At 28.2% G+C, this 57671-nt stretch carries 50 protein-coding genes (1 of these 50 only partly in view); 4 read left to right on the top strand and 46 right to left on the bottom strand.

Features of this window, described 5'->3' with window-relative positions:
• Nucleotides 1–255 precede the first annotated feature (255 nt).
• The 26 genes from GPX08_RS03220 to GPX08_RS03095 all read right to left on the bottom strand — a co-directional run bounded on the left by GPX08_RS03220 (nt 256) and on the right by GPX08_RS03095 (nt 27710).
• A complete protein-coding gene (locus tag GPX08_RS03220) occupies nt 256–486 on the bottom strand; it encodes a hypothetical protein (RefSeq protein ID WP_156625353.1) in 231 nt (76 codons plus the stop codon).
• Between the two features lies 1 nt (nt 487).
• Nucleotides 488–631, bottom strand: a complete 144-nt coding sequence (locus GPX08_RS03215; RefSeq protein WP_156625350.1) for a glycohydrolase toxin TNT-related protein — start codon at nt 629–631, stop codon at nt 488–490.
• A gap of 137 nt (nt 632–768) precedes the next feature.
• Nucleotides 769–1185, bottom strand: a complete 417-nt coding sequence (locus GPX08_RS03210) for a hypothetical protein (protein WP_156625349.1) — start codon at nt 1183–1185, stop codon at nt 769–771.
• An 11-nt stretch (nt 1186–1196) separates the two neighbouring features.
• Nucleotides 1197–2786, bottom strand: a complete 1590-nt coding sequence (locus tag GPX08_RS03205; protein WP_156625347.1) for a hypothetical protein — start codon at nt 2784–2786, stop codon at nt 1197–1199.
• A 17-nt stretch (nt 2787–2803) separates the two neighbouring features.
• The gene (locus GPX08_RS03200; protein ID WP_156625345.1) at nt 2804–3094 is read right to left on the bottom strand and encodes a hypothetical protein; all 291 of its coding nucleotides are present in this window, start codon (nt 3092–3094) and stop codon (nt 2804–2806) included.
• Nucleotides 3095–3112: 18 nt separating this feature from the next.
• Entirely contained in the window at nt 3113–4360 is a 1248-nt protein-coding gene (locus GPX08_RS03195) for a hypothetical protein (protein WP_156625343.1), read from the bottom strand.
• The gene (locus GPX08_RS03190; RefSeq protein WP_156625342.1) at nt 4360–4671 is read right to left on the bottom strand and encodes a hypothetical protein; all 312 of its coding nucleotides are present in this window, start codon (nt 4669–4671) and stop codon (nt 4360–4362) included. The genes GPX08_RS03195 and GPX08_RS03190 overlap by 1 nt, the downstream gene beginning before the upstream one ends.
• 1 nt (nt 4672) lies before the next feature.
• Nucleotides 4673–4975, bottom strand: a complete 303-nt coding sequence (locus tag GPX08_RS03185; RefSeq protein WP_156625340.1) for a WXG100 family type VII secretion target — start codon at nt 4973–4975, stop codon at nt 4673–4675.
• Nucleotides 4976–5173: 198 nt separating this feature from the next.
• Nucleotides 5174–10132: a hypothetical protein gene (locus tag GPX08_RS03180; protein WP_156625338.1), complete on the bottom strand. Its 4959-nt coding sequence runs from the start codon at nt 10130–10132 to the stop codon at nt 5174–5176.
• Between the two features lie 16 nt (nt 10133–10148).
• Nucleotides 10149–10652, bottom strand: coding sequence for a hypothetical protein (locus GPX08_RS03175; protein WP_156625336.1), 504 nt, complete (start codon nt 10650–10652; stop codon nt 10149–10151).
• 16 nt (nt 10653–10668) lie between these two features.
• Complete coding sequence (locus GPX08_RS03170; RefSeq protein ID WP_156625334.1) at nt 10669–12597, bottom strand: protein kinase; 1929 nt, start codon at nt 12595–12597, stop codon at nt 10669–10671.
• Nucleotides 12598–12615: 18 nt separating this feature from the next.
• A complete protein-coding gene (locus GPX08_RS03165; protein ID WP_156625332.1) occupies nt 12616–13374 on the bottom strand; it encodes a serine/threonine-protein phosphatase in 759 nt (252 codons plus the stop codon).
• Nucleotides 13375–13512: 138 nt separating this feature from the next.
• Complete coding sequence (locus tag GPX08_RS03160; RefSeq protein ID WP_156625331.1) at nt 13513–14094, bottom strand: hypothetical protein; 582 nt, start codon at nt 14092–14094, stop codon at nt 13513–13515.
• Between the two features lie 229 nt (nt 14095–14323).
• A complete protein-coding gene (locus GPX08_RS03155) occupies nt 14324–14632 on the bottom strand; it encodes a WXG100 family type VII secretion target (protein ID WP_156625329.1) in 309 nt (102 codons plus the stop codon).
• Between the two features lie 40 nt (nt 14633–14672).
• Nucleotides 14673–14966 (bottom strand): hypothetical protein, encoded by a 294-nt coding sequence (locus GPX08_RS03150; RefSeq protein WP_156625327.1) that lies wholly within the window; start codon nt 14964–14966, stop codon nt 14673–14675.
• Between the two features lie 61 nt (nt 14967–15027).
• Entirely contained in the window at nt 15028–16341 is a 1314-nt protein-coding gene (locus tag GPX08_RS03145) for a tetratricopeptide repeat protein (protein WP_156625324.1), read from the bottom strand.
• 21 nt (nt 16342–16362) lie between these two features.
• Nucleotides 16363–16998 carry a hypothetical protein gene (locus tag GPX08_RS03140; RefSeq protein ID WP_156625322.1) on the bottom strand — a complete coding sequence of 212 codons (636 nt, stop codon included), beginning with the start codon at nt 16996–16998 and terminating at the stop codon, nt 16363–16365.
• Between the two features lie 14 nt (nt 16999–17012).
• Nucleotides 17013–17636 (bottom strand): hypothetical protein, encoded by a 624-nt coding sequence (locus GPX08_RS03135; RefSeq protein WP_156625320.1) that lies wholly within the window; start codon nt 17634–17636, stop codon nt 17013–17015.
• 51 nt (nt 17637–17687) lie between these two features.
• Nucleotides 17688–19214 carry a hypothetical protein gene (locus tag GPX08_RS03130; protein WP_156625319.1) on the bottom strand — a complete coding sequence of 509 codons (1527 nt, stop codon included), beginning with the start codon at nt 19212–19214 and terminating at the stop codon, nt 17688–17690.
• On the bottom strand, nt 19207–19656 hold the full coding sequence (locus tag GPX08_RS03125; protein WP_156625318.1) for a hypothetical protein: 450 nt from the start codon (nt 19654–19656) through the stop codon (nt 19207–19209). The genes GPX08_RS03130 and GPX08_RS03125 overlap by 8 nt, the downstream gene beginning before the upstream one ends.
• 22 nt (nt 19657–19678) lie before the next feature.
• Nucleotides 19679–19987 carry a hypothetical protein gene (locus GPX08_RS03120; protein WP_156625317.1) on the bottom strand — a complete coding sequence of 103 codons (309 nt, stop codon included), beginning with the start codon at nt 19985–19987 and terminating at the stop codon, nt 19679–19681.
• 70 nt (nt 19988–20057) lie between these two features.
• Nucleotides 20058–24599 (bottom strand): type VII secretion protein EssC, encoded by a 4542-nt coding sequence (gene essC, locus GPX08_RS03115; protein ID WP_156625316.1) that lies wholly within the window; start codon nt 24597–24599, stop codon nt 20058–20060.
• 12 nt (nt 24600–24611) lie between these two features.
• Nucleotides 24612–24857 carry a hypothetical protein gene (locus GPX08_RS03110; RefSeq protein ID WP_156625315.1) on the bottom strand — a complete coding sequence of 82 codons (246 nt, stop codon included), beginning with the start codon at nt 24855–24857 and terminating at the stop codon, nt 24612–24614.
• Between the two features lie 9 nt (nt 24858–24866).
• Nucleotides 24867–25913: an AAA family ATPase gene (locus tag GPX08_RS03105; protein ID WP_156625314.1), complete on the bottom strand. Its 1047-nt coding sequence runs from the start codon at nt 25911–25913 to the stop codon at nt 24867–24869.
• Nucleotides 25914–25926: 13 nt separating this feature from the next.
• Nucleotides 25927–27006, bottom strand: coding sequence for an FHA domain-containing protein (locus GPX08_RS03100; protein WP_156625312.1), 1080 nt, complete (start codon nt 27004–27006; stop codon nt 25927–25929).
• A gap of 161 nt (nt 27007–27167) precedes the next feature.
• Nucleotides 27168–27710, bottom strand: coding sequence for an isochorismatase family protein (locus tag GPX08_RS03095; RefSeq protein WP_156625310.1), 543 nt, complete (start codon nt 27708–27710; stop codon nt 27168–27170).
• A 316-nt stretch (nt 27711–28026) separates the two neighbouring features.
• On the opposite strand from GPX08_RS03095, the gene GPX08_RS03090 reads away from it, so the two are divergent.
• Nucleotides 28027–28491, top strand: coding sequence for a transcription elongation factor GreA (locus tag GPX08_RS03090; RefSeq protein WP_156625308.1), 465 nt, complete (start codon nt 28027–28029; stop codon nt 28489–28491).
• Between the two features lie 26 nt (nt 28492–28517).
• Nucleotides 28518–28958, top strand: coding sequence for a YbgC/FadM family acyl-CoA thioesterase (locus GPX08_RS03085; protein ID WP_156625307.1), 441 nt, complete (start codon nt 28518–28520; stop codon nt 28956–28958).
• Nucleotides 28959–29142: 184 nt separating this feature from the next.
• Here GPX08_RS03085 and GPX08_RS03080 read toward each other — a convergent pair whose 3' ends face one another.
• From GPX08_RS03080 to GPX08_RS03050, 7 genes are all read right to left on the bottom strand, one after another.
• Nucleotides 29143–29907 (bottom strand): 4Fe-4S ferredoxin, encoded by a 765-nt coding sequence (locus GPX08_RS03080; protein WP_156625305.1) that lies wholly within the window; start codon nt 29905–29907, stop codon nt 29143–29145.
• A 64-nt stretch (nt 29908–29971) separates the two neighbouring features.
• Entirely contained in the window at nt 29972–30988 is a 1017-nt protein-coding gene (locus GPX08_RS03075) for an oxidoreductase (protein ID WP_156625303.1), read from the bottom strand.
• Nucleotides 30989–31209: 221 nt separating this feature from the next.
• On the bottom strand, nt 31210–32409 hold the full coding sequence (locus tag GPX08_RS03070; RefSeq protein ID WP_156625301.1) for an MBL fold metallo-hydrolase: 1200 nt from the start codon (nt 32407–32409) through the stop codon (nt 31210–31212).
• A 340-nt stretch (nt 32410–32749) separates the two neighbouring features.
• Entirely contained in the window at nt 32750–33457 is a 708-nt protein-coding gene (locus GPX08_RS03065; RefSeq protein WP_156625299.1) for a DUF5131 family protein, read from the bottom strand.
• Nucleotides 33458–33471: 14 nt separating this feature from the next.
• A complete protein-coding gene (locus GPX08_RS03060) occupies nt 33472–33936 on the bottom strand; it encodes a hypothetical protein (protein ID WP_156625297.1) in 465 nt (154 codons plus the stop codon).
• A gap of 651 nt (nt 33937–34587) precedes the next feature.
• Nucleotides 34588–35790: an MBL fold metallo-hydrolase gene (locus tag GPX08_RS03055; protein WP_156625295.1), complete on the bottom strand. Its 1203-nt coding sequence runs from the start codon at nt 35788–35790 to the stop codon at nt 34588–34590.
• Nucleotides 35791–35838: 48 nt separating this feature from the next.
• Nucleotides 35839–37743 carry an acyl-CoA dehydrogenase gene (locus tag GPX08_RS03050; protein WP_156625292.1) on the bottom strand — a complete coding sequence of 635 codons (1905 nt, stop codon included), beginning with the start codon at nt 37741–37743 and terminating at the stop codon, nt 35839–35841.
• A gap of 623 nt (nt 37744–38366) precedes the next feature.
• Between GPX08_RS03050 and GPX08_RS03045 the strand changes: the two genes are divergently transcribed.
• Complete coding sequence (locus tag GPX08_RS03045; RefSeq protein ID WP_156625290.1) at nt 38367–38903, top strand: sigma-70 family RNA polymerase sigma factor; 537 nt, start codon at nt 38367–38369, stop codon at nt 38901–38903.
• Nucleotides 38904–38916: 13 nt separating this feature from the next.
• Nucleotides 38917–39933: a DUF4179 domain-containing protein gene (locus tag GPX08_RS03040; protein WP_156625288.1), complete on the top strand. Its 1017-nt coding sequence runs from the start codon at nt 38917–38919 to the stop codon at nt 39931–39933.
• 125 nt (nt 39934–40058) lie between these two features.
• Here GPX08_RS03040 and GPX08_RS03035 read toward each other — a convergent pair whose 3' ends face one another.
• The 13 genes from GPX08_RS03035 to GPX08_RS02975 form a co-directional block, all read right to left on the bottom strand.
• Nucleotides 40059–41204 (bottom strand): toxic anion resistance protein, encoded by a 1146-nt coding sequence (locus GPX08_RS03035; protein ID WP_156625286.1) that lies wholly within the window; start codon nt 41202–41204, stop codon nt 40059–40061.
• Between the two features lie 27 nt (nt 41205–41231).
• Nucleotides 41232–42377 carry a 5-bromo-4-chloroindolyl phosphate hydrolysis protein gene (locus tag GPX08_RS03030; protein ID WP_156625285.1) on the bottom strand — a complete coding sequence of 382 codons (1146 nt, stop codon included), beginning with the start codon at nt 42375–42377 and terminating at the stop codon, nt 41232–41234.
• Nucleotides 42378–42725: 348 nt separating this feature from the next.
• Nucleotides 42726–44525: an adenine deaminase gene (gene ade / locus GPX08_RS03025; RefSeq protein ID WP_156625283.1), complete on the bottom strand. Its 1800-nt coding sequence runs from the start codon at nt 44523–44525 to the stop codon at nt 42726–42728.
• A 33-nt stretch (nt 44526–44558) separates the two neighbouring features.
• Nucleotides 44559–45806 carry a phosphoribosylamine--glycine ligase gene (gene purD, locus GPX08_RS03020; protein ID WP_156625282.1) on the bottom strand — a complete coding sequence of 416 codons (1248 nt, stop codon included), beginning with the start codon at nt 45804–45806 and terminating at the stop codon, nt 44559–44561.
• 169 nt (nt 45807–45975) lie between these two features.
• A complete protein-coding gene (gene purH / locus GPX08_RS03015) occupies nt 45976–47478 on the bottom strand; it encodes a bifunctional phosphoribosylaminoimidazolecarboxamide formyltransferase/IMP cyclohydrolase (RefSeq protein WP_156625280.1) in 1503 nt (500 codons plus the stop codon).
• A 239-nt stretch (nt 47479–47717) separates the two neighbouring features.
• Nucleotides 47718–48338, bottom strand: coding sequence for a phosphoribosylglycinamide formyltransferase (locus GPX08_RS03010; protein WP_156625278.1), 621 nt, complete (start codon nt 48336–48338; stop codon nt 47718–47720).
• Nucleotides 48326–49327 (bottom strand): phosphoribosylformylglycinamidine cyclo-ligase, encoded by a 1002-nt coding sequence (locus GPX08_RS03005; protein ID WP_156625276.1) that lies wholly within the window; start codon nt 49325–49327, stop codon nt 48326–48328. The genes GPX08_RS03010 and GPX08_RS03005 overlap by 13 nt, the downstream gene beginning before the upstream one ends.
• A 21-nt stretch (nt 49328–49348) precedes the next feature.
• A complete protein-coding gene (locus GPX08_RS03000) occupies nt 49349–50755 on the bottom strand; it encodes an amidophosphoribosyltransferase (RefSeq protein WP_156625274.1) in 1407 nt (468 codons plus the stop codon).
• Between the two features lie 172 nt (nt 50756–50927).
• Nucleotides 50928–51632 (bottom strand): phosphoribosylaminoimidazolesuccinocarboxamide synthase, encoded by a 705-nt coding sequence (locus GPX08_RS02995; protein ID WP_156625271.1) that lies wholly within the window; start codon nt 51630–51632, stop codon nt 50928–50930.
• Nucleotides 51632–52111, bottom strand: coding sequence for a 5-(carboxyamino)imidazole ribonucleotide mutase (gene purE / locus GPX08_RS02990; RefSeq protein WP_156625270.1), 480 nt, complete (start codon nt 52109–52111; stop codon nt 51632–51634). Before purE ends, GPX08_RS02995 begins: the two co-directional genes overlap by 1 nt.
• Before the next feature lie 211 nt (nt 52112–52322).
• A complete protein-coding gene (locus tag GPX08_RS02985) occupies nt 52323–56069 on the bottom strand; it encodes a phosphoribosylformylglycinamidine synthase (protein WP_156625267.1) in 3747 nt (1248 codons plus the stop codon).
• 416 nt (nt 56070–56485) lie between these two features.
• Nucleotides 56486–56641 (bottom strand): cytochrome C551, encoded by a 156-nt coding sequence (locus tag GPX08_RS02980; protein WP_156625266.1) that lies wholly within the window; start codon nt 56639–56641, stop codon nt 56486–56488.
• A 308-nt stretch (nt 56642–56949) separates the two neighbouring features.
• Nucleotides 56950–57671: the 3' portion of a hypothetical protein gene (locus tag GPX08_RS02975; RefSeq protein ID WP_156625264.1), read on the bottom strand. It continues 214 nt past the right edge of the window; the window shows 722 of its 936 coding nt (coding positions 215–936); the start codon falls outside the window, past its right edge; it ends in the stop codon at nt 56950–56952.

The following is a 57671-nucleotide window of genomic DNA, read 5'->3' as shown; positions in this document are numbered from 1 at the left end:
GAAATTACTTTTCAATTTTATCTGCCACTCTTCCCCCTTTGCCCCCTATTCACTGCATTATTAAAATTATGAATCTAATTATTTTGTTATTATTAGGTTTACTATACTTTTTAGTTTAATCCATTTATGCAGTTACTTTACTTTGAGTTTTGCAGTTACTTCTAAATAATACTTGTTATTTTTTTCTATACATTCAAACAATTCCAAGCAACCACTTCTATCCTATTAATTTACATTTTTTATAATGATAAAACATTATATGGTTGAGTAACATTTCATTTTTCTTAAAAAAAACTCACAAGCATCTTCTTCTGTATTAAATACCTTTAATCCAGATTTATGACCTCTCTCACTATAATAAACTTGCCATGATTCTTCCTTAACAATACATAATTTTTCATTAGGAAAGCCTCCTATCATTAAAGAGTATAACTCTTTTGGAACTCCTATTTTATTTAATTCTTTTTCCAACTCAACTATTGTCATTTTATTTTACTCTCCTTATTATCCCAACATCTAATAACTCATCTATTATATCTGGTAACACATATTGTATACCGCCACCAGGCTCATTAAACCACGGTGCAATCTCACCAGCCTTTACTTTCATTGGCTTAATAACTTCAAATATACTATATGGTTTTAAACCTGTTCCTGGTGCTAATGCTCAATTTACTGAAACAGTAACCTTTTTAACTTCTTTCACTGAATTATTACAATTATGCAGCAAATCAGCTATATTTTTTGCATCAATAATATATTGAAATTCTATTCATAGTACCCTTTCTCGAATACAATTACTCCTTCTGCTTTTTCTAATGGTTCTTCTAATGCATACGGTGCATATATACCAACTCCATATTTGAATGATGTCAAGCCAGTTTCTTCAATTTCTACATCTTTATCAATCTTAAAAAAATATTCTTCAATATCTTTAAAAGGTAATTCTAATAAATTTATACCATTTAATATAACCTTAGCTGGGCTAAAAAATTCTATTGCCTCGCAAATACCAGAATTTTTGTAATAAACATAGAAATATTCATAAGCCTCTGTTTCGTATTCATCATCTTGAAATTTCTTAAATCGTCTAGGTTCTTCATTTAATACTTCTTGTATATCTTTCTGCTTCATTCCCAACTTAATTGTTCCTACTCCAACATAAGGTTCAATTAAAAATTCCATATTATCTCCTCCTACTTATCTTTATTTAATAATTCGTCTGTGTATTTTTTCATTTGTTCTATTGCCTCATCATATTTATCCTTAAATTTTGAACGTACATCATCTATATCCATTTGTTGAGCTTCTTTAAATTTACCTTGTTCTATTAATTCTTTTTGTTTTTGTCTATACTGTTTTGCTTTCTTAGAACTTCCCCAACTCGCTGTATCCATATGCTCTCTAGTCTCCATCCTAATTCCAGGACCTTTTCCCTTAGAGTATGGACTTATCGAATCTGCTGGCATATGATGGACTTGCCCCCCATTTGCTGGTACATCTTTATATGCCCCACCTAATTTAGGTTCAACCACCCCCTCAATAGATTGGGAGCAACTCTTCATATTAGCCATATTATGCACTAATACTTGCTCTTCACCTACAAAGTAGTTATGATTTTCACCTATACTTAAATTATAGACATAACTTGGATAGCTATTCTTTTCTACCTTCACATCTTCAACTTGTAAGTATTCATTATTCTCACTATATAAATAGTCGCCTTTTTCAATATTTATAGCTGCTGTCCACCATTTATCTTTTACTTTAAACAAATGGCCTGTCGTTGTCTTTATTATATCATTTCCAACTTTTATAATACAAATTTCATTGCTACTTCTTATAAATACTTCTTTTACTTCTCTATATTCTTCTTGTCCATTTTTCTCATTTACAGTTAATACTTTATCCCCTGACTTTATGTCTTTTATACGTATAAGTCCACTTTCTATTTTTACTTTTGTCTCTCCTAAAAAGCATCCTGCCATAATAAACTCTCTGCTCTCTGGATGTATATCAGTTTTATTTATATCAAATTCAAAATCATAGCCTTTTTTATTCTTTATATAATGCTTTCCATTTCCCATATCCATGGTGGTATCTAGCATTTTCTTTGCTGCATCTGGATCTTTTATAGCTTTTTCAGTAAATTCCTTACCTGCCTTTTTACTTGCTTTTTGAGCTCCTTCTTTAGCAATTGCTCCACCTATATCTACAACTTCATCACCATACTTTAATAAGGCTGCCGCTTCGTCTGTATATTTTAAGAACTTAAAGGAATCCCCTACTAATGGTATTATTGCAATTAGGGAAATTCCTACTGCAAGCCAGTCTCCCCTAAAAGCTGATATTACTGCATTTACTAAATCTGCTATATCTCCTACTACTGGAATAAATCCTATTATATCCAATCCCCCTTGAAGAACGTTTAATAATGTATCATACCACTCTGTAGTCTCTATTCCATTTGTATTGCAGTATTCTTTAACTTCTTTCTTAAACTTCTTTGCTAAGCTTTCATCTACCTCTTCTACATTTTCTATAAAAGATTTAAAGTTCCTTATAAAATCTTGAAGTTTATCATAATCTCCATTTACCTCTCTTAATGCAGAGTTTATATCACTAAGCATATTACTATTTCTACTATAATATCTGTTTAAAGATCCAAGCTTCCTTTTTAAGCCCTCTAGGTCCCCTATCTCTCCATCAAGCTCCCTTAAGATTGGCATAAGATTATTTCTAATAAAGTACTTTGCAGCTTCTGTATCGACCATTAACCGCTTCATTTAAATCTCTATCCTCCTTATAAATTTAATCTTTCACCCTTGTTAACTAAACTTTCCATTTCAAATTTAGCTTCATTTAACATTGTATTTAGAAACACAAGTCTTGATATATGTTCCTTTATCCCTTTTTCCCACTCACCATATTCTAATGACATAAATTTTTCTTTCGAATCGCCTTTCCATCCTGCTCCCTTAATTAACTCTAAGGATCTATTGAGCTTTAATAAATTTTCTTCTAGTAAATCAATACAACTTTCATATTCTCTAATGGATGAGTTTAAAACTTCAATATCAATTAAGAATTTCATAAATTTACCTCTCCTTAACTAAAGTTTTATAATATCTTTTAAACTTATTTCATATGCACCTTTTTTTCTTTCATTTATTATTTCTTTTAAGCTATCTACTTGTTTTTTATATTTTTCATAGTCTAATTTCTCTATGCCATGAATTAAATCTGTAGCCTTTTCAAAGTCTTGTATTTCTATTAAAGTCATTATTCTAAGAATTAATGTGTTGATATCATATGGATTACTTAAGCTTTGAATTTTATAAATTCTATATAATTTGTTAAAATAACCTTTCACTGCTTCATCTGTACCAATTTCTTTAAGACATAATCCTTTTATAAGCATTCCATATTTAACGTATTCATTTTTCAAATCATCTGAATTTTCTAAATTATTTAGATATTTTAATGCACTTTTATAATTACCTACAAAGTAATTAAATATTGATAACAAATACAGTAAAGTAATATTATCTTCTTCATATATATCATCACTGCTTAAAAGAGAAATTGCTTCTTGATATTCTCCCTTTATTGCTAATATCCTTGATTTTTCAATGATAAAATCTACATAATACTCACTATCTTCATTTATACCTTGAATAATTTCTTCTGCTTTTTCATATTCTCCTTGGGATATAAAATATTTAATAAAATCTAAGGTTAATGGTGGATACTCATTGAAAATCATCTTTGCCTTATTTAAAACTTTCTGTGCTTTATCATAATTTTGAATATTCATTTCTAATGAATACATTAAGCTAAAGCCATCATACTCATCTGAATTGTTTTCAATCATATCTTCTAAAACCTTTTTACCATCATTAATCATATTTCTATTTATAAATAATGCATACTTTCTATACTTAGGTGCCATATAAAATTTATTTTTCATTAATGATTTATTGTATAGTCTTAATGCATCTTCAAATTTATTTAAACTCTCAAAAACTAGCCCTTTATAAAAGAATACTTTTTCACTTTCATATCCTAATTTAATTGCTAAATTTAGATATTGAAAGCATTTGTCATAATCCTCTCTTTTCTGAAAAAGCGTAGCTAATTTAAAATACAACTCTCCCTTATCAGGACTTAAATCAATAGCTTCTCTTAATTTCTCTATTGATGTATCTATTATTCCTTGTTTTTCATAAATCTTAGCTATTCTTAAAATAATATCCTGATTATCCTTATACTCTTCCTGCAATGATTCTAAAACTTCTAATGCCATATCATACTTCTCAAATCGAACTAATATATCACTAATTTCTATCTTTTCTTCCATTATTCATCCTCCTCATTTAATCTGCTTATTTCATTATCAATTAATTGATCTATTTGATAAATTAGTGAACTGGCATCGCCAACCATTCCATCTATCTTCCCTTTAAGCCTAAAATTTATTCTTTCTATATTTGAACAAATTCTTTGAGTGGAATTACATTTAAAAACATCGTCAAAATAATTAGCTGCATTTCGAATTTTGTTATTTACACTTATTACATCACTACTAGTATTTCGCATTTTAGTTTTAGCTGAACTAACCTCAGACCTATCTTCCCTAAGACATCTTAATTTATAACTACTTCTATACATATTATTTCTCCTTATTATCAATAGATTGTGATAACTGTATATCAGTTTCTTTAAAGCTTACATAAACTGTAGATAAATCCTCATACATAGTGTTAAGACCTTCAATATAGTCAGTAAATGTATTTGATATATTTTCACATTCCTTAAAAAAGGCCTTACTACTTCTCCCATTCCAATTATCTTTTAATTTATTATTAACTCCGTTAATTTTTTCTTTAATAGTATTCATATTTCCAGCTATTGTACTAATACCTGAAATAGCATTTTCAAAGGCTTCATAATTTACTAATACTTCTTTACTCATAGTTCCTCCTTTAACTTAATTTATTTTTAAAAATAGGGCTGTTCGTAAACAGCCCAAATTAAGAATTAAAAATGAAGAATTATTGATGTATTTCCCACAGAATTGTCAAAATTAAGTTCTTTTTAAAACTCCTTAGGGAGTTTTTTCATTAATTTTTCATTATTCATTCTCAATCTTTCATTGTGCAAAATCACCCTTCTATTCTTCTGTATTATCAACAATGTTTTTTCTTTTTTTCTTTATAATAAATATTGCTGATATAATTACTATTACTATTGCTACTGCTATACCTATAATAGGATAAGATGTTGTTTTATTATTTAATACTTCCGAAACTATATTTTTATTTTTAATTTTAAAACTCAAAGTTTCTACTGTATCATTACCAGCTTCATCAGTTGCTTCCATAGTAACTTCATAATCTTTAACTTCATTAAACTTTAAATCTAAAACTTGTTGTCCATTTTCTTCCTTAACATCTCCTATAGCAGCTTCCCCATTTACTACTACGCTCTTTATTTTATCCTGAGGATTTTTTAATTTAACTGCAGCTGATTTATTTTCGTAATATGTCTTTCCATCTGCTACTCCATCTACTATAAATTCAGGCGCTGTTTTATCTATGATAAATTCCACACTTATTTTTTTTATATTATTTGCTTTATCTTTTACTTCAATATATAAAACATGCTTTCCTTCAGTAGTTATTGGATCTCCCATTTGATAATCCTCTCCATCTAGAATTAAAGAAATAATACTATAATCAGTTAAGTCTTCTATAAAGAATTCTGGTGTCAAATCTTCATTAAAATATTTACCTGATAATGCTTCTTTAAATGTTACAACTGGACCTTCCTTATCTATTGAAAAAATAATATTCCTTAATAGAGTATTACTAGCTAAATCTGTTCCTAATACTTTAAGGTTATAATTATCATCCTTACTTATATTAGTACCTGATTCAAAAGGAGACCCATTTAATGATGCATTACTCTTATCCTTATCAAGATTTTTATCTGAAATATCATATTCTGGTTTCATATCTTCATTAAAGAATCCATTTAGTATTCCCTTTACTTTAACTTCTGGCAATGTTGTATCTACTGTAAACTTTATTTCTATTTCACTTGTATTATTAGCTTTATCCTTCGCATGAACTTTATAAGTATATTCAATTTCTTCTGATGCCATTGGAATATTTCCTGGATTAATACTTTGTCCATTTAATTCAACATAATCAATTTCATCTTCACTTACTGAAAGATTAAATTCTGGAGTGAAAATCTTATTAATAAACTCTCCATTTTTTATTACTCTACCTTCACCCCTAAATATTGGAGTAATAACAGGGGACGTTTTATCGATAGTGAGCTTTATTGATTTTACAGTACTATTTCCAGCCTTATCTATAGAGTTAACTTCTATCTTATAAACTCCTTCTCCAGTAAATGTATGTGCTATAGAAGCTACAGAGCCATTTATTTGGAAAGATCCAATATTATAATCTTTTTCATCTCTTGTAACTTTTATATTATTTACTGAATGATTTGTATCTGAGTTTTGAATGCTTATATACTTATCTAAATTGTAATGCCCATCATTCTCTACTCCAGATATATCTATACTTGGTGATATTTTATCTATTGTAAAAGTCAATACCTTTTTCTCTGCCTCATTACCTGCTTTATCCTTTGAATTTATTGTTAAAGTATAAATCCCATCTTCTTCAAAAAGTTCTTTACTATAAGTTGTCTTAGAAATTTCTTTACTTGAGTTAAAGTCTAAAGGTATTTCTTCTGAATTTCCTTTTCTATAAGTTATATTTACATTGTTATATTTATAATTTAATTCATCTACTATAATATCTATATCTTCTGGACTTGATAGATAACTATTGTTTAAACTATCGTAGTTTGATATTGATATTATAGGCTTTTTCTTATCTATTACAAACTCCATAATTATAGGCTCATCTATAGTGTTATTTAAGTAATCCTTTGAATTTATAGTTAATTTATATGAACCATCTTCTTTAAATGTATAATCATATATCCTTTTCCTTGGATTAGATTTATCTACCTTAAATCCACCTGTATCATATGATTTTCCATCTTTTAAAACAGTAATACTGTTTTCTCCTTGATTATCATCTTCTGTAATAATATTTATATCTTTGTCCACATTGTAGTGACTTCCATTTACAGATTTATCAAAAGTAACAATAGGCTTGTTTGAGTCTAGTGTTAGCTTAATTATTACTTCATCACCTTCGTTATTTGCTTTATCCTTAGAGTTTAATCTAATAGTATAAACACCATCATCCCAGTCCCCATTTTCTTTTTTAAATATATTTTTATCAATTTTAAATTCTCCACCTTCAAAAGTAAGTGCTTCCTTTATATCTACCTTACCATCTGAAGAAACCTTTGTAATATTTACAGTACTTGTAATACTATCACTATTAACATCCTCAATCTTCACAAGAATATCTTCCATACTTGTTTTAAAGGAATTATTTAAATCAGTATATTTTTCTACATTTATAATTGGTTTGCTTTTATCTATTACAAATGAAAAGTTTATAGGTTTTATTTCATTATTGCTTTTATCCTTTGAGTTTATTTCAATTTCATAAAGTCCTTCCTTTTCGAATGTATAGTTAAATATTCTTTTTGTATCATCTTTTTCATCTTTCTTAAATCCATCTACATCATAATTCAAACCATCTTTTAATACTTTTATAGTGTTTATATCATGATTCTTATCAGTACTTATTGCTGATAAGAATACATTTTTATTAAGAAATTCTTTCTTATTAATATCAACTCCACTTATATCCATCTTTGGCTCAGTTTTATCTATTGTAAAAGTAATATCAAAAGGTTTTTCTGGTTCAAAGCCAACAGCATCTTTTGACTTCACTTTAATTTCATAAAACCCTTCATCTTTAAATAAATAAGTGAATTTTCTTTGACCTTCATTAATATTAATAAACCCTTCAACCTCTAATGGTTTTCCATCCTTAGTAACTTCTATACTATTATTTTCATCTATTATATTTGAATCCTTTATATATATATCTACCTTTTTATCTTCTTTATAATAGCCTTTATCTTCTACACCAATCATTTCAATAATTGGTGAACTTTTATCTATTACAAACTCTATTATAATAGGTTCAATTTCATTTCCAGCCTTATCTTTAGATTTAACTTCTATATAATACTTACCTTCCTCTACAAACTTATAGGAAAAATCACTTTTAGTATTATCATTAATATCTTCTTTAAATCCTTCAACTTCAAGTTTCTTATTATCCTTTTTCACTATAATATCGTTAATATCTTGATTAGTATCTTTAGAACTTATTACTATATCCACATCTTCTTTGTTAAATTTTTTATAACTATTTACCTTTATTTCTGGTGCAGTATTATCTACAACAAAATTATATTCTTTTACTTCTAAAGAATTTTCAAATTCGTCTGTAGAGTTTACTATTATTTTATAACTATCATCTTCTGATATACTCTTATTTAATTGATATAACTTATTATTTACTTTAGTAAAGCTCCATAATTTTTTATCTTCCTCTACACCATTCTTAAATACATTAATTAGATTATTATCTGACATATTTTCATCTTCTAATAAAATTACTACTTCTTCATATGACTTAAAATACTGTATATCTTTGTTTAAATCTATCTCACCATATTTAGCAGTAATCTTAGGTGGCTTTGTATCAATTGAAAATTTAAAACTTTCTACTTTTCCTACTCTACCTGCATTATCTTCTGCTGTAATATTTATGTTATAATCTCCATCCCTTGAAAATTCATATTCTAAAGTTGCACTATTTTTACTGCCTTCATCTAATACAAATTCTAAGTCATCACTAGTGTAAGTTTCACCATTCCTTGTAACCTCTATCCTTAACTTTTCAATATCAAGTTCATCATTTTTAAGGCTAATATTATCATCTTTAACATTTATCCTTATATTTTTATTATCATCTTTATTTAATTTAGAATTTTCTTCTATACCTGTAATAGATATTTCAGGATCTATTTTATCTATAATAAAATCAAAAGTCTTAGGTTCACTTTCTTTAGAGTCAACAGCATTAATTACTAAGTTATGGCTACCTTCTCCTTCAATAATAATTTCAGAAGACTTCTCTCCTTTACTATTATCTAAAGTGGCCTTTACACCATCTAGTTCATAAAATGATTTACTATAATCTAAGGCATAGTTATCGCTAATCCTTATAATTACATCATCTTGATAATATTTATCATTATATACTTCATTTACTACTTCTATAGATGGTCTATTTTTATCAACTCCAAATTCTTTATCATCACTAAACTCTTTTCCTGTCTTATCTATTGCTCGTACTTCTATCTTGTATTTCCCATCTTCCTCTATAGAAATATTCGGTATATTCTTCCCATTACCCTTATATACTTCTTTTACATTATCATCTATTTCTTGTCCTTCTAATTTTTTATATAAGTTTACAATTACATTATTACTTTGTAAGTCCAAATCTTCTTCAGACAATTTAACTTTTATTTGGAAATGCTTATCATATATATCTTCTAGTAATTGAGATCCATCATCTAAAGAAAAGTTAATACTTTGGGTAGTTTTTATTCTTGTAATTGTAAAAATCTTCTCTTCTACTGGAATTTTTAACTCATTATCTTCTTTACCTTTTACTACTATCTCAAATATATCATTTTCATAAGAATTACTTAACATAGGAATTCTAACTTTATATTTCCCAGAAAATAAATTACTGTCCTCTAATACTTTTTCTATTACTATTCTTTGTAGGTCATTTGAATTTACTTTTGCATTTACATCAAATGGTATATCTTCATTAGTATTATCAGAGTCTAACTTTTCTGTTTTCTTATAATAATCACTTAGGTCTACTATTAATTCTAGTTTTTCACTTTCATTAAATATACCTGTGTACCATTTCTCTTTAAACTTATCCTTTGTATCCCACAGCTTATCTAAATATTGAATTTTTATACTACCGCTACTCATTGACCAAACAACTACAGATGCACTGTAAATTATAGAAACGGATAAAAATATAGCTAGAAAATTTCTAATTATTTTTTTCTTTCCCTTTAACCTCATCTCAAATCCTCCATATTTATTTAATATAATTATCTGAAGCAATTAATACTTCAAATTCTTTTATAAATTCCTCACTAAACCCATCATCTAATAGACTTGTTTCCTCTTCCAATAATCCTGTTTCCTCTTCCAATAAGCTTGTCTCTTCATCTAATAAACTCGTCTCTTCATCTAATAAGCTAGTACTTTCATCTATTACATCAGTTTCTTCCATAAATTCTGTAAATTCTTCTCTTAACAATGACTTATTATTAGGTATATTTATTGACTTTTCAAAAATTTCTTTGTTTTTTTGAATTAATAATTCAGTATCATTATATTTAGCTTTTCCCTTTTTCTTAGGTTCTTTTTTTATCTTTTCTTTTTTAGGTTTATTTTTACTGGAAGTAACTCTATATTTAAAGCCAAATAAATCACTTACTGTTTCTACTACATTACACTTAAAAAAAGCAATAATAGTTGTAATTAAAGTTATTATCATAAATGAAAGTCCTAAATAAAAGATAATCTGATAACTCATCTTCTCCTCCCTTATACTAAATAATTTCCAAGTTAATCATCCTACGTTTTACTCGTTTAAAATCTTCATTATTCTCCACATCCTCAATGCTTAAGGCTATATTATAGTAGTGCTTAGCTTGAGAGTAATCCTTTGTAGATTCTCCCCTTTCTTGTTCAATATCTAATAAAACATTAATCAATTTACTATATGCCCTAACACTATTTGGATACTTTGATATTACCGTCTTAAACTGTTCAATAGCACTTGGATATTCTTTTTTCTCTGAATATATATCTCCAATTTTAATTAAAATATCTTGTCTATTTGTTACTTCTAAATCTATTAAATCATTATAAAACTCTATAGCTGTATTAAAATATTTTTCTGCCTCCTGCTTGTCCCCTAAATTACTTCCTTTACTATGGTATGCTTGGGCTAACTTCTGACGAAATTGAACTTCATATTTTAAATTTAATTCTTGATTATCAATATTGGATAATGTCATATCAGCTTTATCAACAATTTCAATTGTCTTATCATTTGCATTTTCTATTTGCCCTTTATATGAACTATATATATTAGACAAAGAATTATAGTTTTCCAATTTTCTTTCATTATTAGGTAATGAATCAACATAATTTTCAAAGCTAATAAGTTGTTCTTTTAACTCTCCATAATTTGTATTCATATTACTCATACTTTCTGTAATAGGAATATAGTACTTAATATCTGGAATTTTACCTTTATTAATTTGATTGAAATATTTTAATGCTAAAGGATAATTTTTATTATCTAAATAAGTAATGGCTAATTTAAATAGTACTTCATTATTTTTATTAACATTGCCATATTTATCATTTATATATCCTTCTATTTTACTTATTCCAGTATTAGCATCATCCATATTTATATATAAATCCAATATTGTTATATATGCTTCGGATGCACTACTATCTACTTCAGTTATAGCCTTATCAAGGATCTCAATTGCTTTAACATTTTCTCCTACCGCAATAAAGGTTCTAGCTTCATTTATATACTTTTTATACTGATCTAACTGACTACCTTTCATTCCTTTATATCCTATAAATGTAACTGTAGAAGATACTATAAATAGTATAAAGCTAATTAAAAATAAACTTATTTTCTTAACTAGACTTTTTCTATAACCTTGGGTAAATTTATTTATATTTTTTAAATCAGATAGTAAATCCCTTGAAGATTGATATCTTAAATTAGGATCTTCTTTAATACACTTGCCAATTATATAATCTGTCCCTTCAGAAATTGAAGAATTTATTGATCTTAATGGTGGTAAATTTCTATTATCTTTAAATTTTTCTCCGGATAAAAGTTGATATAGTGTAACTCCTAAACTATAGATATCAGTTCTTTGATCTGCTCTCTTACTTAATACTTGTTCAGGTGCTGCATAGGTACTTGTACCAAAATTTTTAACATTTGAATTATCTTCTGTAATGGATATTCCAAAATCAATTAATTTTATCTTCCCCTCTGGTGTAAGCATAATATTATGTGGCTTCATATCTCTATAAATGATAGGCTTTGGCTTTCTAGTATGTAGATAATCTAATACATCAGCTAATTGAATAGCCCAGTTTATAACTTCTGTATCTTTAAATCTTTTTTCCCTATCTAACTTCTTTTTTAGAGATTCACCTTCAATATAATCCATAACAACATAGATATGATCAATTCCTTCTATAATGTCATATATCTTTGGTAGATTCGGATGATCTAATAAGGTTAATAAATCAGCTTCAGCCTTTAAACATTCTAATAATACTTCATTATTTATCTTGTTATCTTTTCTTATATCCTTAAGTACTACAGATTTATTTAGTCTATTATCTGCTGCTAAATAAATAATACTCATTCCACCTCTATCAATTTCCTTCAATATCTCATATCTATCATCTATTAGTGTTCCAATATTTAACAACTATTTCACCTCTGCTTATTATGAAACCTCAACTATAATTGAAGTTATATTATCTCTTTCCCCTCTTGCCATTGATAAATTCACCATATCTCTTGATATACTATTACTCTCATTTATTTCTTTATTGTATATATAATTTTTAAACTCTAAATCATCAACACTTTTATAAAGTCCATCTGATGCTAATAAATACTTATCAAATTCTTTTACTTCACCAATAGAATAAACTGGTTCAATATCTTTTCTAACACCAATACATTGGAGCAATACATTTCTTTTATAATGCTTACTACCTTCTTCTTTAGTTAAGTTTCCATTATCTATTTCTCTTTGCACAAAGGTTTGATCTTTAGTTAATTGATAGATATTATCTTGAATTAAGTAAATTCTGCTATCCCCAACTTGACAAATATAATATTTATTACTTACAATAATTAACAAACTCAATGTTGTTCCTAATTGTTCACCCTTCTCTATTCCATAATTAATTATCTTTTCATTAATCAAACTAATTTGATCATTAATTAAAGTAAAAATTTCATCATCAGTTATATTTAGAAAGTCAATATCAGAAAATTCATTATCAAACCATATAGATAATCCTCTTACAACTGTACTACTTGCAATTTCACCACTTGATAATCCTCCCATTCCATCACATACTCCAAACATACCTATTCTTCCATATTTACTTTTTGCAATTTTAATAATTAATGCATCCTGATTATTATCCTTAACTAATCCCTTATCTGTATAATAATCAATCTTAACTCTCATTCTATACTCAATCCCTCTCCCCTTTAATTATTAAAGAAAAATGGCTCTGTCGCACTATCAACTCTAATTAAGAGCTCAAAATTAAAAATAAAATAGTATTCATTCTTAATTTTACATTGTACGACAGCGCCATAAATATTAGTCTAACTCTTCAATACTTATATTTGTATGACTCTTTAAAATTCTACCTATTTTCATCCTATTTTCATCACTAACGTAAATATAATTTCTTTTCTCTTCTCTCTTTTGACTATAGTCATAAATCACTTCTTTTTTGCTGTTTTTTTCTAAATATTTTATTTTTTCTAAAGGATATCCTTGAATATTGAAACACTTTAAAGGATTGCTATACTCTATTTTAGTAATATTATCAAACCTTATGTAGATTTCCTCCATTCTTCTTCCCATTTTATCTTCTCTATCTATTGATTCATAAATTAACCTAATTCCCTCTGAATCATAATTTATTATTAATGGGACTGATTTATATCCCTCTTTACCACTAGTTGCTGATAAAACACTTGTAAAAAATCCCACTGGTATAACTAATGATCTTATTAATAATCCAAATGAAAATCCTTCACCTATAAGAGAAATTAAAAACATTATTACTGCAATTACAATTCCTATTATCATAATAACTCTTATTACTGGTTTCTCTGATTTTCCTTTAACATATATTTTATTTAAAAGTTCAACTTGACCTAATGTATTCTCCAATTTAATCTCCTTCTTTTTAAATGGGGCTGTCACACAAATAGCCCAGTTGCTGTCGCACAATGGAAAATTAAGAATTAAGAATGAAAAATTAATGAAAAAACTCCTCTGAGAGTTTTAGAAAATAATTAATTTTAGTAGTTCCATAGGAATTACATTAATAATTCTTAATTTTGGTTGTTTGTGCGACAGCCCCTTTCATTATGTGACAGCACCATCAATTAATGTATTTTTATGAAAATGATTTTGCTAGTTCTGCATCAGTTTGTTCAATAGCTTGTGCAGCACCTTGCATTTGTTGTGCAATCCCCTCAACTGTTGGTGGGAATTGCTCTTTGAATAATTTATAAAGTTCCTCAAAACTTATTACGAAACTACTTTGAGCAGCCCCTTCCCAGTTGTTAGTAACTGTATCTACTCTTTGCTTAAGAGCATTAAGTTGATTCTCTAACTCCTGTGCAGTATTGCTAATAAAAGTTGCACCATCATATAACTCCTGCGGAGTCATTCTAATTTGTGACATTTTAACCCCTCCATACATAGTATATATTATTAAATCTGCTTAGCAGAGTTTAACCTAATTAAATATTTAATTTTTTCGATTCATTAACTATACTTTCAAACTCTCCACTGGCAATCCTTAACATTTCATTAAGTATTGCAATGGTCTCCAAATATAAATCAACATTTTTAACCCAATCTTCATTTATATTATCAAAATAAGTTTTTCCAGCAATTGAATTCCATCCACCCTCTTTAAGGTTTTCTAATGTCTTTACTAAAGTGTTCTTTAACACTTTTATATTATCTACTGAAGTCTTATATTTTTCTCTAGTTCCATTTAAAACCTCTATATTAACTTCAAATTTATCCATACTTGCTCCTTTAATTCTTGAATAAATTCTTGATTTTAACTAATCTTTAAAATTCTCTTTACTAAATGTCATTAAATAATTTATTATATTTTTTTGCTTTATTAATATTTTCTTTAGCCTTATCTTCATCACCTAGTTCTTTATATATTGAAGACCTAATAGCATATATGTCTCCATTTTCTTCTTTTAAATTTTCTATATAGTCTAATAATTCCAAGGCCTTTTTATAATCTTTTGTATCCTTGTAACAAAGTACTCTAAACATAAATATATTTATATTTGTTGGATCTGCTATACTTAAATTTCTAAATACTCTCTTACAATAATCATATTGCTTTTTAGCCTCTTCATATTTTCCTAATTTATTTAGGCTTAGTCCTTTATAATACATAGCTGCAATTATATACTCAACTTCTCCCTCTTCTTTTTCTGATAAAAAGCTAGCTTCTTTTAAAAGATTTGAATAATCTTCAATTGAAAGATACACATTCATTAAGAAATATCTAGCTTCATAATCAACCTCTTCTTCCTCATAAGAAATGGCACTTTTCAAAGCCTTTACCACCTTATCATTATCTTCTTTTTGTGCATATATTTTAGCCATTTCAAACTCTAAATTCCTTATTTCTATTTCGAATCCATCCATTAATTTAACTTCTTCTATCATCTTTAAAGCTAGGTCATAATTACCTTTTAAATTTTCCAAATTAATTTTATCGTATATAAATGATACATCCTTTGGAAAAAGTTTTATAGCTTTATCAATAATTTTTTCTGCCTCTTCATAATTTTCTTGAGCGCAATATATTTCAAATTTATAATGATAACCTTCAAATATATCAGGGCAAAAATCATTTACTTCATCAAGTGCCGCTAGTGCTTCATCATAGTTTTCATTTTTCATAAAGGCTACTACTTGCCTAATTCTATACTCTGCATTAAATTTATCCATACTAATAGCTTTTGTATAATTTCTAATTGCAAAAGGATAATTTTCAGCTTCTTCATACAACATCCCTAAATTAAAATAAAGACTAGGATCATCATATCCATAAGAAACTGCTTTATTATAGTTTTCTAGTCCTTTTTCAAAGTTATCTTTCATAAAAGCAATATTTCCTAGTTCAAAATAAACCATAGGATTACCCTTATCTAATAAAATAACCTTTTTAAAATATGTCTCAGCCTCATCATAGTTCTCCATAGCCCCATATGCTCGTCCTATGTTGAAATATGTCTCTATATCATTAGGATCTGTTTTATTTGCTTTTGTAAAATATTTAATAGCTTCTTCATACTTTCCACTAGCTAACATCATTCCACCTAGTTGATTTAATTCAAGTATTTCTGGAGCATCTTCTAACTCAATACCCATACTTTCCTCCCTCCTGACTTTCTACCATTCATCAGTTATTTCTATTTTTTTATTAGTCTTATCTTCTAATAACCTCATTATTTCTTCATTTTCATAATAGTACATATATATATTAAAACTTTCTGATGATTTACATTTATTTTTTCTTTTTACTTCCCCAGTAGCTCTATCATTATAGTCTACATTATAAAATGTTCCATAAACCTTCAATTCAAAACTCTTAGGATTATAGGTTATTTTAATTATTTTTCTATACTCTATTTCACACCCTCTACATAATGAATATCTATCATACTCTTTATCATAATAAGTATATTTAAAAATATCATTATCAAATATAACTTCATCAAAAAAAGTACTATCTACATCGTTGTTACACACTTTAAATCTCATATGCCTATAATAAAATAAGTTAGGTACACTAAATAAAATAGTAAATACCAAAGTTACAGTTAAAAGCATTATTTTATCTATTTCTCCATTAAATCCAAAAGAGTTTATTTCAAAATAATATGATGCTATCGCTGCTAATAAAATTGTAATTATCAGTATTATAATCATTACTATTGATGCTTTTCTCCATTTTGGGTGCTTACTTCTATGTTTTCTTATTACTTTTGTTCTTAGCTTTTTATCTGTATCAAAGTGTTTTATCATAAATAATTCACCCTCTACCATTCATCAGTTATTTCTATTTTTTTATTACTCTTTTCTTCTAATAACCTCATTATTTCTTCATTTTCATAGTAGTACATATATATATTCATATGTGGGGAGATCTTATTTTTATTTTTATAATATACCTCCATAGTTGATCTATCTTTGTAAGTTACATCATAAAACTTTCCATATACTCTTAACTTATATGACCTTGGATTATAATCTATTTTTTGAATATTTCTATAATCTATTTCTCTTCCTCTAGCATAATCACCTTTTTCAGAATCTGTTGTATAATAACTATCTATTAGTTTATCTTGATCAAATATAAGACTTTCTAATATATGATAGTCAACATAATCATTACATACTTTAAATCTCATATGCCTGTAATAAAATAAATTTGGTAAGTTAAATGTAAAAGTTAATATAAGAAAATAAAATATAAAATCAACTATAAAATCATCTGAAGAGTTTCTATTTAAATAGTATGATAATATTCCAGATACTATTGTTAAACTTAATAATAGTATTATCATTATTACTGAAGCTTTTCTCCATTTTGGATGATTACTTCTATGCTTTCTTATTACTTTTGTTCTTAGCTTTTTATCTGTATCAAAGTGCTTTATCATAACTACCTTCCTTTTTATTTAATTAACTATTTATATATTATTGTATTTTTATTAAAAATTAACTATTGGTATATGTTTTATATTGATATTAAAATCTAATTTATTAAATTTCATAGGCTTAACATTATTTCCAGTTATTAAATCTATTTTTTTACTAAAATCCTTAGGAAGATTTATTAATTTATATACGTTAGGATGAAAAATCTTACCTCTTTTTTCTTTTACAATAGTGTTTTCTGCAAGCTCATAAACTGTATTTATCTTTTGAGTCCCTTTTACTATAAACTCTTTAAATTTTCCACCTTTTATTTTTTGATCATTGATTTTCTTGAATTTTTCTGTATAACAATCCTTTATATAGTTTTTAATATTAATAAGTCCCTCTTTAGAGGCATTTTTCATTATTCCTTTTGACCTATTTCTCTTCAATGTATCTGCTGATAAGAGCTCTTTAAATACCTGTGTACCTTGTTTAAAAAATGCTTTTTTATATCCTATTAATCCTTTAAATTCTCCCCATAAGGTTCCTAAGCTTTTAAAAACTTCTCCTCTAAATTTACCATCATTTTTTAAAGAAACACATCCATTAAAAAAGCTTTTAGGATTCATTTTCCATATAGTTCCATCATCTTTAATAGACCGAATCATAAATTTTTCTCCAACTATACCAACACTATTTTTCTTACCAGTTGTTCCAAAGAGAGTTTTCAAAGAATTCAAATTTTTCTTTTTCCCAAATTCTACAATACTTTTACCTATTTTTCCAATATCCTTGCCTAAAACTAAAAGGCTTACTACTCCATCAGTAAAATCCCAAGCTCTAGCCAATTTAGAAGCAAATTTACTATTTGAGCTTTCCCTAAGATGACCAGAGAATGAGTCTATTTTCCCATATCTATGTGCCCATGCTGGATCTTCTCCATTATTGTTATACGCCTTATAATTGTAATAGCTTTTAGTAAGGGAATTATATATAGTTATAACCCCTGCTATTATTGCAATAACTCCAATCCCTGATACAAATAATCCTGCAATGGTAGCTGCTGCTAAAAGTGCAGATCCTATAGCTTTAATAATATATTTCCCTCCGCCAGTTCTATACCAGATTTCCATATGATCATAAAAATTATCCCATTTATTTTTTATATGATTAAAAGCACTACTTACCCATCTTCCAAGTTCAGTTGAATTCACAAGATTTGTTCCAAGCCATGTAAAAAATTCTGAAACAGGAGATATATTCAATCTAGACTTATTATTATTCTTGAAACTTTTATATAAAGTGTTTATTCTTTTTGCAACTCCCTTATCAGTTTCTTTTACATTTTCTGAAAACTTTTTAATTTCATCTGAGAAATCTTCTAGACGTTCTATTTTCTTTTTTAATAGTGATTGCTTAGTATTTATATATCCTACTGAGCTGGAGGTTAAATTACTATGACCTCTAGTCAATTTATCTAAATATTTTATTGGTTCTTTTGATAATCTCTCTGAATAGTTAGTTAAGTCCTTGGCTGCATTTTTACTATACCTACTAACACTACTTAGCTGACTATAACTAATTTTCAATTCACTCATAATAACCTCTTTGATATTTATTATTTTCAATTTCAGCTAGCTTTCTTATATACCTCTCTCTAGCATAAGAAAGATTAATTTCTAAACTTCTTATCTTTCCTTTTATCTCATCTATCTTTAAGCCTATATTAGAAATTTCTGTCCTTAAATTCGATATTGCATATGAGCTATAATAATCTTCATCGTAGGATTTTTCCTTTAATGAAACTAAGGTATCTACAATCTCTTCTTCATTTCCACCTTTTATTGCGTAATTTATTTGCACATTTATTTGATTAATTTTTCCATTATACTCTGATATATTTCCTGCTACATTTCTGTATATCGTAATTACATAATTTATCTCTCTTAATCTTGATTTATAATCATTCAATAGTTTCTTATTACTTCGTATATTTTCTTCTATTGTTGATATTTCTCCAATTATTGATGATAAGGACATAGTTTTTTCACCACCTATAAATTTACCCTTCTCTAGCTTGGTCAATTGCTCTACTTACTTCTCTATCAGCTTCAATATATGCTGCTTCAGATTCCACAAGAGAATCATAAAAGTCATATAAAGTTTCTTCAATATCTATAATTGCTCTATTTAGTACTGTATATTTGTTTTCAAAGGCATTCCTAGACTCTCCAACCCAAGTCGATAATAACTGAGTAGTAGCTGTTTCTATGTCATTTTTAGAGTTAGTTAACTCTTCTATCATTGTTCTAATTTGTTTTGAAGCCTCTTTTAATTCCGAGGTGTCTAGTTTATTTACTTGTTCCGACATAACATCCTCCACTTAACCATAATGGTATTATATTTATATAATACCATTATATCTCTTTTTTGGAAATATATTATACCAATATTTTTACTTTCTTTATTTCACTTCCTTCAATTTTATAAACATCATCATCTCCTAGCTCCTTTTTAAAGTTTCTAACGACATTTAAAGGAATATCAAAAACTTTGTTTTGATTTAAGTCATCAAATAAAATTGCATTCTTATCTTCTTTAATAAGTTTTAACAGCTCTGGTGCATTAAATCCTATTGTTTCATTTTCTATATTGCTGAATATAAAGGATACCTTATAATTTCTATACTGCTTCATAATCTTTTTATACATATCCATTACTGATTTATTAGAACTTGCATCATTTACAGCATCCATGTTATTACAAATAATTATAATTAAAGGCTCTCTTTCTAAAGACTCAATTCCATATTCCAATACTTTTCTTTGTCTTACTATTAACTCTTCATATACCTCTTCAATAATTGAAGTAAATTCACTATACAAAATTGAGTATTTTTCTACAAACCCAAAATCATCTAAAAATCTATAATCTTTTTCTATATTATCTACTGCATAAACTATTGTAGGATATGTCATTATAGAAGCTCGTACACCATTAATTAAATTTTCTATAACTTTATTTTGTGCTTTTCCAATCTTACCAATTAAAGATAAACTACCTATCTTCTCCATATCCAATATTTCAAGATCTATACTTTCATAATTTAATCCTAAAATAATATTATTCTTTGATAATACTTTAGTATTGTAATTATTATTTAAATATTCTCTAGTTAATACCTTTGGTATCTCTGGTATTCTTCTTGCTCTTTCATATCTATTAATTTCATTAATTTCATTTATAAACTTTCTCATATTCTGTACTCTATCTATTTCCTTATCTCCACTAAAAGCTAAGTAATTTTGATATTCATACACCACTTTATCTATAGAAATAAGAGCTCTTCCTGGTACATTTTTAGGCTGCATCCTACATCTATCGAACATTGAACCATATTCCCCAGTATCATTACAATATAATGCAACTCTTCTTCCGAAGTTAGACATATATTTAAAGCCAACTCCATTTGTTTGTGAGTTTGCAATTATCATTACTATTCCTACAGCAACTCCATCTCTACAAACATTCAATAGTATTTCCTCATATTCTGGATATAACTCTTTTAATGCAGTAAAGTTATCAATTAAAATAATTATTTGTGGTAACTCTCTATATCCTGCTTCCTTATAAGATATAAAGGAGCTTATTCCTAAGTCTGAAAGAACTTCTCTTCTTTTATTAATTTCACTTTTCATCATTTTCATAAAAGTTTTAAGTTTTTCATCTTCTGAAGATGTTATTACTCCACCTACATGATTTAATTCATCAAAGTTTCTTAATATCATTGAAGCAAAGTCTAATATATAAATATTGACTTCATTTGGTGTATATATCTCTGTAGTTGTACGTATTATCGTTTGTAATAAGCTTGTCTTCCCAAATTGTGATGAACCTACAATAAACAAGTTATTTTCAGATATATTTAATATAACTTTATCTTGAAGTTGGTGAGTAGGATCATCATAAATTCCAATAGGAATCTTAATTTCTAAATCACTTTTTTCAATTTTCTCTATATCTTCTAATAATATATTTTCAGGTAAAGGTGGAAGGCATATTCCATTTAATCTTTCTATATTTTTTTCTATACAATATGATGAAACATAATCTACTATAGCTTCAAGCTGAGTTTCATCACTTTCTCTGTTTTTCTTTTTTTCTTGTTTAAAGGCTAGTTTTCTTTTTCCCCATGGTGACACTTCACTTATTTCAAATTCCTTTGTGTTTCCTATATAATCATTAATTGCTGGTGCCCCACTATAAGCTGATTGAAACAACTCGAAAATTTCATTATTTCCAACTTGAAGGTATGCCCTACCTGGCTCCTTAATTTCTGCAGCTAAAGGAGTTTTTATTACTTCTTTACTATCTTGTTGATTTTGTACTTTTAAGCATAACTTAAATTTAGAGTTACTCCATATTTGTTCATCTATAACTCCTGAAGGCTTTTGTGTTGCTAGAATTAAATGAACCCCTAAACTTCTACCTATTCTTGCAGCACTAATAAGCTCTTTCATAAACTCAGGCTGATCACTCTTTAGTTCTGCAAATTCATCTACTATTAATATAAGATGTGGCATTGGTGTTTCTACTTCCGCATTTTTAAATTTTTTAATATAAGCATCAATATGATTTACACCTGCTAAAGAAAATAACTCTTGTCTTTTCCTAAGTTCTGCCTTAATTGAAAGTAATGATCTTGTAATTTCTCTTCCATCTATATTAGTAATTGCACCCATTAAATGAGGTAAGTCCTTAAACTGATTTACCATTCCTCCACCTTTAAAGTCTATTATTACAAAGCCTACATCATAAGGATGGAATATAGTTGCCATAGATAAAATATAAGTTTGAATTATCTCACTTTTCCCTGAACCCGTTGTTCCTGCTACCAGTCCATGAGGTCCATGATTTTTTTCATTTAAATCTAAGTAAATTACTTTATTCTTTGTCTTTACTCCTAATGGAGCTGCCATGCTTTTATAAATCATAGATTCAGTCCATCTTTTTTCTAAGTCAATTTCATCAACATTTACAATATTTAACAATTCAAATAATGATATTGTTTTAGTTAATTGACTTTCTAAGCTAACATCATCAATGTAAACAGCCGCAAGCCTTAAAGCTATTTCATTAAAATCTAAATTACTTAATGATTTACAAGTGAAATCTTCACTTTCTTCTCCATTATTACATTGAATTTTACTTATACTATTATCCTCATTAAATTTAATAATCTCTGTACATCCCTTTGGTAATAATTCTTCATATTTATTTAAAAATATAAATGTTACTCCATAATCACTTGCATTCTTAATGTATTTTGATATTGGATGATTTGCTATTCCTTTATAATCTATAATAAATATTATGAAATGCTCATTAGTACTTTTCTTTTTTTCTGAATTATCCTTTCTTCTACCAAGCTCTATAAAAATATATTCAAATAATATATTTTTACTTTCTTCATCATATATTAAATTTCTAATACCTAAGTTATCATTTTGTACATGCTTAATCCATCTTAGCCAGCTAAAGCTTTTTATATCTTCCTCATCAAATATATAGAAAAGCTTAACATCTTTATAAAATTGTCTACTTATTATATCTATTGTAAGGGTATTAATAAAATCACATAACTCTTCATGCTCGCCAACAACACCAATTGAATTTGCTTTTTTAAGTTTAGATATTATAGGTCCATTACTGATATATCTATATTTTTCTTCAATACCTGCTGGAAGCTCCCTTAATTTATCCTTTGTATTCTTAAATTCATCTGCTTTATATTTAATCTTGCAAGGTGCTAATATTTTTCCTTCCCCTAATCTAATATCTAGGAAATCTTCATCTCCTATATCTCTATCAAATAGTTCTTGATTAAAACTTTCTAAATTATATATATTTTCATCAATAGGCTTATATAATTTATTTAATATATCCTCTTCTTTTTTTCTAGATTCCTGTATCTGTCTCTCTTTTTCCTCTATATACTCTAAATATACTTTTTTTCTTTCCTTAACTTCCTTTTTATACTCTTTCTTACTTACTATAGCTGTCATTATAGACATTAATATCCCAATAGACATAGTTGCAACGCTATATAACACAAAGGAGCTTCCCCCTCCCATAACACCTCTAAGGACTACAGTAACTCCAAGCATAGCAAGGGCTGGAATAAGTGTCATAACTAAATTTTCTTTTGGTTTTTGTGGCTCTTGATCTGGCATAAGAACTTCAATTTCAGAATTTGGAATTATATATTTAACTCTACTTTTTCTATTAAATTTAGGATAATTCATTTTATTACTTGAATATAAATCTTCATAAATTAGCCCATTTATCCTTACATTTTCATAAATATCTGTATATAATTTATTTTCTTTAAAATAAAAGTAATATCCTACTATTGTGAAAAAATCATATTCTTTTAATTCTTTCACCTCATCTATTTTTTCTGTATTTACATACAATCCATATTTTGTGTTATTATCTTGAATATAAAACTTACCATCTTTTAATGTTAACTCTACATTCCCTATGTTAAAAAGAGGATCAGAAATATAGATATTATCTATTTCATTGCTACCAATTGTAAGTTTATTAATATTATCTAAATTAATAATTCTATTATATTTTCTTTCTACAGTATCAAAATCAATAAAGAAATTAAGCTTAAATAATTCACCATTAAAGTTTTCATACTTAACAAGTATTTCATCACCATACTGTAATTCTTTAGTATGTAATTTCATTATTCCATCTGTTGTAAAATATACATTTTCACCATCTATTAACTTCCATGAACCTTCTGTCATTAGTATTTTAAATTCAAAGTCTTCAAAAAACCTTTCTCTACTAAACCTAACTTGACAGCCCTTTGTTGTACCAATTTTTACAATAGTAGTCTCGCTATCAGATAGAATATATTCCCTATATATATCTTTTGACCATATAACTATTTTGTATCTATTATTCACAATATCCCTCCACTAAACTACATTTATAATAGAGCCATCCCTAATTTTATACTCCTCTAATGTTCTATTCCCTCTTAATAAAGCAATAGGATTTTCTGTTCTTAAAAACACATCCATAATATTTTCTGTATTTATATTTAAGTTATATGCTTTATTTAATGCTAATACTAAATCATTTGCTGTAATATCAAGTGGTATCTCTATATCAATTTTTTTATTTAACTTATGAATATATAAAATAACAATAACTTTATTCATTCTAATCTCCTATTCAAAAATAAATGCTAGCTTATTTATTTTCTTACAACTTGCTAAGAAAGATAAATCAATATTTTCTTCTTTAAACTCCTCTATATATTCAGAGATAGTACATCCCTTAATAAAATCATCATCTATTAGATAATTTTTTTTATCCTCTTTATACTTATTACATATAAAGATAAACTTATTTGTATTAGAGCTATCAATGTTGTATTGCAACGAACTTAATTTTATAGCATCTGCTTTACTCTGACCTGTGATTATTGCAACCTTATCGCAATAACTCATTAAAATTGATTTTTCATTAGTAAACTCTGATGAAGTATCAACAATAATATAATCATATTTTCCACTTTCTTTTATTTTCTTTATCATAAAGCTATAATCTTTCATATTAATATTTATTGAAGATAGTGCTTGTCTAAAAGGTAGTAAATAGTCAATTATTTCACTTCTTACCCCCTCATCCAAGTGCTCTATTAATTCCTGAGTATTATTCGTAATATACTTTTCAAAACTTGTATCACAGTACTCTTTTTTACTTAGCAAAAAGTTAAAACTTTGAAGTATATCAGTATTAATGTATAATACTCTTTTATTTATCATTTTTAATGCACTACCTATTCCAAAGGAAATTGTTGTCTTTCCTATACCACCTGAAGGTGAGTAAACCATAATAACATTTCCCTTACTTGAATCATTAGTAACATCTAATACTGAATTATTAATAACCTCTGTATATATTTCCTTAACACTAGTGTATTTAAATATATTATGTATTTTCAAATCACCAGTAGCTTCATTTATAAGCTTATCTTCATTTAGCACAAAAATATTTTTAATATTATGCTTTCTAAAACCTTCATTAAATAGCTTTTCACTGATAATTAAGATATCTATTTCTCTAGGTAATGAAAAATACTTTTGTAAATAATCCATATCTGTTATAACACTTATTTCCGCATTATCATCAAAAGCCTCTACAAATTTTAATTCCAAAGGAATAAGATAGTTTTCATCAGAATCTATTAACATAATACTAGTCTTAGCCATACCATTCCCCTTCCTATAAATTAACTACTTTAAATTCTGAGTTAGCTAATTTAATTACATCACCAGGTTTTATTTCATTTTTCTTATTACCTTCTAACCTTCTTCCATTTAAATAAGTTCCATTTGAACTATCTAAATCAGTAATATAGAATTTATTATTTATTACTGATATTTTGCAATGCCTTCTACTTATGGCTTTATTAAAATTAATTACTCCATCAGAATAACCATTATTTGTTCCTATAATATACTCATTTTTCATTACATTTAAACTAAAATCAATTTGAGCATTTAAAGCAACTAACTTAATCAAGCTTTCATTTTCCATTAAAGTAGTTTCTTGAAATTCCTCTGATACATCTTCATATTCATGGAAAGTATTGTTATAGGTCGAATTATCCTTATCTTTTATTCTAGAAAATAGTCCACCTAAAATTCCTTTCTTTTTTTTATCATCTTTTATTAAAACCTTATTTTCCTCTATAGCTTTTTGATTTAAATCTTCTTCATAAGATTTTTTATAAATTTGAGCCTTACTTTTGTTTATTTCCATATTATTTAGCTCATCTATAACAGCTTCAATGCTAATATTATCTGTAAGAATATCTATTAATTTATTAATATTACTTTCATAAATTAGCTTACTATTTTTAATAGCTTCTACTATAGTCTTCTTTAATTCAAAGAAAAAATTATTTTCATTATTCATATTGTTATTTTTTATAGGTAAATAAATTAAGAAAACATCTAACTTATTTATATCTAAATAAATAGAATTTGTATTAAAAAGGATATTCCTATACTCAATAAATCCATTATCTTTTATAGCTACTAATATGTTTAACAATTTAATTAATATTTTTATGAATTTATCTATAGTCAAAGTATTTATTACATTGCTTAAAGCTAAATATTTTGATACATCATATATTAATTTAATTTTCCCATTAAAAAACACCTTATTGCATTTAATGAAACCACTTGAACTTTGATTTTTGAGAACCTTATATCCTATATCAAAAAAAACATCATTATTATCTAAAATATAATTTATATTCACATCATTTTTTATTCCTTCTGTTATATTCTCCACTTCGATCCCCCCCTAAAATTCCACCCAATTATATTAATTAGTTCTATTTTTGTTATTATATGTATATTATACATTTTATTTTCTACCCTTACAATAAATTGTTATAAAAATAAGAGAATAACGCTTTCAAATTTGTTATCCTCTTATTTTTCAATCTTTATTTACTTATTTATAACTTTACCCTGTAACCCTAAAATAATATCTAAGGTCTTATCATGTAAAGCCTCATCAAAACTTGCACATAGACTAGCATCTACTGTAATTTCTGCTTCTCTAAATTGTGATTGAAACATTACAAAATTACTTATTACACAGATATTAGTTACTACTCCTACTATTTCTATTTCACTTATATCATTTCCAATTTCTTCAGCTATATTAACCATATCTTTAGGAGATATACCAAAACCATACTTTTCATAATATAATGTATTCTTTCTATTTTTAAAATCTACGAGTCTTCCATATAACTCATGTCCCTTGCTTCCTTTAATACAATGGACTACCGGTAAATTCTTCCCTTCCCTTGTTTCTAAATAATCTTCTTCATGAGTATCATAAGTAAATAGCACTTTATGCCCTTCATTTAAATAACTTTCTACTTTATTATAAATATCATCTTCTAAGGTTACAGCCTTTTCAAACCCTAAAGCACCATCTACAAAATCCTTTTGAAAATCAATAACTACTAATAACTTCCCCATATCATATTCTCCTTCTCATTTATACTATAATCAATATATTCTTTTTATAAGATTATACCTTATCTTTTATATACTATTTAAACCATACACATGTATTTTAGTTTTACCTATTATAAATTATACCAATTTATTAATAAAATAGGTTTATACTATAAAAAATTAATGTTTTCTTTTATTACTAATAGAGAGCTCACTTATCCTATCTTTTACATAACAAATGATATTATATCAATTTTATCTAATCAAATAATTTTTATTTTTCTTATATATATTATATAATGTTATCATGATATTTTTTAAGAGGTGATTAATTGTTATGAATAATACTCTAACTGAAGAAAATATAAAAAAGTTAAGAGAAGAATTAGAATATAGAATGACTGTTAAAAGGGCTGAAATTGCTAAAGAAAAAGCCATAGCTGCTGCTCATGGAGATAGATCTGAAAATGCAGAATATAAGGAAGCTTGTGCAAACTACAGAGAAAATGATAATAGAATACAATATTTGTTAAATATGATTTCTACAGCTACTGTTATAGCTGATGATGAAATAGATAGTTCTACTCTAGGAATAAATAGTAAGGCTAAAATTAAATTCATTGAAGATGAATTTGAGGATATCGTTACTTTAGTCACAGTTATGGATTCTGATCCTGAAAATATGTGTATAAGCATCGAATCTGATTTAGGATTAGCACTTAAAGGAAAGAAAGTTGGGGATATTGTTGAAGTAATAGCTCCTGAAGATAAATATACTGTTGAGGTTATTGAAATATTATAAAATATAAGAATTATGAGAGGTATATTATGGAATTAATAACATACGAACATAAAGCACATTATTATGAAACTGATCAAATGGGTATAATACATCATAGTAACTATATTCGTTGGTTTGAAGAAGCTCGTGTATATCTAATGGAAAAATTAGGCGTTGGATATGATGTTACTGAAGAAAAAGGTATAATAAGTCCTGTTCTAGGGATTGAATGTGAATTCAAATCTATGACTCACTTTAATGATGTTTTAGAAATTATACCTACAGTTGGAGAATACACAGGAATTAAACTAACTGTCAATTATGTAATTAGAGATAAAGAAACTAAAGAAATTAGATGCACAGGTACAAGTAAGCATTGTTTTATGTCAAAGGATAATAAAATTCTTTCATTAAAAAGATCTTTTCCTGAGTTACATGAAATGTTTGCTAATTATAAAAAAGTCTGCGATGAAAATTCAATAATATGATAAAATACTAAGCATTTTATTAATTAAAGAATAAAAAAATTTATAAATAAAAGAATACTTATAAAAAATATTTATAGATTTTTTTGTAAGAGTATCTTTAAAATAAAGGAGGTTTTGTATATCAAAACCTCTTTTTTTTTGAGACAATTTCTTAAGTTATGTATTATTCATTTTTTTCAATAACCTATAAAAAAAGTTCATTCATTTTTCTTTCAGAACATACCTTTTCTAATTTTTTTGAAATTGCCAATAATGACCCTTTATTTACACTTCGAGATTTACTTGGACAAATAGATACGCAACGCATGCAGGAAATACATTTTTCTTTTTCTACCAATGTTGGATTTTCTTTTGAAATAGCATTAACTGGACACTTTATAGCACAGAGACCACATTTACTACATCCTTCTCTTACTTCTGGAATTAAAGGAATAACCTTATATTCTTTATATGGATTATTCCCTGGTACATATAAATCTTTAGTATCCTTTACCTCTTTTAAAACTTCTTTAATCTTATCAGAGAATTTTATCAATTCTTCTTTATCTTGTAAATCTGGTCTACCAGTAGCAAATTGATGCATAATGGAATGTTCTGTAACTGCAGCAATTGCTGCAATGCTAACAAATCCTAATGTTGTTAATGTATCTTTCAATTCTAATAACACATCTTCATATGCTCTATTCCCATATGTTGCTACCAAAATCACTTTTGAACCATTTCCATTTAGTTTCTTAATATTAGACATTGCTACCATGGGAACACGCCCACCAAAAGACGGAGTTGCTATAATACAAAGATCTTTTTCACTAAAGGTAAATTTCGAGAAATCTTCCATTTCATTTAACAAATCTAATTCTATTCTTTCATAATCAAATTGCTTACTTATTAAATCTGCTACTTTTTTAGTTCCACCTGTGGGACTAAAATAAATTTCAAATAATTTCATATGTTCTATATCTCCCATCTAAATTTAACTCTATCTATTATACAACCTATCTTTATTTCGGATTTTAATACAAATTCTTTATTCCCTCTTCTAGTATTTGAAGCTGTAATAAGGTTTCTTCATCTTTAATTTTCTTTTCCTTATTATTTACTATAGCATCATATAAATCATCATATACTCTTCCATAATCACCATTTACTGACTTAACTTTTTCTTCATGAATTGTACTCTCTTCATCTATATAAGTTAAAGTTCCATAGTGTTCAAAAGAGTCTATTCCAAAGTCTTTATTAGTAGGCATATAAAACATTTTTAAATGCTCTTCTTGCCTATCCTTACTTTCCTTTACGAAGCAACCCTTTTTCCCATAGACTATAAAGCTTGGTCTTTGCTTTATTCTAAAGTAACTAGATTTAACTGAAACTTTTAAATTTCCATAGTATAAATCTAAATCAAAATAATCATTCATTCTACCTTCACCTAGAAGCTGTCTAACATCATATTTAATACTATCCGGCTTACCAAAATAACTTATAACTTGATCTAAGGTATGACATCCATGTCCATATAAAAATGATCCATATGGTGAAAATGCTTTTGTTCCTTCAGGTGTTTCAGGTCTAAAATAATCAAAATGCATTTCCAACTCTAACAAGTCTCCAAGCTTCCCACTTTCTATTACCTTCTGAACTGTTAGAAAATCACTATCAAACCTTCTATTTTGATACGCTTGAACTATTAATCCTTTTGATTTTGCTAAATCAAATATTTCCCTAGCTTCTTTATATGTTTCCATAAAAGGCTTTTCTACTAGACAATGCTTATTATTTTCTAATACTAGCTTAGCATAGTTATAATGGCTGTCTTGCATAGTACAAATAACAATTAACAGTATTTCCTCATCCTTTAATAATTCATCTAAATTAGAAGTGTAATTAACTCCTTCTATTCTATCCCAAGCTTCATTTTTGGGATTTCTTTGATAAATAGTCTTTACCCTTATATTTTCTCTTTGTAATACAAAAGGTAAATGATATCTATTGGTACTCTTTCCATTTCCTATATACCCAATTGTAAGCATAATATTCCTCCTAAGTTATAAATTCTATAATATTATATTAACTTATAGAGAATAAAATAAATATCAAAATTTAATATTTTTTAGTAAATCTATATTGTTATAACTTTCATTTATATATTTAATATAATAATTTTTGAGAAAAAGTATTCGTAGTGATTTAGAAGAATATCTTTGATAATAAAAAATCTGCGATATAAACCGCAGATTTTAACTTCAAGTATTTATTTCATTGATTCAATAACGTTGTCCACTAACGAATCCATATCAACAATATTCTTATCATTCATTGCTGATAAAAGTGTTACCTTATTATCTAGCACTGTCATATTCTTCATTCCTGCAAAGAAATCTCCAATTAATTTTCCTGTATTACATGCCCATGAGCCATTTTCAATTAATGCAACTGTTCTCTTTTGAAGATTTAATGCCTTCATATCAATTAAATAATTATGCATTGGAGGATATATTCCTGAATTGTAAGTAACTGAAGCTATAACTAAATGACTAACTCTAAATGTTTCAGATATTAATGTAGAAACATGAGTGTTAGATACATCATACATTACTAAATTAGTTATTCCTTTTTCTACAAATTTAGTAGCAAGAGCATTTGCAGCAGATTCTGTATTTCCATACATTGAAGAGTAAACTATCATTACAGCTTCTTCTTCAGGCTCATACTTACTCCATTTATCATATTTTTCAATAAAGTATGATAAGTTATTTCTCCAAACTGGTCCATGAAGTGGACAAATCATCTTTATATCTAAGTCCTTAATCTTCTTAAATAGAATTTGTACATGTGGACCATATTTTCCTACTATATTAGTATAATATCTTCTAGCTTCATCAATCCAATCTCTTTCAAAATTAACTTCATCATTAAATAGTTTACCATCTAATGTTCCAAATGTTCCAAAGGCATCAGCAGAGAATAATATTCCAGTTGTAGTATCAAAACTTACCATAACCTCTGGCCAGTGAACCATAGGTGCAGTAATAAATTTAAATTCGTGCTTTCCGAAAGATTTAGTATCCCCATCAGCTACCTCTTCTATTCTATCATCAGTATCAAATCCAAATTGGTTCATAAATACAAATGACTTTTGTGTGCTAATTATTTTTACTTCTGGGTAACGAAGTATTATTTCCTCAATACATGCAGCATGATCTGGTTCCATATGATTAATAACTAAATAATCTAGGCTTCTCCCGTTTAATACCGCTTCTACATTTTCTAAAAATTGTCTTGAAATAGACCAATCCACTGTATCAAATAATACAGTTTTTTCATCTAATAATAAATATGCATTATATGAAACACCTTTTGGTAGTGGATGTAAATTCTCAAATAACGCAAGTCTCCTGTCATTACCACCAACCCAATAAATGTCTTCTACTACTTTTCTAACACAAAACATTATTATCCTCCTCTTCACTATTCATCTATAACTTATTCTATGTATAATAATTTTTTTCACCACAAAAACTACATATAGTTTCCCCAGATAAGTATAGTTTTATTACTTATAAAATAACTACAAACTATTAAATTACTATTAATCTATCTTTATTTCCATATCATATAACATTAAATTTGATTTTAAACAATATAATTTCAAACAATAATTATTATTATAAAATAAAAAAAATATAGTGTCAAATATATATTATTGCTCACTTTAAACTATTGTTACATTAATAAAAGTTATACAAAACTTTGTATAACTTTATATTATGAATTTATATATTATTAAATTTTTATAAATTTATATTTGCTTTTTTAGCTTGCTTACATAAGTCTTTAGCCTGAAGAGTATACTTTTTTCCATCTTTGATAAAATTACTTCCACATTGCCTAAACTCAAAGCTAACCCCTTTATTTATACACTGTTGTCTAATAAATAGAACCCAATCATAATTAATCGGACGAGCAAATTTATCAGATTCTCCTCCTACTACAACAAGTTCTACATCATCTAAGTATTTTTCAATATTTACTTCTTCAATAAGAGGCTGACATATAATATTTTTATGTTTAATTGGTAAAGAAGAGAAAATATTCAGTCTAAAATCAACTTTTTCTTGATTTTCTACTGTGCAACCAATAGTTACATTGTTATATCCATCATTCCAATCCCTTGGAATGCAATTCATAAATCGTTCAATGCGCTTTGTTAAGAATATAAAATGTAAATCTGTTCTTTCTTTAATCATCTTCCAACATTCATCTCTCCACTTATCAGCTTCTTCAATAAAAAAATCTGATGAAAAGCATAAATAAACCGTTTGTCCTGATTTAATTTTATATTCACCCTTTTTATTTTTCTGAATTGGAGCATAAAAATTATCTGTTTTAGTAATTATGTTGGTATCTACTTTTCTTTTTGCATCACCTTTATGTATATAACAAAACTTGCATCCTTCACTATACTTGTGACAACCACGCCACGGATTCCACATAGCCATAATTTATCATCCTTTTAAAATTTAGATTTTTCATAATTATAAGGAATACTTGTACCTACAACTACATCCTCAATCTTTTCAATTATTAGCCAATCATCCATATTAGCTTGGTGATCAAAATCTAAAGGCTCTATTTCTTTAACATCATTAAATTCTACTAAACAAAGGCATTTCTTATGCCAACGAACTTTTTGTTTTTCTGATAAATTAAGTTTTTCTTGTTTTTTTTCAAGTATTTCATTTATTTCATCTTCAGTAAGTTTAGTATAATTTTCAACATTGGAAATAATAGCAGAATGAGTAATTTTCATACTACCCTTTTCCATAAAATAAAGCTTTTCTCCCAAAAAAACACGACTATGAGGAATTTTTCTTCCTGCAGCCCCTCTTACAACCATTGTCTTAGTTCCTGAAATAATTTTATCAAGAACTTTTTCTCCTTTTTTACCTACATTATCACAATAAACTAAATGTACCATACTCTCCCCCATTATTATGTATTATTTATGAATATGTCAGGCCTTAGCCTGACATATTTTCATCAATTAGAATTTAGGACTTATTTCTGTAGATTGTATTCTCTTTAAGTCCTTTTGTCTTAGTCTTGTTTCTTCCATTATCTTATCCCAAGACTCTCCTGCAATCATCATTTCCTTAGCTCTAGAATAAGCTGTATTTCTACTTTCTCTATTCATATTCCCTCCAAAAATAATTATTGTTAGCATAAACTTAACATTAATATTATTGGAAAATTTATTATAATTTATAACAATATAATATATTTATTTTAAGTTTAATTATTTCTCTATGATAGGTAACCAAACTTCAAATTATGAATTAATTAGATCTGCATTTAAATAAACTTCTATATATAAACATATGCGTATTCATCATCAGAGTTTGGCAGCCATTCTGTAAATACCTTTTCTTCTAGCTCTTGTATTTCTTTTTGTAGAACACCTCGTCCTTTAAAGATTGCCCATAGCAATATAGTCTATATACTATATTAAATCATAAATATATACAAATATATATAATAACTATAACTTTAGTAAAATAGACATAATAAAAAAGGAGCTGGTAATATAACAGCTCCTTCTTTATTTTAAGTACTATATAAATCTAATATATTATTTATTCATAGATTCAATAACACCTTCAACAAGTGCATCCATATCTACAACATTATCTTCCTTCATAGAAGAAACTAATGACATTTTATCATCTAATATGTTCATTCCCTTCATTCCATCAAGGAATTCTCCCATTAATTTACCTGACTTAGTTGCCCAAGATCCATTTTCTATTAAAGCAATAGTTCTATTTTGAAGGTTAAGTGCCTTCATATCCATTAAATAATTATGCATTAATGGATATATACCTAAGTTATAAGTTACTGAAGCTAAAACTATATGACTCACTCTAAATGTTTCAGCAATCAATGTGGATACATGAGTATTTGATACATCATACATAACTATATTAGTTATTCCCTTTTCAACGAATTTAGTTGCTAGCGCATTAGCAGCTGATTCTGTATTACCATACATTGATGCATATACTATCATTACAGCCTTTTCTTCTGGCTCATATTTACTCCATTTATCATGCTTGTCTATAAAATAGCCTAAATTTGTACGCCAAACTGGACCATGTAATGGACAAATCATCTTAATATCCAGAGTACTTGCCTTCTTAAGCAATGCTTGCACATGAGGTCCATACTTACCAACTATATTAGTATAGTATCTTCTAGCATCATCAATCCAATCACGTTCAAAGTTCACTTCATCATTAAATAACTTTCCATCTAATGCTCCAAAAGATCCAAAGGCATCAGCTGAGAAAAGAACTCCATTCTTAGTATCAAAACTAACCATAACTTCTGGCCAATGGACCATTGGTGCAGTTATAAACTTAATTTCATGTTTACCAAAAGACTTTGTATATCCATCTTTAACTTCTATTTCTCTACCATCAATATTGAAACCAAATTGTCTCATTAATAAGAATGATTTTTCTGTACTAATAATTTTAACTTCTGGATAACGAATAATTATCTCTTCGATAGAAGCTCCATGATCTGGCTCCATATGATTTACAACTAAATAATCTAATTTCCTACCTTTTAAGACAGCTTCAATATTTTCTAAAAACTGTCTAGATATTGACCAGTCTACTGTATCAAATAATACTGTCTTTTTATCTAATAATAAATATGAGTTATATGAAACCCCTCTTGGAATTGGGTGAATATTTTCAAATAGAGCAAGACGTCTATCATTACCGCCTACCCAATAAAGGTCTTCAGTTACTTTTCTTACACAAAACATAAATTAATCCTCCTTTTTGACTATGAAAATTTTAACTTTTGATAAAGATTAAACCTCTATAAAATTAGATTTTTCTTCACCACAATCCGGACATATCCATTCTTCTGGAAGAGCTTCAAATAGAGTTTCTGGTGCTACATCACTTTCTTCATCACCTACTGCTGGATCATATTCATATCCGCAACCACTACATACATAAGTCTTCCAACTAGGTGCAACCTTCTTAGGAACGTGTCTCTTCATCTTCTTCATAGGAGGAGCTTCCTTCTTAGGTTCTCCGTTATCTAAGGCAGCTGTTAACAGTGGCATTATTTCCATTATGTCACCAACGATACCGTAATCTGAATTCTTAAATATTGGTGCATTAGGATTATTATTAATAGCTACAATAGTTGTAGCATCCTTAATTCCCTTTAAATGTTGTCCAGCACCTGATATACCACATGCTATATAAAGATTTCCATTAAACTTTTGTCCTGACATTCCAACGTAACGGTTTAGAGGTAAATATTTAAGTGTTTCAGCTACAGGACGTGATGATCCAATAGATGCACCAACTTGAATAGCTAAAGCTTTTGCAAGTTCCATATTTTTCTCTTCTCCAATTCCCTTACCTACACTAACAACACGATCTGACTTAGCTATCGGAGTGTTTATGTCAATTCCAACAGTAAAGTCATATCCATCCTTCTTTAAGGCTTCTACAAGCTTGTCTACACTTTCTTTAGCTGTATCTTCCTTAAATATAATCTTCTTACGAGCACCTGTTAATGGGTCAGCTTTCTTCTTAGATTTTCTGTCACCCTTAGGCATCTTTCCTATTATATGAGATGCAATTACTACTCTTTGAATCTCATTAGTTCCTTCATAAATTGTACAAATCTTAGCGTCACGATAAGCTCTTTCAACTTCCATACCCTTTAAGTATCCTGATCCACCAAATATTTGTAGTGCATCATTAACTACTTCTAAGCATATATCTGAAGCATACATCTTAGCCATTGCAGACTCCATAGAATAAGGCTCATGATTTTCTTTTAAATCTGCAGCACTATATATTAATAGTCTTGCAGCTCTTAACTTAGTTGCCATATCTGCTAACTTAAAGGAAATTCCTTGTTGCTGAGCTATAGGTTTTCCAAATTGAACTCTTTCTTTTGAATATTCTAAAGCATTTTCATATGCCCCTTGAGCAATTCCTAATGCTTGAGCTGCTATTCCTATACGACCGCCATCAAGGGTTTGCATAGCTATACCAAAGCCTTTACCTTCTTCTCCTAATAAGTTTTCCTTTGGAACCTTAACATTATTAAATATTAATTCAGCAGTTGAAGAAGAGCGGATACCCATCTTTTCGTAGTGATCACCAAAAGTGAATCCTTCCCAACCTTTTTCAACTATAAAAGCACTAATTCCCCTTACGCCTATATCAGGTGTAGTTACAGCAAATACGACATATGTATCAGCCTTGTCTGCATTAGTAATAAATATTTTTCCACCATTTAAGATGTAATAATCACCTTCTAGGACAGCAGTTGTTTCAGTTCCACCTGCATCACTACCTGCATTAGGTTCAGTTAACCCAAATGCACCGATTTTTTCTCCCTTAGCTAATGGCACTAAATACTTTTGTTTTTGTTCTTCAGTTCCAAAGGCAAATATTGGATAACTCCCTAAAGATACATGAGCTGATAAAATAACTCCTGTTCCACCATCTACTCTAGATAGCTCTTCTACAGCGATAGCATAACTTATAACATCATTACCTAATCCACCATATTCCTTTGGATACGGAGTACCCATAACACCCATTTCACCTAATTTTTTAACAACTTCTGCTGGAAAAATGTTTTCCTTGTCCCACAAAAATGCCTGTGGTCTTATTTCTGCCTCTGCAAATTCTCTGATTTTTGCACGAAAAGCTTCATGTTGGTCTGTAGTCTTAAAAAACATACCCTTTCCTCCTTTTATTTAGTGCTTTCTTAAATTCAAAACACATTCACATTTATAATAAAAGCTAAAACTTATGATGCACGTAATTATAAGAATAAATAAAATTTTATTAATCAACTTTTTATCTTTCTTAATAATTATTATTGTAAGACTAATACTATTTATTGTCAATTTATTCTGAAAACATTTACTATTTTGCATTTATATTATCCTCACATTGTAATTATTAACAAATTAATCCACTAATAATTTTCAAACTATCAAAAGAATCCATATTTATTTTTTATTTTTTAAAAAAAGTCGTACTAAAATTTTCTCTTTCCAAATTATCATTTTAAATACATGCATATTTTACTTTTTAATTGTTTATGAATTAATTAACAAACTGCAAGCTAAAAAAGTAAGGCTATATACCTTACTCTAATAATATATACTCTAATGATAGACTTAATCACTTTATAATAAAATCACAATTTCTAAAGATTTTATCTTATAATTTTATATCTATTAATTTTTAGGTTATCTATATTACTTCAATAACAAAACTTTTATAATTAATTTGATAGGTTTTTAGTGGAATGTTCGTTATATAAGGTGTAAGTACTTACAAGGAGGCGAATTTATTGGAGGATAAACTTATAGTTAAATATATTAAATCCAAGAATGAAAAAGGATTGCAGTTACTATTAGAAACTTACGGTGGTCTCATAAAAGGAGTAGTTAGAAAACATCTATTCTCTCTAGATTACTACCAAGAAGAATGTATTAATGACATTCTAATATCAATTTGGAACAATATTTACTCATTTGATTGTAAAGGTTCTTTTAGAAATTGGATCGTAATAATATCTAAATTTAAAGCTATTGATTATAATCGTAAATACTTAAAATATAGTAATTTTGAAGACATAGATAAAGTTATATTAAGTGATAAAAAAGATGTTTCAGAAAATTTATTGCATAAAGAATTACAAAATGAAATTCAATCTCTTTTAGATAACTTAAGGCCAGAAGATCGATATATATTTGTTAAATATTATTTGGAAGACATATCTACAGATAACATTTCTAAAGAATTAGGAATTCCAAAAGCACAAATATATAACAAGCTTTCAAGAGGTAGAAAAAAATTATTTTCAATCTTAAAAAACAATTTTTAAATGAGGTGATCTTATGAAGAATATTTATAAAGCTTTTAATAATATTGATATTAATATTGATGATTACGATACTACTGATCTTACTACTTCTGAAATTAAAAAATACAAAGAGATGGTATCAGAAAAAATTTATGTTAGAGAAAGACCTATTCATAGACAAATCGCAGCATTAATAGTATTTACTACTATTTCTTTTTTATTATTAAGCACAAGTAATGTTAATGCAATTTTAGATTCCTTTGGTAGAAATTTAAAAGATATATTTAAAATTTCTCAAAATCAGTATTTTAAAAATTATACAAATCTAATAAATGAAACAGTAACAGATGATAATATTTCTGTAACTCTTGAAGAAGTTTTAATTGAAGAAAACCAATTAATAATTAGCTCTATTATAGACTATAGCAAACTTTCAAAAGATCCAACTAAAAATATTAATAATATAATAGAAGATATATCTATTTATTCTAATCTTTACATTAACGATATTGAATATACATATACATCTTCATTATTATTTGAAATGCCTGATAATAAAATAAGATATATCTGTTTTTTTGATATCAAAAATATTTCAGAATCTGAACTTTTAAACTGTTCACTTTCCTATGACTTTTTCAATGTTTCATTTATAGATCATAAAAATGGCTATCTAGATAAAGAAATCATAGGAAACTGGAATTTTGATTTTTCTATAAATACATCTCGTATCTCAAATTCACAAAAAGAATTACATCTAACTGAAAATAACATTCTTAACTATAAAAATGGAGATACCTTAAAAATAAATAAAATAGAAAAGTCTGATATTAGTATAAAAATACACTATGACCTTAATACAAAATCTGATTATTACTCTGTTCCACCCTTTTTCCTTATAGATAGTAATAAAAATTGCTTAGAATCAGTTTTTTATAATAATGAATATGCACTATTTTTTATAGAAGATAGTGATGCAACTGATACATTTACTATATCTGGTTACGATCATGGTGCAAGTGATAATATAATTGTTAAGTTTAAAGAGTAGCCAAAATATAATATTAGATAAAAATCCACGGTAGTAAATACCGTGGATTTTAGTTAATCATCTATGGCATTTAAAACTTAAGCTATTAAATATTATATAAATTTATATTTATATTCTTAACCATATTAATACTTAAAGTCTAGAAGTTTATTCTTTAATTGATCTTCAATGCTTCTTAATTCTAATTCGGCTTCTCTACGTTTTTGACGTCCTTCTGTTTGTATATTAAGTATTTCGTCAAGAGTTGAAATTAAAGATTCATTAGTAACTTTAAGTGTATCAATATCAACGATTCCTCTTTCTGATTCTTTAGCAGTTTCTATAGTTGAAGTTTTTAATATTTCTGCATTTTTACGTAAAAGCTCATTTGTCATATTTGTTACTTCATTTTGAACCTTTGCTGCATTACTAGAATGAGCAACTCCAAGAGCTAAAACTATTTGGCTTTTCCAAAGAGGAATAGTATTAACAATTGTAGATTGTATCTTTTCAGACATTAAAGAATCATTATTTTGAATCAATCTAATTTGAGGCGCCATTTGCAGAGAAATCATTTTAGTTAATTCTAAATCATGAATTTTCTTTTCAAAGCGGTTACAAAGAGAGATAAAATCATTTACTTCTTGAGCATCCTGAGGAAGTCCACTTTTTTGTGCTTTTTCTTGTAATTTAGGTAGCTCCTCTTTTTCTAGCTTTTGAAGCTTCTTTTTCCCAGCTAAGATATACATAGAAAGTTCTTTAAAATATACTTTATTTATTTCATACATCTTATCTAGCATAGCAACATCTTTTAAAAGCTGTATTTGATGTTTTTCAAGGATGCTGCACATTTTATTAACATTATCCTCTACCTTATCATATTTTGCTTTCATTTGAGAAATCTTATTTTTACCTTTTTTAAAAAATCCTAAAATACCTTTTTTCTCATCTTCGTCTTCAAAATTCTTTAATTCATGAACTACACTAGAAAGCATTTCCCCAACTTCGCCTAAATCCTTAGTTCTTACATTATTTAATGCCGTCTCTGAAAAGTCAGAAATTTTCTTTTGGGCTCCAACTCCATATTGTAAAATAGAATTTGAATTATTAATTTCTATCTTATCAACAAATTTATCTACCATCTTTTTTTCTTCTTCTGTTAAAAGTATTTCATCAATTACTTCTTCTCTAACTTTTTCCTCTTCTACTTTTACATCGAGAACTTCATCTTTAAATGGTTCAAAGATTAGTTCTGGTTGTATATCAATAGACTCTTTAAATTCATCGCTCATTTTAAATGCCTCCTTTATATTTTAAAGTTATTTTTTAAAATCTTCTTCAGTTAATCCTTCTTGTTTAAATAAAGTTTTAAGAACAGAAATATCTGTAGAAATATCTAAAGCTACATCTTCAAATAGATCATCCAATAGATTCTCAAAAGCATTATTTATAAGGTCAATACTCTTTTCAATTTCATTTTTAGCATTCTTAATATTTTCCCCTTGAACTAATTGATTATTTAGCTCCTTATAAGAATTAATTAATTTTATAGTAATAGGAAGATAATGATTTATAAATTTATTAACTTCATTTAACTTTTTAGGGTTTCTCTCAACATAATTAAGAATTTGACTTGCAACATTTTGTAATTTATCTAATTTCACAGCTACTTCTTCTTTATAAAGTCCATTCCTTATAATTTTTATCTGTTCAATATAATCTCTTCCAATTTCAATTATAGATTTAACTTCATCTTTTTCAGAATTACTTACATCACTCTTTAACTCTTCTTTATTTGATTTTTCTTTAGCAATTATCTGTCTCTTTAAATTTAAATAGTCCCCATAAACATCATCATTAATCATAAAGTAAGTTTTTTCATCATCAATATGACCTTCTATAAACATAGATAAATCAATCATTTTGTTTAAGTCTTTAACAACAAATGATTCTTTTTCTCTAATAAACTTTGCTAAGTCTTTAATTAAACAATAGCTATTGTCTTCCATAAACTTTACATACTTTTTAAAACGCTTTATTCTTTTTCTTAAATTTAATCCTCTTAAGAATAAACATAAACTTACTGTAAAAAGTAATAATAAAACACCCAAAGCAGTAAAAAAGCCACCAAAAAATGACATTAGTATTAGAAATACAGATGCCAATATACCAGAAACTATACTTCCCATTAATCCAAATACCATATATAGCATACCTGATACACTTCCAACTGGTCTTTTGCTAATATATTCTGATATATCATTTTTAGGCTTTTTGTTTAAAACTCCATATCCATTGCCTACTTTAATATTATATTCCTTAAGCTTTGATTTAAATTCATTTAAAGTGTCCTCAGTTTTACTGCTAATATCCTTTTTTAAATTAACAAAATCTATAGCATCAAATGCATTTTTTACTGTAGATACAATTTGATCTTCTAAATCAGAAAAATCCTTTTTATCCATTGCCCTGCCTCCAGACCATTTTACTTTTAATTTACATTAATTTATATTTATAAGATAATATGCCTTTATTAAATATTGTAGGTTTATTATATCTTATTATTTTATTAATTACAATTTCCCAAATTTATATAAGTATTTTTTTTACAATTATCCTATTAGTACTCCATAAAGCTTTATTAATTCACTTTATATTTTATTTTATCTATCCTTATGTATATAACTATATACTTTAATTATGCTTATATTATAAGCTATTCTGATCTCCATCTAACCTCCAATTCACAGCTTTCTACATATATAAAAAGTGTAGCCATATAGCTACACTTTTTATACTTAAATATTCTCTCTTTACTCTTCTATAAATAAAGGGACAAATTCAAACTTATTACAATCAACTAATCCTCTATTTGTTAATCTTAACTCTGGTAAACATGCTAATGATATAAGAGCCATTGTCATAAATGGAGAAACTATATTACATCCTATTTCCTCCCAAGCTCTTCCTAACTCTTCAACCTTCTCTGCCATTTCTTCTAAAGGTTTATCACTCATTAGTCCTGCTATTGGTAAAGGCACCAATCCTATAACCTTGCCATTTTTTACAGCTACCATTCCTCCACCACAATCTATAAGTGTATTTGCTGCTAATGCCATATCTTCATCATTAGTTCCAACAACTAATAGATTATGTGCATCATGAGCAACTGTCGATGCCATTGCTCCTTCTTTAATTCCAAAACCTTTAACAAATCCATATCCTACTGTTCCAGTTTCTTTATGTCTTTCAAATACAGCTGCCTTTAAAACATCTTTACTTGGATCACATTGAACTCTTCCATCTTTAACTTCTAATTCAATATGTCTTTCATATGTACCAACCCTTGCAGGTATTATTTCCATAACTCTTGTTGTTACTTTTTCCTTATCCGCTACATATATATTGAAAGAATCTTTAGTTATTATATTTTTTACATGCATTGAATTCATTGCATCTTCTGGATAATTATATTCATCTATTTCAACAGTTAAAACTCCATTTTCTGCTACTATATTTCCATCAATAATAACCTTTGTTACATTAATTCTATTTAAGTCTTCTATAAATACTATATCAGCACATTTACCTGGGGTTATTGAACCTAATTCATGATCCATTTGAAAGCATTGTGCACAATTTATAGTTACCATTTGTATTGCTGTTATTGGATCGATTCCCTCTTTTATAGCTCTTCTAATTATATGATCTAAATGTCCATCATTTAATAATGTATGAGGATGTGTATCATCTGATATTAATACTGCAAACCTACTATCAACATTATTTTCTGTTATAGATTTACTTACTTCTTTTAAATCATGCCAAGCTGAGCCTTCTCTAAACATTGCATACATTCCAAGTCTCATCTTCGCTAAAGCATCTTCAGCTCTTGTAGATTCATGGCAACATCTAACTCCAGATGCAATATATCCATTCAGTCCTTTTCCTGTTTCAGGTAATGAATAATGTCCTGTTACAATTTTATTAGCTTTTAATGTTTCTCCTACAACTCCATGGGCATGGTCTGTTGAAAATAATATTCCTGGAAAATTCATCATTTCTCCTAATCCAACCACACTATCCCATTTCATAGTCTCTGCTATATCCTCTGGACCAATTACAGCTCCTGTATCTTCAAATCCTGGAACTGCTGGAACACATGATGGAGTAGTTACCATATTCTTTAATGGAGTACCCTTTCCATCTTCAATCATATATTTAACACCATCTAGACCAAGTACATTACATATTTCATGAGGATCCATATAAATACCTACTGTTCCATGAGGTATTACTGAACGAGCATATTCACTAACGCTAAGCATAGATGATTCTACGTGAATGTGACCATCTAAAAATCCTGGTGCTATATATTGCCCTTTAGCATCAATTACCTTTGTATTTTCCTTTATACAATGCTTTGCATCGCCAACTAAAGCTATTCTTCCCATGCTAATTGCTACATCAGTATTTTCAATTATTTCTCTTGTGCATACATTTACTAGTCTAGCATTAGTAATTACAATATCAGCTCCTTGAAATCCTTGTGCTACTGCTGATAAAGTTTTGCTTACTTCCCATAATGGCTTAACATTAAATTTATTAAACATAATTACTCCCCCGTATCTTACCTTAAAGTTATATTATATTAATCCTATATCAGTTCTAAAATACTTATCTTTAAAGTTCACTTTTTCAATAGTTCTATAAGTATCTTCTCTAGCTTCTTCAACAGTCTTTCCAATTCCTACTACTGATAACACTCTACCACCATTAGTTTTTAGAATACCATCTTCAATCTTAGCTCCTGCAATAAATACTTTATCCTTAACTTCTTCTTCTATAGTTATTTCATATCCTTTTACAAAAGAACCTGGATATCCCTTTGACGCTAGTACTACATTTACACAAGCTCCAGAATTCCATTTAACTTCAGCTTTTTCCAATTCTTCATTTAGCGCTGCTTCTATCAGCTCAAGTAAATCACTTTCCATTAAATTAAGTACAGATTGTGTCTCTGGATCTCCCATTCTTACATTATATTCTAAAAGATAGGATCCTTTTTTAGTTATCATAAGTCCAAAGAATATTATTCCTTTAAAGTCGAATCCTTCTTCTTTAATTCCAAGTAAAGTGTTATTCATTATATTTTCTTTAAAATCTTTTAAAACTTCTTCAGTTACAAAAGGATTAGGTGCTAATACCCCCATACCACCTGTATTCGGTCCCTTGCCGCCATCAAAAATTTGTTTATGATCTTTTGCAGAGATAAATGGAATAATAGTTTTCCCGTCAGTTATAGATAAAATTGAAGCTTCAACTCCATCTAGAAACTCTTCTATTACTATTTTTTGTCCTGCTCCATTAAATATATCCTCTACCATAAAGGAATTAACTGCTCTAATAGCTTCTTCTTTGTTTTCACAAATAGCAACTCCTTTACCAGCAGCTAATCCATCAGCTTTTACCACTGTTGGATATGGACATCTATCTAAATATCCAATAGCTTCTTTAGCATTGTAAAAAACTTCATACTCAGCAGTTTTCACGCCATACTTTTTCATAAAGTCTTTAGAAAAGCTCTTACTTCCTTCAAGTCTTGCAGCATCTTCACTAGGTCCAAAAATTTTTAGACCTTTATTCTTAAATTTATCTACTATTCCCTTAGTTAGTGGATCTTCTGGACCAACTATTGTTAAATCAATCGAATTTTCAATAGCAAAGTTTAACAATTCATCTATATCTGTTATATTTATATTCTCACACTTAGCTTCAATGGCAGTTCCCCCATTGCCAGGAGCTACGAATATTTTCTCTACTCTATCATTCTTAGCTATTTTCCAAGCCAAAGCATGCTCTCTTCCACCAGACCCAATTAATAAAATTTTCATTTTACCCCTCCTGAGAAAATTAAAATTAAGAATGAAAAATGAAAAATGAAGGAAGTAAATCCTAAGGATTTACTCTAAATTAATTTAATTTTTATAACTCTGCTTGCCAGAGTTATTTCCTCAATTCTTCATTTTTCATTTTTTCATTATTCATTGCACTAATCTTTGATTAGTGTTTAAAGTGTCTTACTCCTGTAAATACCATTGCTATTCCATGTTCGTTACAAGCATCAATTGATTCTTGATCTCTCATAGAACCACCTGGTTGAATTATTGCTTTAATTCCATTTTTAGCACATGTGTCTACTACATCTCTAAATGGGAAGAATGCATCTGATGCTAAAATTGTTGCTCCTTTACCTCTTTCAAGAGCATCTTCTGTAGGCCAAATTCTATTAACTTGTCCTCCACCGATTCCTACAGCAACTCCATCTTTAATAGTTACTATAGCGTTAGATTTAACATATTTTACCACCTTCATACCAAAGATTAAATCTCTCATTTCTTCTTCAGTTGGTGCCTTTTCTGTAACAACTTTAATTTCATCAATTAATTTTTTATCTTCTTCTTGAACTAATATTCCACCATCAACTGTTACCATAAACTTCTTATCTTTAGGAGTATTATTACACTTAATTACTCTTAAATTCTTTTTAGTTCTTAATACTTCAAGAGCATCTTCATCATATTCTGGAGCTGCAACTACTTCCAAGAAAATCTTAACCATTTCTTCTGCTGTAGCTTTATCAATCTTTCTATTAATAGCAACTATTCCACCAAATATTGATGTTGGATCTGCATTATATGCCTTGGTATAAACTTCAAAAGGAGTTTCTCCAATGGCAACACCACATGGAGTATTATGCTTAAGTCCACAACAAGCTACTTCTTCAAATTCACAAGCTACCTTCCAAGCTATATCTAAATCCTTTATATTGTTATAAGATAATTCCTTACCATTTAAGACTTCAAAGCTATTCATAGCTCCATCAAATTCATTTGAACTATAGTAAGCTGCGCTTTGATGTGGATTTTCACCATATCTTAAACTTTGCTTCTTCTTATAAGAAATTGAAAGATACTCTGGATACTCTTCATCTTCAAGTAAAAAATTAGATATAGCTGCGTCATAAGCACTCATTAAATTAAATACTTTTCCAGCTAATTTCTTTCTAAGCGCTACTGAAACTTCACCTGTTTCAGATATTTCTTCCATAACTGCTTTATAATCATTTTTATCAGATATAACAACTACATCCTTAAAGTTTTTAGCAGCAGCTCTTAGCATAGTAGGTCCACCAATATCAATAAATTCAACTTTTTCATCGAAGCTTAAATCTTCTCTTACCTTTTGGAAAAATGGATATAAATTAACTATAACCATATCTATAGGTGTAATATTTCTTTCTTTTATAGTATTCATATGTTCTTCATTATCTCTTATAGCAAGGATCCCTGCATGGATAATCGGATGAAGAGTCTTAACTCTACCATCTAACATTTCCGGAAAATTAGTTACTTCATTTACTTCAATAACATTAACTCCATTTTCCTTTAAATGTTTATAAGTACCACCTGTAGATATAATTTCTACTCCTTTATCTTGTAGAAAGTTTGAAAATTCCAATATTCCTTCTTTATCAAAAACACTAACTAATGCTCTTTTAATCATTTTAAATAACACCCTTTCTTAATTAAGAATGAAGAATTAAAAATGAAGAATTATTGATGTAATTTCTTCCAAATTACTAAAAACAATTTTATTTATAAACTCCCATAGAGTTTTCATTAATTTTTCACTTCTAATTTTCAAATACTAATTTGTAATTCATAATACATAATTAAGGATAAAATGCCTACAGAATTTCTTTAATTTAATAACTCAGCTTATCTGAGTTATTAGCATAATTGTCAATTATCCATTATCTCTATTCTTGCTTTTCCATTTATAATTTCTACTTTACCCTTGCTTATTAAATCAATTGCTTTAGGTAATAGAATATGTTCTTTCTCAAGAACTCTTTTTTGAAGAATTTCTTTTGTATCTTCATAATAAACTGGAACTACCTCTTGAAGAAGTATAGCTCCCCTATCTACTTCTTCGTTTACAAAATGCACTGTGCATCCAGTATATTTAACTCCTGAGTTTATTACAGCTTCATGAACCTTTAATCCGTACATTCTAGGTCCACAAAAACTTGGAATAAGAGAAGGATGAATGTTAATAATTCTATCCTTAAACTCTTTGAGTATATCCCCTTCTAGTATTGATAAATATCCAGCAAGAACTATTAAATCAACCTTCCCCTTAGTTAATTCTAGTATCTTATCTGAAGTCTTATCTCCGTACTCTTTTTTAGATATTATAAAAGTTTTTATCCCCTTAAGGTTTGCTCTTTCAAGAGCATATATGCCATCTTTACTCCCTATAACCATTTCTATTTCACAATTTAATTTACCATTATCTATTGAATCAATAATAGATTGAAGATTAGTTCCTCCCCCTGAGACAAGTACTGCTACTTTAAACAACAACCTTCACCTCCAGATGTAACATAACCTATTTCATAAGCTTTCTCTCCCATTTCAATTAATGATTTTATAATAGGTTCAACATCTGCTTCATTTACACATAACACAAAGCCAATTCCCATATTAAAGGTATTATACATATGATCTCTATCTACACCTTTTTCAATGATTTTTTCAAATATTGCTGGTAATGGATAACTGTCTTTCTTTATAACAGCTGTAAAATTATCCCCATTAAACATTCTTGGAACATTTTCAACAAATCCACCACCAGTTACATGTGCCATTCCCTTAATTTCAAAGCTTTCAAGTAGTTTTAATATAGGCTTTACATATATCTTAGTTGGAGTAATTAATGTTTTCCAAGCTTCTTTTCCATCTACTTCTTCATTTAAATCTTCAAATAATTTTCTAACTAAAGAATATCCATTTGAATGTAACCCTGAAGATGCTATACCTATAAGCTTATCTCCATCTTTAATATTTCTACCATTAATGATTTTATCCTTATCTACTATACCAACTGCAAATCCAGCCATATCGTATTCACCATCTCTATAGAATCCCGGCATCTCAGCTGTTTCTCCACCTACTAATGCACAATCTCCTTGAACGCACCCTTCAGATACTCCCTTAACTAAATCAGCTGCTACTTCAGCTTCTAATTTACCACAAGCTATATAGTCAAGAAAAAATAATGGTTTTGCTCCATGACATAATATATCATTTACACACATAGCAACACAGTCAATTCCAACAGTATCATATTTCTTAGTTCTAAAAGCTATATCTAGCTTAGTTCCTACTCCATCTGTACCAGATACTAATACTGGCTTCTTGTACCCTTCTGGAAGTTCTACCATTCCTGCAAAGCTTCCTAACCCATTAAGTACATATTCACTCATGGTTCTACTTGCATATTCCTTAATAAGCTTTACTGATCTATATCCTTCTTCTATATTAACTCCAGCTTCTTTATAAGTTATCATTTAACACACTACCTTTCAGCTTTATTTTGCACCTTCTATAGGCGTTGATACTGGATAAATTCCATTAAAGCAACCAACACAATATCCACAGTCTTTCTTAAAGCAACTATACATACCTTCCATGCTTAAATAGCCTAAGCTGTCTGAACCTATTGCTTCTCTTATTTCTTCAATACTCTTTTTCGCACCAATTAATTCACTTCTATATGGAGTATCTATTCCAAAATAGCAAGGGAATTTAACTATTGGAGATGCTACTAAGAAATGTACTTCCTTAGCTCCAGCTCTTCTTAAAGATTCAACTAAGTGTCTTGAAGTAGTTCCTCTAACTATTGAATCATCTATTAAAATTACTCTCTTTCCATTTACATTAGCTTTTAAAGGATTAAGCTTAACAGCTACTGCCTTTTCTCTAATTTCTTGAGAAGGAGTTATAAACGTTCTACCTACATATCTATTTTTAACAAATCCCGTATCATAAGGTATTCCTGAAGCTTTTGAATACCCAATTGCAGATGGTATTCCTGAATCAGGAACAGCAACTACTAAATCAGCCTCTATCTTATGCTCTCTAAATAATTGCTCTCCAGCCTTAACCCTTGAATCATGAACATCTAATCCATCGATTGTTGAATCAGGTCTTGCAAAATAAATATACTCAAATGCACAAGTTTGGCATTGTGTGTTCTCTGAATATTTAAATGATTTAACTCCACTATCATCAATTACAATTATTTCACCCGGCTCAATATCTCTTACTAATTCTGCACCTATTGCATCTAGAGCACAACTTTCAGAAGATAATACGTAGCCTTCTTCCATTTTTCCTAAGCATAATGGTCTTATTCCATGAGGATCCCTAACACCTATTAATTTATCCTCAGTCAAAATAACCATAGCAAATGATCCTCTTACAGCTTGTATTGCATCAAATATTGCTCTTTCTATCCCTTTTTTTGATGCTCTTGCAATAAGATTTGCAATTACTTCTGAATCTATTGATGTATGGAATACATGTCCACCATCTTCTAATAATTCTCTTATAACTTCTGCATTAACTAAAGTACCATTATGAGCCATTGCAATTGAACCAAGCTTAGTTTTACTTAGTAATGGCTGAGCATTCTCAATTCTAGTATCTCCTGATGTAGAATACCTAACATGTCCAATAGCAGCATAACCCTTTAATTTTTCTAAACTTTCCTTTGAAAAAGCTTCTGTTATAAGTCCCATTCCTTTATGAATATCTATATTTTCTCCATTAGCAACAGCGATTCCTGCACTTTCTTGACCTCTATGCTGCAGAGCATATAACCCATAATAAGTCATTGAAGCAACATCCATTGGCTTATTAGCATAAACACCAAAAACGCCACATTCATCCTTAAATTTGTCATTGCTTGGATCTAAAATTAAATTCGAGCTCAAAAATAATACCCCCAGTTTCAATTAATTTAAAAATGAAAAGAGTTAAAAAATGAAAAAATTAGGGAAAATAATTCAATAACTGAACTATTTACTTTTTTATTATCTTTTGAAACTTTATGAAGCTTCACCCTAAATTCTTTCATTTTCATTATTTCATTTTTTCATTCTTTTATTACTTCTTTATTCTGTTTAAGATTTCTATATATGCATCTTTTACATTTCCCATATCTCTTCTGAATCTATCCTTATCTAGCTTTTCTCCTGTAGTTGCATCCCAGAATCTACAAGTATCTGGTGAAATTTCATCAGCTAATATAACTTCTCCATTGTATCTTCCAAATTCAAGTTTGAAATCAATTAATCTTATGTTTTGCTTTATAAAGAATTCTTTTAATAGATCATTTATTTTAGCAGTCATTGCATAAATCTTTTCTAACTCTTCAAATGTAGTAGCACCAATTCCTACTGCATGGAAATCATTTATTAATGGATCTCCTAGTTCATCATCTTTGTATGATAATTCAAAAACTGTTGTTTTTAATTCAAAACCTTCTTGTAATCCTAATCTCTTCGCCATTGATCCAGCTGCAACATTTCTTACGATTACTTCTAGAGGTACTATTTCAACCTTCTTACATAATTGTTCTCTTTCACTTAACTTTTCTATAAAGTGAGTTTTAATTCCATTTTCATTTAACATTTCAAATATCATTGAAGTAATTGCATTATTTAAAACACCTTTATCTTCTATTTGGCCCTTCTTTTCTCCGTTAAAAGCAGTAGCATCATCTTTGTAATAAACTATTACTTCGTCAGCTTTATCTGTAGCATATATTTTCTTTGCTTTTCCTTCATACATCATTTCTAATTTTTTCATTATAAATCCACTCCTTGTCCATTTTCTTCTATAAATTTAGTTTTCATATCTATTCTAAATTGATTTAACTTTTCTCTTAAAGCTGCATCCTTTATAGCAAGCATTTGAACTGCAAGCATTCCTGCATTGTAGCTATTATTAATTCCAACAGTTGCTACTGGGATAGATTTTGGCATTTGTACTATTGAGAATAATGCATCTAAGCCTTCAACAGCCCCCTTTATAGGAACTCCAATTACTGGCATAGTAGTTTGAGAAGCTATAACTCCTGGTAAATGAGCTGCAAGTCCAGCTCCAGCAATTACTACTTCACATCCATTATCTTCTGCTGCCTTTAACGTTTCGCTTAACTTCTCAGGAACTCTGTGAGCTGATAAAATATAAGCTTTAAACTCAACTCCAAACTCTCTTAAGCAGTTAGCTGCACCTTTCATAACATCAGTATCAGACTTACTTCCAAAAAATATTGCTACCTTCATATAAAAAACCTCCGCTTTTAATTAAAAATTAAGAATTAAAAATGAAAAATTATTGATGTAATTCCGTCGGAATTACTAAAAATTATTAATTTTCAAAACTCCTCTGGAGTTTTTTCCTCAATTCTTAATTCTTCATTATTCATTCTTCATTAAACTAACACCTCACCTACAAGGTGTTAGTTCATCTATGCCTAATCAACCATTTGAAGTCTTACTTGAAATATTCTACTCCTGATTTAAATATCTTTTGATCGAAATCACCAGGAATATTTCTATATAGGCTTTCTCCTCTTCTTTCTGAGTGGCCCATCTTTCCTAATACTCTTCCATCAGGACTTGTAATACCTTCAATTCCTAACATTGATCCATTTGGATTAAATGGCATGTCCATAGAAACTTCTCCGTTAAAGTCAACGTATTGAGTTGCTATTTGTCCATTTGCTGAAAGTTTATCTAATAGTTCTTTAGGTGCTACAAATCTTCCTTCACCATGAGATATTGCTACTGAATGAATATCTCCTACATTAACTTCATTAAACCAAGGAGATTTATTTGAAGTAATCTTAGTTCTAATAATAGAGCTCATATGTCTATTGATTTCATTGTAAGTTAATGTTGCCATATCATTTTCAATATCAACTATTTCACCATATGGAACTAATCCTAATTTAATTAAAGCTTGGAAGCCGTTACATATACCTAACATTAATCCATCTCTATTCTTAAGAAGATCCATTACAGCATCTTTTATTCTTTCGTTTCTAAATACTGTTGCTATAAACTTCCCTGATCCATCCGGTTCATCTCCAGCTGAAAATCCTCCTGGTAACATGATAATTTGGCTTTCTCTTATAGTCTTTTCCATCTTTAAGATAGATTCATTTAGAAGTTCTTTGTTCATATTATTTAAAACTAACTCGGAAACTTCTGCCCCTTCATTTCTAAAAGCTTTTGCACTATCATATTCACAGTTTGTTCCAGGGAAAACTGGAATAAATACTCTTGGTTTTGCAACCTTAATAGTTGGTGTTTTAACTTCATTAACTTTATATAATGGAGTATTCACTTTTTCATTTTTATCTTCTGTTTTTATCTTAAATACCTTTGTTAATTTCTCTTCTAATGTTTTTTCTAAAGATTCAATTTCAAAGTTAATATCATAATCTTCTAATATAATAGCCCCATTTTTAATAGTCTCGCCTATTGCCTTATAAGCGCAACCAGCTAGCTCCTTATCGACTTCTACATCTGATTTAACTTCTAGAACTAAACTTCCATAGTTAAGACCAAATAATTCTTCTTTAGTTACATTTTTAATATTTGCCCCAATTCTATTACCTAAAGCCATCTTTGTAACAGCCTCTGATAATCCACCAAATTTAATTGATGATGCGGAAATTACCTTTCCTTCATGTATAAGTTTGTGTAAAGCTTCTAAGTTATTTTTATATTCATCTACCTTTAAGGTCATATCTTCATTCTTTTCTGCTATAAGCATAATAAGTTTTGAGGAAACTTCCTTAAATTCTGGTGAAATAACTTTATTAGCTTTGCATACATCTACTGCAAAAGCTACTAATGATGGAGGTACATCAATATCCCCGAATGTTCCTGACATTGAATCTTTTCCTCCAATAGCTGGAATTCCTAAGTCCATTTGCGCTTGATACGCCCCAAGTAAAGCTGCAAATGGTTTGCCCCACTTAGTATCTTCCTTACCTAATCTCTCAAAATACTCTTGTAGAGTTAATCTCGCCTTTTTATAATTACCACCCATAGCTGAAAGCTTTGTTATCGCTTCAATAACTGAATAATATGCCATATGATACGGACTCCAAACTCCCATTTCAGGATTGAATCCAAATGTCATTAATGTAGCATCTTTACTTTCTCCATTTAGTACTGGTATCTTAGCTGCCATACCTTCTACTGGTGTCTTTTGATACTTACCACCAAATGGCATAAGTACAGTTCCAGCTCCTATAGTAGCATCAAATCTTTCTACTAACCCTTGTTGTGACGCTACATTTAATTTCTTAAGATTATTAATCCATTCTTCTTTAACATTTAAATCTTTATTAATTTTAAATGGATATTTTTCTGGATTTAAAACCTTAACCTTAGTAGTTTGTCTTGCCCCATTTGTATCTAAGAATTCTCTCTTAATATCTACTATTGTATTTCCTCTCCAGAACATCTTAAGTCTTTCAGTTTCAGTAACAACTGCTACCTTAACAGCTTCTAAATTTTCTTCCTTAGATAAAGCAATGAATTTTTCTTCATCTTCTTTATTTACTACAACTGCCATTCTTTCTTGTGATTCTGAAATTGCTATTTCTGTTCCATCTAGCCCTTCGTATTTCTTTGGAACCTTATCTAAATCTATATCTAATCCTCTTGTTAATTCCCCTATTGCAACAGATACTCCACCTGCACCAAAGTCATTACATCTCTTAATCATAGTTGCAACTTCTTTGTTTCTAAATAATCTTTGAATCTTTCTTTCTGTTGGTGGGTTACCCTTTTGCACCTCTGCTCCACATTCATTGATTGAATCTTCTGTATGTTCTTTAGATGAACCAGTTGCTCCCCCTAAACCATCTCTACCAGTTCTTCCACCTAAAAGAATTACAACATCACCATTTTTAGGTTCTTCCCTAACTACATTTTCTTTAGGTGCTGCTGCTATTACTGCCCCAACTTCCATTCTTTTAGCTACATAATTAGGATGGTATATTTCTGCAACTTGTCCAGTAGCAAGTCCTATTTGATTACCATAAGAACTATATCCATGTGCTGCCCCTAATGTTATAGTTCTTTGAGGAAGTTTACCCTTTAATGTTTCCTCAACTTTAACTGTTGGATCTGCAGAACCTGTTACCCTCATAGCTTGATATACATATGTTCTACCTGATAGTGGATCTCTTATCGCACCTCCAAGACATGTAGCTGCTCCACCAAAAGGTTCTATTTCCGTTGGATGGTTATGAGTTTCATTTTTAAACATCACAAGATATTCAACCATTCCATTATTAGTTTCAATATCAACTTTTATAGAACAAGCATTAATTTCATCGGAAACATCTAAGTCTTCTAATAAACCTCTTTTTCTCATTTCCTTCATTGTAATTACTGCTATATCCATTAAAGTCTCATCTCTATCTGTTTCCCCATAAACAAAATCTCTAGATTTAAGATATGCATTGTAAGATTTAATTAAAGGTTTTGTATATAAACCTTCTTCAATATCTACGCCTTCAATAGCTGTAGAAAATGTAGTGTGTCTACAGTGATCTGACCAATATGTGTCTATAACTTTAATCTCTGTTATACTAGGATCTCTCTTTTCCCCATTAAAGTAATCTCTAATCATTTTTATATCTTCGAAACTCATAGCAAGCCCCATTTCACTATGTAGTTCTTTTAATTCGTCATCATTTTTATTAATAAATCCATTTAATATTTTTACATCCTTTGGCTCTGGAAGTTTTGAAGATAATTCTAAGTTATCAATTTCAACTTCCCTTGAATCAACTTGATTTATATAGTAGTTTTTAATTTTCAGAACTTCATCTTTAGATAAATTCCCCTTTAAAACTATTATCTTTGTCCATTTAACTTCTATTTTTTCTTCTGAAGTTAAAATTTGAAAACATTCTGAAGCTGAATCTGCTCTTTGATCATATTGTCCCGGTAGAAATTCAACTGCAAAAGCTGTTTCTCCATCTTTTAGTTCAAAATTATTTTCATATAAATTATCTACTGTTCTTTCTGAGAATATTGTATAAAGTGCTTTCTTATAATCTTCTTCTTTAATCTCCCCTAAGGTATATTTATTAACTAACCTTACTGCTTCTAAAGAATTAATGCCTAAGTTACTTTTAAAATCTTCAAGTAAGCTTTTACCTTCAACGTCATAGCCTTTTTTCTTTTCTACAAAAATACATCTCACTTTCAACCTTCATACCTCCAAAGCTAAGTAGTTTTAATATAAACGAACATTTTTCTTAAATTAATATTTATATTTCGTAATTACAATTTAAGGTTATCATTCCAAGATATAAATGTCAACTTTATCTTTGTATTTTTATTGTATAATTCGTCTTAATACGGATATTTACCAAATTTTCTTTTATTTATTTTCGTAATTCATTAATTTTAATAAGCACCTATAGCTATAACACCTTTATTATCTCTGTAGCAGATGTATTTAATACATCTGAATAACTTATTTTTACTATAATAAAAAAGGAGCTTTGCACTAAATAATTAGTGCAAAGCTCCTTTTTATAAACTAAAGAAATTAGAATGAATTACAGTATTCATCCCCAAGATTTTCTAAATACAAAAAAGAGGCCTAAAGCCTCTTTATTACTATCTTCTATTATTTTGAGCTTTTCTTGCTCTTCTGCAATCAGCACATCTTACTGGTTCGTTATCGAATCCTTTTTCTTTGTAGAATTCTTGTTCTCCAACTGTGAATACGAATTCGTTTCCGCAATCTTTACATATTATTTTCTTATCTTCCATTTTTAACCCTCCATTTTAAAGACTATAGTAATACTAATCTCTATAACGGAGAATATCATTATCTATCAGATCTTTAAAGTATAATTTTTTTAGTCCTAATGACTACTTTCTTATAATAACATAATTTATTCTAAAAAGCTAGTGAAATTATAAAATAAATTATGAATAAATTCACCGGCAGCATAAACCACCGGCAAAGAAACCTACGTAACCCTTTCGGGTCATTCTTATTATTAGCATTATTATGAAAACATATACTTAAAATATGAACAAAATACAAATATATCTTAATTTCCATACAAAATATACTAATTAGAAATATTATCTCTACTATTTATTAACTTATCTAGAAGTTCTTTTGAGTTACCACTTCTAGAGTTCATTTCCATCTCTATTTCTTCTACGATTATTCTGAATTCATCTATAAATATACCTGTACTATCATTATTATAGTCCTCATTATCAAACCTAGTATCCTCAATACTTAATTTTATCATATCAATAGCTTCTTCCAACTCACTTCTATAATTTATATCTTCTTCTCTATCCTTTTCTCTACGTGTTCCTCTATATGGCAAAGATATATTTTCTTCCTTTATATTGTAAATTATTAAGTTATAATCATCCGGTTTACCAAGTAGGTAGTATTTTAGGTTTCCATTCTTATAAAAGTTAGCCATTGAATTTGAGTGTTGACTAAAATACACTTTCGAAGTGTCAATTATATCTGTAATAGCTTGAGAATGAAATGGAATATTATTAGGCCTTGAGTATTGAATAATATCACCTGCATAAATACTTCTACTTATTTCATCGAAGCTATTAATAGCATCCTTAACTGTATATTCTCTATACTTATAAACTCTCTTATGCACTTTACCAAAGTGTAAGTTGAAAGGCTTAGCCCCTGTCCAGGTAGAACTTCTATTTGGTATGTTCTGTGAGTAATAAAACCAAGAGCTTATTTCCGTAGCGTTTTTCTTACTTCCCCAAAACTCCATCCCACCTGCTCTTAATACTTGAGAAACGA

This window comes from Clostridium tertium, assembly GCF_902652255.1.
Classification (GTDB): domain Bacteria; phylum Bacillota; class Clostridia; order Clostridiales; family Clostridiaceae; genus Clostridium; species Clostridium tertium_A.
The sequence above is the reverse complement of the archived record's forward strand: the minus strand, read 5'-3'. Positions and strand labels throughout refer to the sequence as shown.

What these genes read in the sequence shown, in the direction of transcription:
- GPX08_RS03220 (WP_156625353.1), bottom strand. Translation starts at nt 486, where the DNA reads ATGACAATAGTTGAGTTGGAAAAAGAATTAAATAAAATAGGAGTTCCA.
- GPX08_RS03210 (WP_156625349.1), bottom strand. Translation starts at nt 1,185, where the DNA reads ATGGAATTTTTAATTGAACCTTATGTTGGAGTAGGAACAATTAAGTTG.
- GPX08_RS03205 (WP_156625347.1), bottom strand. Translation starts at nt 2,786, where the DNA reads ATGAAGCGGTTAATGGTCGATACAGAAGCTGCAAAGTACTTTATTAGA.
- GPX08_RS03200 (WP_156625345.1), bottom strand. Translation starts at nt 3,094, where the DNA reads ATGAAATTCTTAATTGATATTGAAGTTTTAAACTCATCCATTAGAGAA.
- GPX08_RS03195 (WP_156625343.1), bottom strand. Translation starts at nt 4,360, where the DNA reads ATGGAAGAAAAGATAGAAATTAGTGATATATTAGTTCGATTTGAGAAG.
- GPX08_RS03190 (WP_156625342.1), bottom strand. Translation starts at nt 4,671, where the DNA reads ATGTATAGAAGTAGTTATAAATTAAGATGTCTTAGGGAAGATAGGTCT.
- GPX08_RS03185 (WP_156625340.1), bottom strand. Translation starts at nt 4,975, where the DNA reads ATGAGTAAAGAAGTATTAGTAAATTATGAAGCCTTTGAAAATGCTATT.
- GPX08_RS03180 (WP_156625338.1), bottom strand. Translation starts at nt 10,132, where the DNA reads ATGAGGTTAAAGGGAAAGAAAAAAATAATTAGAAATTTTCTAGCTATA.
- GPX08_RS03175 (WP_156625336.1), bottom strand. Translation starts at nt 10,652, where the DNA reads ATGAGTTATCAGATTATCTTTTATTTAGGACTTTCATTTATGATAATA.
- GPX08_RS03165 (WP_156625332.1), bottom strand. Translation starts at nt 13,374, where the DNA reads ATGAGAGTTAAGATTGATTATTATACAGATAAGGGATTAGTTAAGGAT.
- GPX08_RS03155 (WP_156625329.1), bottom strand. Translation starts at nt 14,632, where the DNA reads ATGTATGGAGGGGTTAAAATGTCACAAATTAGAATGACTCCGCAGGAG.
- GPX08_RS03150 (WP_156625327.1), bottom strand. Translation starts at nt 14,966, where the DNA reads ATGGATAAATTTGAAGTTAATATAGAGGTTTTAAATGGAACTAGAGAA.
- GPX08_RS03145 (WP_156625324.1), bottom strand. Translation starts at nt 16,341, where the DNA reads ATGGGTATTGAGTTAGAAGATGCTCCAGAAATACTTGAATTAAATCAA.
- GPX08_RS03140 (WP_156625322.1), bottom strand. Translation starts at nt 16,998, where the DNA reads ATGATAAAACACTTTGATACAGATAAAAAGCTAAGAACAAAAGTAATA.
- GPX08_RS03135 (WP_156625320.1), bottom strand. Translation starts at nt 17,636, where the DNA reads ATGATAAAGCACTTTGATACAGATAAAAAGCTAAGAACAAAAGTAATA.
- GPX08_RS03130 (WP_156625319.1), bottom strand. Translation starts at nt 19,214, where the DNA reads ATGAGTGAATTGAAAATTAGTTATAGTCAGCTAAGTAGTGTTAGTAGG.
- GPX08_RS03125 (WP_156625318.1), bottom strand. Translation starts at nt 19,656, where the DNA reads ATGTCCTTATCATCAATAATTGGAGAAATATCAACAATAGAAGAAAAT.
- GPX08_RS03120 (WP_156625317.1), bottom strand. Translation starts at nt 19,987, where the DNA reads ATGTCGGAACAAGTAAATAAACTAGACACCTCGGAATTAAAAGAGGCT.
- GPX08_RS03110 (WP_156625315.1), bottom strand. Translation starts at nt 24,857, where the DNA reads ATGAATAAAGTTATTGTTATTTTATATATTCATAAGTTAAATAAAAAA.
- GPX08_RS03105 (WP_156625314.1), bottom strand. Translation starts at nt 25,913, where the DNA reads ATGGCTAAGACTAGTATTATGTTAATAGATTCTGATGAAAACTATCTT.
- GPX08_RS03095 (WP_156625310.1), bottom strand. Translation starts at nt 27,710, where the DNA reads ATGGGGAAGTTATTAGTAGTTATTGATTTTCAAAAGGATTTTGTAGAT.
- GPX08_RS03090 (WP_156625308.1), top strand. Translation starts at nt 28,027, where the DNA reads ATGAATAATACTCTAACTGAAGAAAATATAAAAAAGTTAAGAGAAGAA.
- GPX08_RS03085 (WP_156625307.1), top strand. Translation starts at nt 28,518, where the DNA reads ATGGAATTAATAACATACGAACATAAAGCACATTATTATGAAACTGAT.
- GPX08_RS03080 (WP_156625305.1), bottom strand. Translation starts at nt 29,907, where the DNA reads ATGAAATTATTTGAAATTTATTTTAGTCCCACAGGTGGAACTAAAAAA.
- GPX08_RS03075 (WP_156625303.1), bottom strand. Translation starts at nt 30,988, where the DNA reads ATGCTTACAATTGGGTATATAGGAAATGGAAAGAGTACCAATAGATAT.
- GPX08_RS03070 (WP_156625301.1), bottom strand. Translation starts at nt 32,409, where the DNA reads ATGTTTTGTGTTAGAAAAGTAGTAGAAGACATTTATTGGGTTGGTGGT.
- GPX08_RS03065 (WP_156625299.1), bottom strand. Translation starts at nt 33,457, where the DNA reads ATGGCTATGTGGAATCCGTGGCGTGGTTGTCACAAGTATAGTGAAGGA.
- GPX08_RS03060 (WP_156625297.1), bottom strand. Translation starts at nt 33,936, where the DNA reads ATGGTACATTTAGTTTATTGTGATAATGTAGGTAAAAAAGGAGAAAAA.
- GPX08_RS03055 (WP_156625295.1), bottom strand. Translation starts at nt 35,790, where the DNA reads ATGTTTTGTGTAAGAAAAGTAACTGAAGACCTTTATTGGGTAGGCGGT.
- GPX08_RS03050 (WP_156625292.1), bottom strand. Translation starts at nt 37,743, where the DNA reads ATGTTTTTTAAGACTACAGACCAACATGAAGCTTTTCGTGCAAAAATC.
- GPX08_RS03040 (WP_156625288.1), top strand. Translation starts at nt 38,917, where the DNA reads ATGAAGAATATTTATAAAGCTTTTAATAATATTGATATTAATATTGAT.
- GPX08_RS03035 (WP_156625286.1), bottom strand. Translation starts at nt 41,204, where the DNA reads ATGAGCGATGAATTTAAAGAGTCTATTGATATACAACCAGAACTAATC.
- GPX08_RS03030 (WP_156625285.1), bottom strand. Translation starts at nt 42,377, where the DNA reads ATGGATAAAAAGGATTTTTCTGATTTAGAAGATCAAATTGTATCTACA.
- ade (WP_156625283.1), bottom strand. Translation starts at nt 44,525, where the DNA reads ATGTTTAATAAATTTAATGTTAAGCCATTATGGGAAGTAAGCAAAACT.
- purD (WP_156625282.1), bottom strand. Translation starts at nt 45,806, where the DNA reads ATGAAAATTTTATTAATTGGGTCTGGTGGAAGAGAGCATGCTTTGGCT.
- purH (WP_156625280.1), bottom strand. Translation starts at nt 47,478, where the DNA reads ATGATTAAAAGAGCATTAGTTAGTGTTTTTGATAAAGAAGGAATATTG.
- GPX08_RS03005 (WP_156625276.1), bottom strand. Translation starts at nt 49,327, where the DNA reads ATGATAACTTATAAAGAAGCTGGAGTTAATATAGAAGAAGGATATAGA.
- GPX08_RS02995 (WP_156625271.1), bottom strand. Translation starts at nt 51,632, where the DNA reads ATGAAAAAATTAGAAATGATGTATGAAGGAAAAGCAAAGAAAATATAT.
- purE (WP_156625270.1), bottom strand. Translation starts at nt 52,111, where the DNA reads ATGAAGGTAGCAATATTTTTTGGAAGTAAGTCTGATACTGATGTTATG.
- GPX08_RS02980 (WP_156625266.1), bottom strand. Translation starts at nt 56,641, where the DNA reads ATGGAAGATAAGAAAATAATATGTAAAGATTGCGGAAACGAATTCGTA.